This window comes from Acrocarpospora sp. B8E8, assembly GCF_039871605.1.
Classification (GTDB): Bacteria; Actinomycetota; Actinomycetes; order Streptosporangiales; family Streptosporangiaceae; genus Acrocarpospora; species Acrocarpospora macrocephala.
Map to the genome: position 1 here is coordinate 57,672 of NZ_JBDPLV010000005.1, position 55,037 is coordinate 112,708.

At 68.7% G+C, this 55,037-nt stretch carries 63 protein-coding genes (2 of these 63 cut by a window edge); 44 read left to right on the forward strand and 19 right to left on the reverse strand.

From position 1 onward, the window contains the following. The 3 genes from pstB to ABGB08_RS06525 form a co-directional block, all read left to right on the forward strand. Positions 1-223, forward strand: partial view of a phosphate ABC transporter ATP-binding protein PstB gene (gene pstB, locus ABGB08_RS06515; protein ID WP_347587669.1) — the final stretch only. Its footprint begins 545 nt before the window's first position; the window shows 223 of its 768 coding nt (coding positions 546-768); its start codon lies off the left edge, out of view; the stop codon is at positions 221-223. 142 nt (positions 224-365) lie between these two features. Further along, positions 366-1,337, forward strand: a complete 972-nt coding sequence (locus ABGB08_RS06520) for an SPFH domain-containing protein (protein ID WP_347587327.1) — start codon at positions 366-368, stop codon at positions 1,335-1,337. A 41-nt stretch (positions 1,338-1,378) separates the two neighbouring features. Continuing rightward, on the forward strand, positions 1,379-2,071 hold the full coding sequence (locus ABGB08_RS06525; protein WP_347587330.1) for a GntR family transcriptional regulator: 693 nt from the start codon (positions 1,379-1,381) through the stop codon (positions 2,069-2,071). A gap of 26 nt (positions 2,072-2,097) precedes the next feature. Here the strand turns inward: ABGB08_RS06525 and ABGB08_RS06530 are convergent, their stop codons facing one another. Then, a complete protein-coding gene (locus tag ABGB08_RS06530; RefSeq protein WP_347587332.1) occupies positions 2,098-3,000 on the reverse strand; it encodes a T3SS effector HopA1 family protein in 903 nt (300 codons plus the stop codon). A 229-nt stretch (positions 3,001-3,229) separates the two neighbouring features. Between ABGB08_RS06530 and ABGB08_RS06535 the strand changes: the two genes are divergently transcribed. Next, the gene (locus ABGB08_RS06535) at positions 3,230-3,526 is read left to right on the forward strand and encodes a hypothetical protein (RefSeq protein ID WP_347587334.1); all 297 of its coding nucleotides are present in this window, start codon (positions 3,230-3,232) and stop codon (positions 3,524-3,526) included. A 434-nt stretch (positions 3,527-3,960) separates the two neighbouring features. Next, positions 3,961-4,794 (forward strand): low temperature requirement protein A, encoded by an 834-nt coding sequence (locus tag ABGB08_RS06540; protein WP_347587336.1) that lies wholly within the window; start codon positions 3,961-3,963, stop codon positions 4,792-4,794. Between the two features lie 12 nt (positions 4,795-4,806). Here the strand turns inward: ABGB08_RS06540 and ABGB08_RS06545 are convergent, their stop codons facing one another. The 3 genes from ABGB08_RS06545 to ABGB08_RS06555 all read right to left on the reverse strand — a co-directional run bounded on the left by ABGB08_RS06545 (position 4,807) and on the right by ABGB08_RS06555 (position 6,875). Further along, on the reverse strand, positions 4,807-5,355 hold the full coding sequence (locus ABGB08_RS06545) for an N-acetyltransferase (protein WP_347587338.1): 549 nt from the start codon (positions 5,353-5,355) through the stop codon (positions 4,807-4,809). 196 nt (positions 5,356-5,551) lie between these two features. Next, positions 5,552-6,166 carry a DedA family protein gene (locus tag ABGB08_RS06550; RefSeq protein WP_347587345.1) on the reverse strand — a complete coding sequence of 205 codons (615 nt, stop codon included), beginning with the start codon at positions 6,164-6,166 and terminating at the stop codon, positions 5,552-5,554. A gap of 133 nt (positions 6,167-6,299) precedes the next feature. Beyond that, positions 6,300-6,875, reverse strand: a complete 576-nt coding sequence (locus tag ABGB08_RS06555) for an ABATE domain-containing protein (RefSeq protein WP_347587347.1) — start codon at positions 6,873-6,875, stop codon at positions 6,300-6,302. An 85-nt stretch (positions 6,876-6,960) separates the two neighbouring features. Between ABGB08_RS06555 and ABGB08_RS06560 the strand changes: the two genes are divergently transcribed. After that, a complete protein-coding gene (locus ABGB08_RS06560) occupies positions 6,961-7,875 on the forward strand; it encodes an alpha/beta hydrolase (protein WP_347587349.1) in 915 nt (304 codons plus the stop codon). A gap of 12 nt (positions 7,876-7,887) precedes the next feature. Here ABGB08_RS06560 and ABGB08_RS06565 read toward each other — a convergent pair whose 3' ends face one another. Then, entirely contained in the window at positions 7,888-9,114 is a 1,227-nt protein-coding gene (locus ABGB08_RS06565) for a dihydrolipoamide acetyltransferase family protein (protein ID WP_347587351.1), read from the reverse strand. A gap of 24 nt (positions 9,115-9,138) precedes the next feature. Next, a complete protein-coding gene (locus ABGB08_RS06570) occupies positions 9,139-11,343 on the reverse strand; it encodes a thiamine pyrophosphate-dependent enzyme (protein WP_347587353.1) in 2,205 nt (734 codons plus the stop codon). Between the two features lie 285 nt (positions 11,344-11,628). On the opposite strand from ABGB08_RS06570, the gene ABGB08_RS06575 reads away from it, so the two are divergent. From ABGB08_RS06575 to ABGB08_RS06650, 16 genes are all read left to right on the forward strand, one after another. Continuing rightward, positions 11,629-12,153 (forward strand): VOC family protein, encoded by a 525-nt coding sequence (locus tag ABGB08_RS06575; protein WP_347587355.1) that lies wholly within the window; start codon positions 11,629-11,631, stop codon positions 12,151-12,153. Beyond that, positions 12,150-12,851 carry a GntR family transcriptional regulator gene (locus ABGB08_RS06580; protein WP_347587357.1) on the forward strand — a complete coding sequence of 234 codons (702 nt, stop codon included), beginning with the start codon at positions 12,150-12,152 and terminating at the stop codon, positions 12,849-12,851. The genes ABGB08_RS06575 and ABGB08_RS06580 overlap by 4 nt, the downstream gene beginning before the upstream one ends. Before the next feature lie 155 nt (positions 12,852-13,006). Next, complete coding sequence (locus ABGB08_RS06585; protein ID WP_347587359.1) at positions 13,007-14,059, forward strand: sugar ABC transporter substrate-binding protein; 1,053 nt, start codon at positions 13,007-13,009, stop codon at positions 14,057-14,059. 90 nt (positions 14,060-14,149) lie between these two features. Further along, on the forward strand, positions 14,150-15,664 hold the full coding sequence (locus ABGB08_RS06590) for a sugar ABC transporter ATP-binding protein (protein WP_347587361.1): 1,515 nt from the start codon (positions 14,150-14,152) through the stop codon (positions 15,662-15,664). After that, entirely contained in the window at positions 15,661-16,713 is a 1,053-nt protein-coding gene (locus ABGB08_RS06595) for an ABC transporter permease (RefSeq protein ID WP_347587363.1), read from the forward strand. Before ABGB08_RS06590 ends, ABGB08_RS06595 begins: the two co-directional genes overlap by 4 nt. Next, entirely contained in the window at positions 16,710-17,774 is a 1,065-nt protein-coding gene (locus tag ABGB08_RS06600; RefSeq protein WP_347587365.1) for an alcohol dehydrogenase catalytic domain-containing protein, read from the forward strand. Before ABGB08_RS06595 ends, ABGB08_RS06600 begins: the two co-directional genes overlap by 4 nt. Continuing rightward, positions 17,771-18,679 (forward strand): NAD(P)-dependent oxidoreductase, encoded by a 909-nt coding sequence (locus ABGB08_RS06605; RefSeq protein ID WP_347587367.1) that lies wholly within the window; start codon positions 17,771-17,773, stop codon positions 18,677-18,679. The genes ABGB08_RS06600 and ABGB08_RS06605 overlap by 4 nt, the downstream gene beginning before the upstream one ends. Continuing rightward, complete coding sequence (locus ABGB08_RS06610) at positions 18,676-19,938, forward strand: M24 family peptidase (protein ID WP_347587369.1); 1,263 nt, start codon at positions 18,676-18,678, stop codon at positions 19,936-19,938. The genes ABGB08_RS06605 and ABGB08_RS06610 overlap by 4 nt, the downstream gene beginning before the upstream one ends. A gap of 12 nt (positions 19,939-19,950) precedes the next feature. Further along, positions 19,951-20,835, forward strand: a complete 885-nt coding sequence (locus ABGB08_RS06615) for a sugar phosphate isomerase/epimerase (protein WP_347587371.1) — start codon at positions 19,951-19,953, stop codon at positions 20,833-20,835. 3 nt (positions 20,836-20,838) lie between these two features. Next, positions 20,839-21,558, forward strand: a complete 720-nt coding sequence (locus ABGB08_RS06620) for an SDR family NAD(P)-dependent oxidoreductase (RefSeq protein WP_347587373.1) — start codon at positions 20,839-20,841, stop codon at positions 21,556-21,558. Positions 21,559-21,562: 4 nt separating this feature from the next. Beyond that, positions 21,563-22,591, forward strand: a complete 1,029-nt coding sequence (locus ABGB08_RS06625; RefSeq protein ID WP_347587375.1) for a zinc-binding dehydrogenase — start codon at positions 21,563-21,565, stop codon at positions 22,589-22,591. Between the two features lie 5 nt (positions 22,592-22,596). Then, positions 22,597-23,673 (forward strand): NADH:flavin oxidoreductase/NADH oxidase, encoded by a 1,077-nt coding sequence (locus tag ABGB08_RS06630; RefSeq protein ID WP_347587671.1) that lies wholly within the window; start codon positions 22,597-22,599, stop codon positions 23,671-23,673. Next, the gene (locus ABGB08_RS06635) at positions 23,670-25,097 is read left to right on the forward strand and encodes an NAD-dependent succinate-semialdehyde dehydrogenase (RefSeq protein WP_347587377.1); all 1,428 of its coding nucleotides are present in this window, start codon (positions 23,670-23,672) and stop codon (positions 25,095-25,097) included. Before ABGB08_RS06630 ends, ABGB08_RS06635 begins: the two co-directional genes overlap by 4 nt. Before the next feature lie 26 nt (positions 25,098-25,123). After that, the gene (locus ABGB08_RS06640; protein ID WP_347587379.1) at positions 25,124-25,927 is read left to right on the forward strand and encodes an SDR family oxidoreductase; all 804 of its coding nucleotides are present in this window, start codon (positions 25,124-25,126) and stop codon (positions 25,925-25,927) included. A 351-nt stretch (positions 25,928-26,278) separates the two neighbouring features. Further along, positions 26,279-26,971 carry a helix-turn-helix domain-containing protein gene (locus tag ABGB08_RS06645; RefSeq protein ID WP_347587381.1) on the forward strand — a complete coding sequence of 231 codons (693 nt, stop codon included), beginning with the start codon at positions 26,279-26,281 and terminating at the stop codon, positions 26,969-26,971. Positions 26,972-26,973: 2 nt separating this feature from the next. Further along, positions 26,974-27,921 (forward strand): hypothetical protein, encoded by a 948-nt coding sequence (locus ABGB08_RS06650; RefSeq protein ID WP_347587383.1) that lies wholly within the window; start codon positions 26,974-26,976, stop codon positions 27,919-27,921. A gap of 202 nt (positions 27,922-28,123) precedes the next feature. On the opposite strand, the gene ABGB08_RS06655 is transcribed toward ABGB08_RS06650, so the two are convergent. Next, positions 28,124-28,459, reverse strand: coding sequence for a hypothetical protein (locus ABGB08_RS06655; RefSeq protein WP_347587385.1), 336 nt, complete (start codon positions 28,457-28,459; stop codon positions 28,124-28,126). A 153-nt stretch (positions 28,460-28,612) separates the two neighbouring features. Here ABGB08_RS06655 and ABGB08_RS06660 point away from each other — a divergent pair, with 153 nt between their 5' ends. Both ABGB08_RS06660 and ABGB08_RS06665 read left to right on the forward strand, forming a co-directional pair. After that, the gene (locus tag ABGB08_RS06660) at positions 28,613-28,924 is read left to right on the forward strand and encodes an alcohol dehydrogenase catalytic domain-containing protein (RefSeq protein WP_347587387.1); all 312 of its coding nucleotides are present in this window, start codon (positions 28,613-28,615) and stop codon (positions 28,922-28,924) included. 280 nt (positions 28,925-29,204) lie between these two features. Further along, the gene (locus ABGB08_RS06665) at positions 29,205-29,501 is read left to right on the forward strand and encodes an AbrB/MazE/SpoVT family DNA-binding domain-containing protein (protein WP_155355682.1); all 297 of its coding nucleotides are present in this window, start codon (positions 29,205-29,207) and stop codon (positions 29,499-29,501) included. A gap of 769 nt (positions 29,502-30,270) precedes the next feature. Here the strand turns inward: ABGB08_RS06665 and ABGB08_RS06670 are convergent. Further along, on the reverse strand, positions 30,271-30,636 hold the full coding sequence (locus ABGB08_RS06670) for a hypothetical protein (RefSeq protein WP_347587390.1): 366 nt from the start codon (positions 30,634-30,636) through the stop codon (positions 30,271-30,273). A 134-nt stretch (positions 30,637-30,770) separates the two neighbouring features. Here ABGB08_RS06670 and ABGB08_RS06675 point away from each other — a divergent pair, with 134 nt between their 5' ends. The 3 genes from ABGB08_RS06675 (at position 30,771) to ABGB08_RS06685 (ending at position 32,850) form a co-directional block, all read left to right on the forward strand. Further along, positions 30,771-31,073: a hypothetical protein gene (locus ABGB08_RS06675; RefSeq protein WP_347587392.1), complete on the forward strand. Its 303-nt coding sequence runs from the start codon at positions 30,771-30,773 to the stop codon at positions 31,071-31,073. Between the two features lie 240 nt (positions 31,074-31,313). Further along, positions 31,314-32,003: a dihydrofolate reductase family protein gene (locus tag ABGB08_RS06680; protein WP_347587394.1), complete on the forward strand. Its 690-nt coding sequence runs from the start codon at positions 31,314-31,316 to the stop codon at positions 32,001-32,003. A gap of 559 nt (positions 32,004-32,562) precedes the next feature. Then, complete coding sequence (locus tag ABGB08_RS06685; RefSeq protein ID WP_155355639.1) at positions 32,563-32,850, forward strand: DUF1905 domain-containing protein; 288 nt, start codon at positions 32,563-32,565, stop codon at positions 32,848-32,850. A gap of 108 nt (positions 32,851-32,958) precedes the next feature. Here ABGB08_RS06685 and ABGB08_RS06690 read toward each other — a convergent pair whose 3' ends face one another. Next, positions 32,959-33,762, reverse strand: coding sequence for a hypothetical protein (locus ABGB08_RS06690; protein WP_347587397.1), 804 nt, complete (start codon positions 33,760-33,762; stop codon positions 32,959-32,961). Positions 33,763-33,837: 75 nt separating this feature from the next. On the opposite strand from ABGB08_RS06690, the gene ABGB08_RS06695 reads away from it, so the two are divergent. After that, positions 33,838-34,041, forward strand: coding sequence for a hypothetical protein (locus tag ABGB08_RS06695; protein ID WP_347587399.1), 204 nt, complete (start codon positions 33,838-33,840; stop codon positions 34,039-34,041). Positions 34,042-34,159: 118 nt separating this feature from the next. Then, positions 34,160-34,660 (forward strand): DUF2199 domain-containing protein, encoded by a 501-nt coding sequence (locus ABGB08_RS06700; RefSeq protein WP_347587401.1) that lies wholly within the window; start codon positions 34,160-34,162, stop codon positions 34,658-34,660. A 45-nt stretch (positions 34,661-34,705) separates the two neighbouring features. Here ABGB08_RS06700 and ABGB08_RS06705 read toward each other — a convergent pair whose 3' ends face one another. The 3 genes from ABGB08_RS06705 to ABGB08_RS06715 form a co-directional block, all read right to left on the reverse strand. Beyond that, entirely contained in the window at positions 34,706-35,047 is a 342-nt protein-coding gene (locus tag ABGB08_RS06705) for a hypothetical protein (protein ID WP_347587403.1), read from the reverse strand. 254 nt (positions 35,048-35,301) lie between these two features. Continuing rightward, complete coding sequence (locus ABGB08_RS06710; RefSeq protein ID WP_010981499.1) at positions 35,302-35,523, reverse strand: helix-turn-helix transcriptional regulator; 222 nt, start codon at positions 35,521-35,523, stop codon at positions 35,302-35,304. Continuing rightward, on the reverse strand, positions 35,523-36,014 hold the full coding sequence (locus ABGB08_RS06715; RefSeq protein WP_347587406.1) for a DUF2975 domain-containing protein: 492 nt from the start codon (positions 36,012-36,014) through the stop codon (positions 35,523-35,525). The genes ABGB08_RS06710 and ABGB08_RS06715 overlap by 1 nt, the downstream gene beginning before the upstream one ends. Positions 36,015-36,794: 780 nt before the next feature. On the opposite strand from ABGB08_RS06715, the gene ABGB08_RS06720 reads away from it, so the two are divergent. Next, positions 36,795-36,983 (forward strand): hypothetical protein, encoded by a 189-nt coding sequence (locus ABGB08_RS06720; protein WP_347587408.1) that lies wholly within the window; start codon positions 36,795-36,797, stop codon positions 36,981-36,983. 178 nt (positions 36,984-37,161) lie between these two features. Here ABGB08_RS06720 and ABGB08_RS06725 read toward each other — a convergent pair whose 3' ends face one another. Then, positions 37,162-38,085 (reverse strand): hypothetical protein, encoded by a 924-nt coding sequence (locus ABGB08_RS06725; RefSeq protein ID WP_347587410.1) that lies wholly within the window; start codon positions 38,083-38,085, stop codon positions 37,162-37,164. 284 nt (positions 38,086-38,369) lie between these two features. Between ABGB08_RS06725 and ABGB08_RS06730 the strand changes: the two genes are divergently transcribed. Both ABGB08_RS06730 and ABGB08_RS06735 read left to right on the forward strand, forming a co-directional pair. Next, entirely contained in the window at positions 38,370-38,690 is a 321-nt protein-coding gene (locus tag ABGB08_RS06730; RefSeq protein WP_347587412.1) for a PadR family transcriptional regulator, read from the forward strand. Next, positions 38,687-39,559 (forward strand): hypothetical protein, encoded by an 873-nt coding sequence (locus ABGB08_RS06735; protein ID WP_347587414.1) that lies wholly within the window; start codon positions 38,687-38,689, stop codon positions 39,557-39,559. The genes ABGB08_RS06730 and ABGB08_RS06735 overlap by 4 nt, the downstream gene beginning before the upstream one ends. Positions 39,560-39,634: 75 nt before the next feature. On the opposite strand, the gene ABGB08_RS06740 is transcribed toward ABGB08_RS06735, so the two are convergent. From ABGB08_RS06740 to ABGB08_RS06750, 3 genes are read right to left on the reverse strand one after another with little or no spacing between them, the layout of a single operon-like run. Next, positions 39,635-40,111 (reverse strand): SRPBCC family protein, encoded by a 477-nt coding sequence (locus ABGB08_RS06740; RefSeq protein ID WP_347587416.1) that lies wholly within the window; start codon positions 40,109-40,111, stop codon positions 39,635-39,637. Beyond that, a complete protein-coding gene (locus ABGB08_RS06745; protein WP_347587418.1) occupies positions 40,108-40,449 on the reverse strand; it encodes a metalloregulator ArsR/SmtB family transcription factor in 342 nt (113 codons plus the stop codon). Before ABGB08_RS06745 ends, ABGB08_RS06740 begins: the two co-directional genes overlap by 4 nt. Before the next feature lie 4 nt (positions 40,450-40,453). Continuing rightward, a complete protein-coding gene (locus tag ABGB08_RS06750) occupies positions 40,454-40,879 on the reverse strand; it encodes an SRPBCC domain-containing protein (RefSeq protein WP_347587420.1) in 426 nt (141 codons plus the stop codon). Positions 40,880-41,264: 385 nt separating this feature from the next. Between ABGB08_RS06750 and ABGB08_RS06755 the strand changes: the two genes are divergently transcribed. Genes ABGB08_RS06755 through ABGB08_RS06785 form a run of 7 tightly spaced genes read left to right on the forward strand, consistent with a single transcriptional unit; the run spans position 41,265 to position 49,781 of the window. Further along, positions 41,265-42,428, forward strand: coding sequence for a hypothetical protein (locus tag ABGB08_RS06755; RefSeq protein ID WP_347587422.1), 1,164 nt, complete (start codon positions 41,265-41,267; stop codon positions 42,426-42,428). After that, positions 42,425-44,617, forward strand: coding sequence for a tetratricopeptide repeat protein (locus ABGB08_RS06760; RefSeq protein ID WP_347587424.1), 2,193 nt, complete (start codon positions 42,425-42,427; stop codon positions 44,615-44,617). The genes ABGB08_RS06755 and ABGB08_RS06760 overlap by 4 nt, the downstream gene beginning before the upstream one ends. After that, on the forward strand, positions 44,614-45,525 hold the full coding sequence (locus ABGB08_RS06765; protein WP_347587426.1) for a protein phosphatase 2C domain-containing protein: 912 nt from the start codon (positions 44,614-44,616) through the stop codon (positions 45,523-45,525). The genes ABGB08_RS06760 and ABGB08_RS06765 overlap by 4 nt, the downstream gene beginning before the upstream one ends. Then, a complete protein-coding gene (locus ABGB08_RS06770; RefSeq protein WP_347587428.1) occupies positions 45,522-46,811 on the forward strand; it encodes a VWA domain-containing protein in 1,290 nt (429 codons plus the stop codon). The genes ABGB08_RS06765 and ABGB08_RS06770 overlap by 4 nt, the downstream gene beginning before the upstream one ends. A 1-nt stretch (position 46,812) precedes the next feature. Continuing rightward, on the forward strand, positions 46,813-47,487 hold the full coding sequence (locus tag ABGB08_RS06775; RefSeq protein WP_347587430.1) for an FHA domain-containing protein: 675 nt from the start codon (positions 46,813-46,815) through the stop codon (positions 47,485-47,487). Position 47,488: 1 nt separating this feature from the next. Beyond that, the gene (locus ABGB08_RS06780; RefSeq protein ID WP_347587432.1) at positions 47,489-48,943 is read left to right on the forward strand and encodes a hypothetical protein; all 1,455 of its coding nucleotides are present in this window, start codon (positions 47,489-47,491) and stop codon (positions 48,941-48,943) included. 13 nt (positions 48,944-48,956) lie between these two features. Beyond that, complete coding sequence (locus ABGB08_RS06785) at positions 48,957-49,781, forward strand: glutamate ABC transporter substrate-binding protein (protein WP_347587434.1); 825 nt, start codon at positions 48,957-48,959, stop codon at positions 49,779-49,781. A 129-nt stretch (positions 49,782-49,910) separates the two neighbouring features. On the opposite strand, the gene ABGB08_RS06790 is transcribed toward ABGB08_RS06785, so the two are convergent. Together ABGB08_RS06790 and ABGB08_RS06795 are read right to left on the reverse strand one after the other, a co-directional pair. Beyond that, positions 49,911-50,222 (reverse strand): hypothetical protein, encoded by a 312-nt coding sequence (locus tag ABGB08_RS06790; RefSeq protein ID WP_347587436.1) that lies wholly within the window; start codon positions 50,220-50,222, stop codon positions 49,911-49,913. Between the two features lie 153 nt (positions 50,223-50,375). Next, the gene (locus ABGB08_RS06795; RefSeq protein ID WP_347587438.1) at positions 50,376-50,894 is read right to left on the reverse strand and encodes an alcohol dehydrogenase catalytic domain-containing protein; all 519 of its coding nucleotides are present in this window, start codon (positions 50,892-50,894) and stop codon (positions 50,376-50,378) included. A 297-nt stretch (positions 50,895-51,191) separates the two neighbouring features. Between ABGB08_RS06795 and ABGB08_RS06800 the strand changes: the two genes are divergently transcribed. Beyond that, positions 51,192-51,497 (forward strand): hypothetical protein, encoded by a 306-nt coding sequence (locus ABGB08_RS06800; RefSeq protein WP_347587440.1) that lies wholly within the window; start codon positions 51,192-51,194, stop codon positions 51,495-51,497. 462 nt (positions 51,498-51,959) lie between these two features. Here ABGB08_RS06800 and ABGB08_RS06805 read toward each other — a convergent pair whose 3' ends face one another. Then, positions 51,960-53,075 (reverse strand): serine hydrolase domain-containing protein, encoded by a 1,116-nt coding sequence (locus ABGB08_RS06805; RefSeq protein ID WP_347587442.1) that lies wholly within the window; start codon positions 53,073-53,075, stop codon positions 51,960-51,962. A gap of 565 nt (positions 53,076-53,640) precedes the next feature. Between ABGB08_RS06805 and ABGB08_RS06810 the strand changes: the two genes are divergently transcribed. The 4 genes from ABGB08_RS06810 to ABGB08_RS06825 form a co-directional block, all read left to right on the forward strand. Then, positions 53,641-54,120, forward strand: a complete 480-nt coding sequence (locus ABGB08_RS06810; protein WP_347587444.1) for an MFS transporter — start codon at positions 53,641-53,643, stop codon at positions 54,118-54,120. Positions 54,121-54,130: 10 nt separating this feature from the next. Further along, positions 54,131-54,448, forward strand: a complete 318-nt coding sequence (locus ABGB08_RS06815) for a sigma-70 family RNA polymerase sigma factor (protein WP_347587446.1) — start codon at positions 54,131-54,133, stop codon at positions 54,446-54,448. 12 nt (positions 54,449-54,460) lie between these two features. Beyond that, positions 54,461-54,841, forward strand: a complete 381-nt coding sequence (locus tag ABGB08_RS06820; RefSeq protein WP_347587448.1) for a sigma factor-like helix-turn-helix DNA-binding protein — start codon at positions 54,461-54,463, stop codon at positions 54,839-54,841. An 81-nt stretch (positions 54,842-54,922) separates the two neighbouring features. After that, positions 54,923-55,037: the 5' portion of a PxKF domain-containing protein gene (locus ABGB08_RS06825; RefSeq protein WP_347587450.1), read on the forward strand. 560 nt of this gene lie beyond the right edge of the window; only the first 115 of its 675 coding nucleotides appear in the window; its start codon is at positions 54,923-54,925; its stop codon lies beyond the right edge, outside the window.

Below are 55,037 nucleotides of genomic sequence, written 5' to 3' on the forward strand. Positions count from 1 at the left end.
GGATTTGATGCAGGAGCTGGCGCGCGACTACACCATCGTGATCGTCACCCACAACATGCAGCAGGCGGCCCGTGTTTCCGACTACACAGGGTTCCTTACCGTGGAAGTCGACCGCGAGGGTCAACGGTATGGCCGTCTAGTGGAGTTGGATCGGACCACCCGTATTTTCACGAAGCCGAACGACAAGCGGACCGAGGACTACATCACCGGCCGTTTTGGCTGATCGTCTGGGGACAGGCACGTGTCCGTACATCCGCGAGACCCGCGCTTGGCCGACTCCCCCTGCCACCAGCAACTTCACCGGTCCGCGCCGATCTTCAAAATCTCCTCTTATCAGATTGTTCAACAATACTTATATTGAACATATGTCCAGATTATCGATCGGTGTAATACTTGCCGCCCTGACCGGGCTCATCGCGATGATCACGTACACGACCGGGTTCACCAGCACGGACGCGGGAGTCGTCGCCGTCATCCGCGACGGCGGCCCCCTGGATGAGAGCGGCATCCGCCAGGTCCTCAACCCGGCCACCGGCCCCACCTGGACCGGGTTCTGGTCCACCGCGCACACCTACCCGGCCCAGCAGCGCATCTACACGATCACCTCAGACGCCAAACGGGCCACCACGCTCGGTGTGGACGAGGTCATCGTGCCCAGTGGCGACGGTGTCAACGTGGGTGTGGAGGGCACGTTCTACTTCACGCTCAACCTCGATCACGAGACCCTCAAAGCCTTCGACGACCGGTACGGTACCCGCACCTACATCGCCGATGACGACATGCTCTACGCCTGGGACGGCGACGAAGGCTGGAGCGCCTTCTTCGGCCAGGCGGTCCGCCCGGTCATCTACAACGCGCTCCGCGTGCAGATCGGGGCCCTGCGCTGCGAGGAACTGGTGCCCACCTGCGCCTTCCTCAACGGCGCCGACACCCCCGAGCCGAGCACCGGGCTGGCGAACCTGGCCCGGGTGCAGTCCGGGGTCAACGCCAGCTTGGAGCGGGAGATCCAGGCCATGCTGGGCGGGCCGTACCTGACCGGATTCCGGTTCAATCTGGTTCGGATCACCCTGCCCGCCGAGGTCCAGCAGAGCATCACCACCGCGCAGGGCGCGCAGGCGGGCATCCGCGAGGCCGAGGCCAGGGCCGAGCGGTCCGAGATCGACGGCCGGGCCCTGGTGACCAGCGCCGAGGCCGAGGCGGACGCCAACCGGGCCCGCCAGAAGGGCTACGAGGCCTGCCCCGCCTGCGTGGAGATCGACAAGATCAGGGCGCTGCCGGACGGCATCACGGTCTACGCCCCCGGCAATCCCGAGGGCGTGAACGCCACCGGCAAGTAGGGATTCGACAATGAGGACGAACTAGTGATTTTCTGCTGACTGTGAGTGAACCAGGCTCCTCGGACGCGTATGAGGAGACCCGCCCGTTCCGGGTCCGCAGCAGTACGGCCGAGTGGGCCGCGGCGATCCTGCGGCAGCGGGTCACCCAGGGTGGCCTGCTGCCCGGCAGCCGTCTGGTCGAGGACGAGCTGACCGCCGAGCTGGAGGTCTCCCGCAACACCCTGCGGGAGGCGTTCCGCCTGCTCGGCCACGAGCGGCTGCTGGAACACAAGCTCAACCGGGGCGTCTACGTGCGCGTCCTGTCCCCGGCCGACGTCGCCGACATCTACCGGGTCCGGCGCATGATCGAGGTCGCCGCCGTCCGCCGGCCGGACCAGGACCCCATCGCCCTGACCGCCCTGCGGGACGCGGTCTCCGACGCCGAGCGGGCCGCCGCCGAGAGTCGCTGGCTCGACGTCGGCACCGCCGACCTGCGCTACCACCAGATCATCGCCTCCCTCAACGGCAGCCAGCGGGTGAACGCGATGATGGCCCAGCTCCTGGCCGAACTCCGCCTGGTCTTCCACACCATGGACCCGCGCGCGCTGCACGCGCCCTTCCTGCCACGCAACCGCGAACTGCTGACCCTGCTGGAGTCCGGCCGGACCGCCGAGGCCGAAGACCTGCTCGCGACCTACCTGGACGAGGCCGAACGCCTACTGCTGGCCACGTACGCCCAGGCCAGAACCAGCTGACGACCGGCTCTCGGCGACGCGGGACGTCACGAGGTGGTCGAGGGCTTGTGGCGGTGTGGCATGGTCGGGTGGATGCCGTGCACCATGAAGGCCATCTGGATGAGCGTCATCAATTCTTCCGCGCTTTTGACCGTCTGGCCTGTCTTATCCCACCTGTCGTCCGCGAATCGCAACGCCGTGGCGATGGCCATGGCGCGGGACTGGGTGAAGCTGAGCCCGGCGAACTCGGGTGCGAAGTCCAGCGCGTCCTCGGCCCAGGAGACGGCGGGCATCAGCTCGGAGTAGAACGGTGTGATCGTCTCATCGACGTCCCCAGGCTCGATCATGGCGTAGATCATGGTCGCGAGCTGGTCGCCGACGTAGTCGCTCGTGTCCTCCTGGACCGGGCCGACGTCGTAGTAGACGACGAGCTTGTCGTTCTTCACATCCTCCAGAGGCAGGGCCACGGTGGAGAGGAACACCTTGACCTCCTTGAAGTACCTTTCAACGCTCTTGTCGTTGAACAGCGGCAGGAGCCCCTGCACGATTTTGATGCTTGCCCGCTGATTGGCGACGTTCACGAGGAGACGCCGTTGCCGTTGCTCCTGGGTAGCGCGGAAGCCCGGATACCGGGCATTCGAGAAGGAGACATAGTCCCCGATCTTCAACGCCTCCCGAATATCGGTGCCAGCCAGCGCCATGAGCTGGTTGACGACGTTGTACGTCCCAGGCCCAGCGCCCGCGAAGAGTTGGAAGATCTCCGCTTCTGTGATCGCCTTGTCCAGGTAGCCGAGTGCGCTGAAGCCCAGCCTTCGGTAGATGTCCTGTTGCACTGTCCTCATGTCGGTGGCGAGTATGCCCTCGACGAACAGGTCGTTGTAGAGAGCCTGGACGAACGCCATGTCGCGGGCCGCGTTCAGGCGGTAGCGGGTCTCGTCCTGCCGGTCCATGTCCTCCGGCCGGTTTCCGCGTCTCTTCGTTAAGGCCAGCCTCTGTGATCTCCCGCTGGGGGACCTCGTCCGCTGCGACGGGCCACCCTCCTCACGGGTCGTCAGCCTGCTCGGCCGCTCCGGCCCGCTGACGTCGGACTCCTCGAAGCGCTGGACCTTCTCCCGCCGCAGCTTGCGCTCTCGGATGGCAGGGGACGATTCGGTCGGCCCGATTCCTAGCCTGCTGAGATTGTCCGAGGTGCTCGGAATCTGCGGCGCCGGCTTCTTCGACACCATCGGGGTGTTCGGCAGTTGGACCGGCAGTTTCTTCGACGGCGTGAGTGCCGGCGAGGGCGTCGTGTTCAGCACCGGTTGCCGCGACGGCTTCAGGGTGAGCAGCGGCTCTTCGTCAGACGACGTGGTGGTGCTTTCCTCGGGATTCAGGAGTATCGGCGCGTACCGCATCGGGAACTCGACAGGGCCGTCGGGGGTTTGCCGGAGCATCATGCGCGCCGGCCTCACCTTGGGCTCTCGACGGACGAGCTGAAGCGGTTGCGGACTCGTACGCTGCGAATCGGGCTCCTGGATCTGCAGGGCAGGGCGAGAGAAGGTGGGGGCCGTCCACTTCACCGGAGGCTTCGTAACGATGATGGGCGTCTGGGGCGACACGGTCGGCGTGGGAAGGTCCTGACCTGGCGTACGAGCCGGAGTTATGGGACCGCTCTCCTCCTCCGACCCGGATGTGGAGCCGAGCTTCTTCTTGGGTTTGGGTTTGGGTCGCGGATGGTGCATGGCCGCCTCCTAGCGGGCGCGGTGCAATGAACCCGGCGTGCACGAGACTCCGAGTGCCGGGACCCCCGAGGCGGCCGAATCATGATCGCCGATCGGGTGGAGGCAGGCCACCCACCGGAAGGGTGACATTGGCATCCCCCCCGCAAGAACGAATTGGCGTGAACCGCCCATGCCAGTACCTTGCAGGCCATGGCTGAGCAGGAGGTTCCGGAGCGGCATGCCAGCTGGCTTGAGCTGTTCTTCGATCTGATCATCGTGGTCGCGGTCGCCCAGCTGGCGCACGTGCTCCACCCCAGCCCCGGCCATCCGATCGGGCTCTCCGACGCGGGCCTGTTCATCGTGCTCTACTACGCGGTGTGGAGCGTCTGGACCAGCTTCACCCTCTACGCCAACGTGGCGGGGGAGCGCACCCGCCGCCAGTCCATGCTGATCGCCATGTTCGGCATCGCGGTGATGGCCGCCGCCATCCCGGAAGCCGCGGGGGACCGGGCGCGCGCGTTCGCCATCGCGTACGTGGCCTGCCGGGTGCTCGCCACCCGCACCTGGAGCCGGACCGGCACCTTCCTCGGCGCCTGGCCCGCCGCCCAGTACGGCGCGGGCCTCACCCCCTGGCTGATCTCGATCTGGGTGCCGGCGCCCGGCCGGTACTGGCTCTGGGGCTTCGGCGTGGCGGCCGACATCGTCATCTCGTACCTGCAGAGCCGTGACCCCGAGCAGCAGCTGGCCGAACTGCGCGACGAGGCCCACCGCCAGCGGATGCGCGCCTCCCTGCGCGGCCGGGTGCCCCGGCGGATCGTGCTCCCGGCCGGGGCCCGGCTCAACATCCCGCACCTGGGCGAGCGGCTGGGGCTGTTCGTGATCATCGTGCTCGGCGAGGCCGGCCCCGCCGTCCTGGTTCCCGTGCTGCTGGCGGTCTTCGGGGGCGGGCTGGCGGCCTGGTGGATCGTGGTGGGGCTGCTCGCGGTGGCGTACTGGCAGGTGAACTACCCCACGGTGATGCGCAGGCTCGGCCGGCCAGAGTAATGCCGTACCTCGTCAGGCGTCGAGGTCGCGGAGCCCGACGGCGTCATGCCGCCAGAACGGCTCGGAGTAGACCAGCGTCCCGGTCATCCACGGCTCGTACGCCGGAAGCCTGATCACCTGGAAAGCGGCGTCGGGGATGCGCAGGGACGGCTTGCGGAAGCCCAACTCGGCCCCCGGAGTGAACCCAAAACGGGAGTAGTAGCCCGGGTCGCCTTCCAGGAAGAGCAGGGGGATCTCCCCTCGGCCGAGAGTCGCGAGCCCGGCGCGGACCAGGGCCGAACCGACGCCCTGCCCCTGGCGCTCGGGCAGCACGCCCAGCGGGCTGAGCACCCGCACATCAACCAGCCGCCGCGGGGCGTCGAGCAAGCTCCGAGTGAACGCGACGTGCCCGACGACCTCTCCGGCGTCCTCCGCCACAAGGGCGAACCCCCCGCCGGAGCCGATCCCGTCGCGCAGGGTCTCGACCAGATCGGCCACGACTCCGCCGTGATCACCGAACGCGCGCAGATGAACGTCACGCACGGCGTCCACGTCGCCCGGCCGCTCTTCTCGAAGCTCCACGCCCGGAGGGTAATCGGTCTGCTCCACCGCCGGCATCTGCTTTTACTGGCGTTGACGCCGAGGCGTGGGACTCGCGGATGCCGGGCTACGCTGGTCCCGCCGCCTACGAGGTCGACCACGCGGGCTGACCACCACACCAACGGTGTCCGGCGATCGCGCGTGGCAGCCCCAAGTTGAGTTTCCGTATCCCACACGATTATTTGCTGCGGCGCCGCAGTAGGGCTCGGCCGAGGAAGGCGACTCCCAGAAGACCCAGACCGACCAGTGGGTAGATGCGGTAGCGGGTGACTTGGTCGTAGATCGGGCCGATATGGGTGCCCGCCGCGTGCCCCAGGGCCGTCCACGCGCCGACCCGCAGGATCGCGCCGAGGCTGTTGAAGGCCAGGAAGCGGTGCCAGGGCATGCCGGTGGTGCCGGCGATGATGCCGTTGGTCTGGCGCAGTCCTTCGACGAAGCGAGCGATGGTGACGACCTTGCCGCCGTGCCGGGTGAAGAACTTCTCGGCTTTGTGGAAGCGTTCGGGAGTCAGCAGGACGTAGCGGCCCCATCGGTGGACGAAGGCGCGGCCGCCGGTACGCCCGATCAGGTAGCCGACATTGTTGCCGATGATCGCGGCCAGCACCGCGATCAGCACGACGACGGCGATGTTCAGTCTCCCGGCCCCGGCGTAGACGGCTGCGGCGATGAGGATGGCCTCCCCTGGGACGAGGACGCCGAAGTTCTCCACGAAGATCAGCGCGCCGACGGCCAGGTAGCCGTAGTGGTCCAGCAGCGGGGCCAGGTGGGCCAGCGGGCCAGGCAGTGGGGTCATGAAGTCACCACGAGTTCGCCCTGCAGGACCAGACCGGCGCCCAGCGCCTCCGCGGTCGCCGGCAGGCCCGCGAGCGGGCAGTCCCGCGAGCGGGCAGTCCCGCGCCGGGCTCCAGTGAATTTCGCGTGGCATCTCAGCTGGTCCGGTGTCGCTGGTAGTAGCGGGCGACGCGGGCCCTGTTGCCGCAGCGGGAGGCCGAGCACCAGCGCCGCCGGGGATGGGCGGGCAGGAACAGCATGACGCAGTCCGAAGCCTCGCATGCCCGGACGGTGGCGAACGCCGGGTCGGAGAGCAGTTCGCCGGCGGCCTCGGCGAGGCGTGCGGCCAGGCGGACGCCCACGGCGCCGGCGCGGTGGGGGACGGCCGTGACCGACGTGCCGTCCCAGCCGAGCTCCAGAATCGCGGGCGCGGCACGTTGGGCCTGGTTGAGGCCGTCCAAGGCGGACGCGGGCGGCTTCTGGCCGCGCCGCAGGTGGTCGATCGCGATGGCGGTGTGCTCCCGTACGGCATGGACTGCGGCCAGGTCGGCTGTGGTGAGCGCCGCCACCTCCGACGGGTAGCCGGGAAGGCGATCGGCCTGCAGCGCCAGCCACGTTCCCAGCGCGGCGGGTGTCGCGAGCAGGTCGAGAGGGCCGTCCGGGGTGTTCGGCCGGGTGTTGACCAGGTCGAGGGCCAACGGCTCACCGGTAAGCGGCAGTAGTTCACTCACCCGACTAATGCTAATCGGCCCCATTGACACGTTAGCTTTGCCCGAGTTAAGACTAATGCGTCCACACCCGAAGGAGGCATGTGAAATGACGGTCCCGGTCGTCGCGCGGACATTGCACCGCCACATCGAGGTCGACGGACTGCAGATCTTCTACCGCGAGTCCGTCCCGGAGAACCCGGATGAGGCCCCGGTGATGCTGCTGCTGCACGGCTTCCCCTCCGCCTCGCACCAGTTCCGGCGGCTCATCGACGCGCTCGGCAGCCGCTACCGCCTCATCGCCCCGGACTACCCGGGCTTCGGCCACAGCGACACCCCAGAGCCGGTCGGCAGCCCTTACAGCTTCGACCGCCTCGCCGACATCGTCGACGGTTTCGTCGAGAAGCTCGGCCTGGCTCGCTTCGTCATGTACGTCTTCGACTACGGCGCCCCGGTCGGCTTCCGCCTGGCCACCCGCCACCCCGAGCGGATCGCCGGCCTCGTCATCCAGAACGGCAACGCCTACACCGAGGGCCTGTCCGACGCCGCCCGCGGCTTCATCGCCCTGCGGCCCGGCGGGCAAGACGCCGAGCAGACGATCCGCGGGCTGCTCACCCTGCCGGCGACCCGTGGCCAGTACGAGGGCGGCGCCGGCGATCCCCGGCTCATCGCCCCCGACGGCTGGACCCTCGACCAGCACTTCCTCGACCAGCCCGGCCGCACCCAGCCCCAGATCGACCTGCTCTTCGACTACCACACCAACGTCGAACGCTACCCGGAATGGCAAGCCTGGCTGCGACAGCACACCCCGCCCACGCTCATCACGTGGGGTCGCGACGACATGTTCTTCCCCGAACCCGGTGCCCATGCCTACCTGCGCGACCTGCCCGACGCCGAACTACACATCTTCGACACCGGCCACTTCGCCCTGGAGGAGTGCCTCCCCGATATCGCCCCGCTGATCGCCGACTTCCTCGACCGCACCTGGAAGCCCGCCACCGAGGCGACCGGCCCCGCTCACTAAAGGGGGGCCAAGTCAGGCGAAGACCCGTACGGGATTCTCGATCAGCGCGAGGAACTCGGCCATCCAGCGAGCCGCGACCGTGCCGTCGATCGGACGGTGGTCGACGGAGAGGACGAAGCGGATGGTCGTGCCGGGGACGACGGCGCCGTTGTCGACCACGGGTTCCGTTCGGGCGGCGCCCACCGACAGGATCGAGGATTGCGGCGGGTTGATGATGGCGGCGAACTCCTCGGTGCCGAACATGCCCATGTTGGTGACCGTGACGGTGCCACCCTCCAGCTCGTGCTGCCGCAACCGGCCGTTGCGCGCGCTGTCGGCGTAGCGTCGCGTCGTCTCGGCGACGGCCGTGATCGGCATCGTGTCCACCTCGCGAAGCACCGGGGTCACCAGGCCGGTGTCGGTGGCCACGGCGACCGCGACGTCCACGTGGGTGAATCGGCGGACGGCGTCCGGGGTCCACATGGCGTTCATCTCGGGAATGAGCACGTGCGCGCGGGCGACCGCCTTGATCACCAGGTCGTTCACCGAGATCTTCGGTGATCCCGGACGGTTGAGCTGGGTCCGGGCGGCCAGCAGCTGTTCCGCGCGGGCGGTTCCGCGGACGTAGAAGTGCGGTGTGGTCTGCTTGCTCTCCACCAGCCGCGTGGCGATGGCCCGGCGGACACGGCTGTGCGGTACCTCCACGTAGCCGGCCGGTTCCGCCGCAGGGAGCGGTGGTGGGGTCGCCGCCGGTGTGCGCGGGGCCGCTGAGTTCACCCGGGCGAGAGCTTCTTCCACGTCGCGTCTGACGATCCGGCCCCGTGGCCCGGTGCCGTTGATCTGGTCGATTGTCAGACCGCCCTGGCGGGCGAGCCGGCGTGCCAGCGGGCTGGCGAAGACCCGCTGCGGTGTGTTGTCCGCACCATGAGTTTCGTGCCGCCCTTCCACGGCGCGGCCGTTCGGGGCCGCGCCGGTGACGCCGAGGTCGGTGAGCAGGGCGTCGATGTCCGGCGGCTGTTCTCCTGGAGAGCCGAGCAGGGCGATCGGCGTGCCGACGGCGACCTCGGTGCCGGCGGGCACGAGCCGCTTGAGGAGGACGCCGTCGCTTTCCGCCTCGATCTCGATGGACGCCTTCTCGGTCTCGATGACGACGATGGCGGCGTTGACGGTGTACGGGGCGTTCTCGGCGATCGGCCATTCGGACACGACGGCGCTGGTGGCACCGGCCGCCGGTTCTGGCATGCGAAGAAGAGTGGCCATGGGTCCTGGTCCTGGTCCGTGGGCTCAGCGCCGGGGCGCGAGCGTGCCGTCGGTGGTCATGTCGCGGAGCGCGGCGGCGACTTCCTCGGTGCGGGCGATGGCCGCGCGTTCGAGGACCTTGCTGATACTCGGCGACGCCTCGCCGCCGGTCACCCGCCGGACCGGCTGGTCGAGCCAGTCGAAGTACCGCCGCTGGATCTCGTCGGCGAGCCAGGCGCCGTAGGCGGTGCCGATCGCCCCCTGCTCGACGATGAGCACGTTGTTCGTCTTCATCACGCTGGCCCCGACGGTGTCCCAGTCGAGGCTGGCCCGGTCCAGCCAGCGCAGGTCGATGATCTCCGGGTCGATCCCGTCGACCAGTTCGGCGGCGTCCAGGCAGTGGGCGACCATCGACAGGTAGGAGAGCACGGTCACGTCGCGGCCCGGCCTGCGCACGGCCGCGCTCCCGACCGGGATGTGGTAGTCGAGATCGTCCACCGGGCCGGTGCCGGCGCTCGCGTACAGGTCGACGTGCTCGATGACCACCACGGGGTCGTCGCAGTGGAGCGCGGTGTTCATCAGGCCCACGTAGTCGAAGGGGGTGCTGGGCGCGACGATCCGCCATCCGGGCGAGGTGGCGAAGATCCCGGCCGGATCCATGGAGTGCTGCGAGCCGTACCCGGTGCCGGTGCCCACCTTGCTGCGCAGCACCAGCGGCACCGTGTTGTCGCCGCCGAACATGTGCCTGGCCTTGCCGATCTGGTTGAACAGCTGGTCGGCCGCCACCCAGAGGAAATCGGCGTACATGAACTCCACGACCGGGCGGAAGCGCCGGTCGAGTGCCAGGCCGCCGGCCAGGCCGGCGAAGGCGTTCTCGCTGATGGGGGTGGCGAGCACCCGGTCGGGGAACGCCTCGGCCAGGCCCTTGGTGGCGCCGTTGGTGCCGCCCTTCAGGCGGTGCACGTCCTCGCCCATGACCACGATGGAGTCGTCGGTCGCCATCCGGCGGGCCATCACCTCGGCGACCACGTCGATGAACTTGCGCTCGGCCAGCGCGCCGGAGAACGTGGCCGCCTCCTCATACCGGACGTCGGGCCCGAACTCCGACAGATCACCGCGGATGCCGACGTCCCGGAAGTCGGGCTGCGGCCACTCCCGCGGCCGGATGCGGCGCTGGCCCGGCTTGCCGCCGGGGAGGGCTTCGAGCAGCTGGTCGCCGATCATCCGCATGGTGGCGTCGGCCAGGTCGGCCGCCTTCTTGACCTCCTCGCCGGTGAGTACGCCCCGGCGGGCGAGGTGCCCCGTCATCAGATCGATGGGGTCGCGCTGCCGCCACTGCCGCTCCTCCTCCTTGGAGCGGTAGCCGAACGCGCTGCCCGGGAAGGGGCCGTTCTGGTGGTAGTACCGGTACAGGTCGGCCTCGATGATGGTCGGCCCGTGGCCCGCGCGCATGTGCGCCAGCGCCTCGCCCATGGCCAGGTGTGTCGCGAGCGGATCCATGCCGTCCACCCGCCAGCTGGGGATGGCGAAGCCCAGTCCGCGTACGGACAGCCGGGGTTCCGCGGTCACCTCGCGGACGTGGGTGGAGACCGCGTACTGGTTGTTCTCGATGAAGAAGCAGACCGGGAGGGACCAGGCTGCGGCCAGGTTGAAGCTCTCCAGGACGGAGCCGATGTTGGCGGCCCCGTCGCCGAAGTAGGCGACCGAGACCGCGTCGGTGCCGGCGTGCCGGTGCGCCCAGGCGAAGCCGGCCGCCTGGGGGACGCCGCCGCCGACGATGGCGTTGGTCCCCATGGCCCCGGCCTCTCGCCACTGCAGGTGCATGGATCCACCCCGGCCCCGGCAGAACCCGCGGGCCAGGCCGCAGATCTCGGCCAGCGTCCGGGTGAGCAGCTCGGTGACCGCCGGGGCCAGGTCCTCGCGTGGATCCCAGCCGCCGGGGAGGACGTGCCCCAGCGCCTTGGCCAGGAACTGGTGGTGGCCGCGGTGCGAGCCGGTGATGGTGTCCGCCGAGGTCAGGGAGATGATCGACCCGACCGCCCCCGCCTCCTGGCCGACGCTGGAATGGGCGGGGCCGTGGACCAGACCGGCCCCCGCCAGTTCGAGGACGTACTGCTCGAAGGAGCGGATCAGCACGAGCTGCCCGAACATCGCGCGCAGCAGGCCGGGGTCGGCCGCGTCCCAGTCCGCCTCGGTGGTGGTCAGCTCCAACCAGGGCGTGGGCGCGGCGAGGTCCTGGTGTGTGGTCATGTGTGTTTTCTCCAGGTGACAAGCCAGGGGGCGCCGACGCTCCGCCGTGTGACCGGGACCGGTCCTGGCACCCCCTCCGCGATCCGCGGTTGTTTCCGACCTTCGCACAGATTGGATCCGATCTCATACTCCCGTTATGTCTTCGTAACGGAAGAATGCGGCTCCATCATTGACTTTCCCTGGTTTAGGCGACAAAGCTACCGACTCACGACGCCACATTGGATCCATCCGAGATCGAAGTGCGGCAGCGGAAACATCAACGAAACAGATTGCGGAGGTGGGGACATGGGTGAGGGGGGCGCCACGGGATTGCCGGGGCTCGTCGGCCTGGACCACGTCGGTCTGACCGTTCCCGACATCGACCAGGCCACGGAGTTCCTCGTCGACATGCTCGGGTGCGAGTACCTCTACCCGCTCGGCCCTCGGTCGGACGGCGGGGACTGGATGGCCACCCATCTCAACGTGCACCCCCGGGCCCGGGTGGACAAGCTGCGGTTCTTCCGCTGCGGCACCCAGCCGGTCTTCGAGGTCTTCGAGTACGAGGCCCCCGACCAGGTGAGCACCCCGCCCCGCAACAGCGACGTCGGCGGGCATCACCTCGCCCTGTACGTCGAGGACATCGACGCGGCGGTGGCGTACCTGCGCTCCCGCGGCGTGACCGTGCTCGGCGGCCCCAACGCCAGCGACGGCCCGCACGCGGGACAGCGCTGGGTGTACTTCCTCGCCCCCTGGGGCGCCCAGTTCGAGCTGGTCTCCTACCCGAACGGCCGGGCCTGGTACCTGCGGGAGAGCGAGGCGGTGCGGGGATGACCGAAACCCGTCCGTTCGCGGACCCGGCGCCCGACGCGAGCGGCGCGGCGACCAGCGTGATGAGCCACCGGATCGCCGAGCACCTGCGCGAGCAGATCCTCTCCGGAGCGCTCAAGCCGGGCGCGCGCGTCCTGCAGGAGGAGGTCGCCCGGGAGTTCGGCGCGAGCCGCCTGCCGGTCCGGGAGGCGCTCCGCATCCTGCACTCCCAGGGCCTGGTGACCCTCAAGGCCAACAGCGGCGCGTGGGTCTCCGAAATGAACGCGGAGGAGTGCGATGTCACCTACAAGATCCGTGAACGGCTCGAACCCCTGGCCCTGACCGAGAGCATCCCGCACCTGTCCGCCGACACGGTCCGGCGCCTGGAGGAGATCCAGGACGAGATCGAGGCGAACACCAGCCTGGACCGATTCCTCCACCTCGACCGGGAGCTGCACCTCCTGTCCTACTCGGGGAACCCGTACAAGGAACTCCGGGACATGATCGAGAGGTTGTGGAACATCACCCAGCCGTACCGGCGCGCCTACGTCGAGCGCGCGGGCCACCAGCGGAGCTGGGTGATCAACGCGGAGCACCGACTCCTCATCGACGCGATCCGGCGTGCCGACACGACGGACGCGGAGCGCCTGCTGGCCGGCCACATCCGCCGTACCCGGATCGCGCTCCTGCCGGTAATCGAACGCAACTCCACAGGCCGTTGACCGCGCCGGACGCGGCGCCTACCGCGTCCGGCGCGCCTACGGCGAGCGGTGATCCCCCGGGATCAGAAGTCCCGGGAGCGCCCTCACGTGGCCGTCCTTCCACAAACGGTCAGTACACGAAGAACGACATCACCACCCACGCAAAGCAGGACTCCATGTCATACCACAGCAAGAAGGCCAGTCGTGTACTGACCCTTTTCGCGGCCACCGCCCTCACCCTGACCTCCTGTTCGAGCACGGAATCCGGAACCGGCGACACGAGCGCGGCGCCGGGCACCGACGCGGGCGGCGAGGTCGGCTACTCCGAGTCGTTCCTCACCGACGCCTTCCAGGTGCAGCTGGTCAAGCAGCTCACCGACCAGGCCAAGGCAGGCGGCGTCAACCTGCTGCCCGCGGTCAACGCCGACGGCGACGCGGCCAAGCAGAACGCCGACATCACGACCCTGCTCGGGCGCGGCGTCAAGGGCCTGATCGTGGTCCCGGTCGACAGCAAGGCCGTCGTGCCGGCCATCACCCGGGCCAACAGCAAGAACGTTCCCGTGGTGTCAGTCGACCTCGGCGCCGAGGCGGGCAAGATCTACATGGTGGTCCGCGCCGACAACGTGTACATGGGCAAGGCCGCCTGCGAGTACATGGGCAAGCAGATCAACGGTGCGGGCACCGTACTGGACCTCCAGGGCGACCTGGCCACCTCCAACGGCCAGGATCGCAGCAAGGGCTTCACCACCTGCATGGCCGAGCAGTTCCCCGGCGTCAAGGTCATCTCCAAGCCGATGAACTGGAAGCCGGACGAGTGCGCCACCCAGGCGCAGACGGTGCTGAGCACCGAGAAGATCGACGGCGTGTTCATGGGCAGCGAGTCGGTCTGCCTGGCCGGCGTGCAGCAGACGCTGCGCACCCAGGGCAAGCTGACCAAGGTCGGCGAGGCCGGCCACATCGTCAGCGTCGGCATCGACGGCTCGAAGGCCGCCCTGGACGCGGTGCGGGAGGGCACCCTGGACGCGGTCATCTCGCAGCCGCTGGACCTCTACGCCAAGTACGGCATCCAGTACATCAAGGACGCGATGGCGGGGAAGGCCTACCAGCCAGGCCCCACCGACCACAACAGCACGATCGTCCAGGCCGGTGAGTCCCTTCAGGATCTGCTGCCCTCGCCCACGGTGACCAAGGAGAACGTGGACGACGCGAGCCTGTGGGGCAACGGCTGACCCCCCTCCCGGTGATGTCCGGTGGCGTGTCCGCCCAGGCGGCGCGCCACCGGGGATGATCCAGAACCCAAGGAAGGAGGGTGCGGAGCAATGCCACAGGCCATCGTGGTCGACCAGGTGTCCAAGGCGTTCGGCCCCACGCAGGCGCTGTCTCAGGTGTCCCTCACCGTCAACCGGGGCGAGTCGCGCGCGCTGATCGGCAAGAACGGGGCGGGCAAGTCGACGCTCATGTCGATCCTCACCGGCCTCACCCAGCCGGACAGCGGATCGGTCCGCGTGCTCGCCGACGACGCGGACGCCTCGACTGTCGGGTGCGTGTACCAGCGCAGCACGCTGATCCCCGCCGCCACCGCGGCCGAGAACATCGCGCTGGCCAGGTTCCCGCGGTCGCGGGCCGGGCTCATCCGCTGGCCGGAGGTGACTCGCCAGGCCACCGAGCTGCTCGCCGAATGGGAGTACGCCGACCTGGCCGACACGCCGGTCGAGCAACTGGAGCCGCTCGAACGGAAGGTCGTCGAGATCTGCCGGGTGCTCTCCCAGGGGCCGCGGGTGCTGCTGCTCGACGAGCCGACCGCCGGCCTGGACCGGGGCGCCTCGCAGCGCCTGTTCGGCCACATCGAGAAGGCCCGCGCCCGGGGTGTGACGATCATCTATGTCTCGCACCACCTGCACGAGATCTTCGAGGTCTGCGACTCCGTCAGCGTGCTGCGCGACGGCCGGCTGGTGCTGACCGACCAGCTCACCCGGATGACCGTGCCCGACCTGGTCGACGCCATGGTCGGTGAGGCGGCCGCGGGCCCGGCGGTGGCAGGCCGGCGCGAGACCGCGCCCGACCTGTCCCGCCCGCCCGTTCTGGTCGCCGCCGGGGTCACCGCCCCCAAGCTCAACGGCGTCGACCTCGGCCTGCGGCCGGGCGAGTGCGTCGGCCTGACCGGCCTGGACGGCGCCGGGCACATGCAGCTCGCCGAGGTGCTCACCGGCCAGCGCCCGATCGAGGCGGGCACCGTCACCCTGGACGGCCGGCCGCTGTCGCTCGGCGACATCCGCGGCTGCCTCCAGGCCGGCATCGGGTTCACCCCTGAGGACCGGCACATCAGCGGGTACGTGCCCGCGCTCAGCGTGGCGGAGAACGCGACGCTGACCATCATGTCGCGGTTCGCCAACCGGTTCCGGCTGATCAGCGGGGGGCGGCGGGACGCGTTCTACTCGCGGCTCGCCGACGAGTGGAACATCAAGGCGTACGGCGCCGCGCAGCTCACCGAGGAGCTCAGCGGCGGCAACCAGCAGAAGGTCGTGCTGGCCCGCTCGGTGGCCACGGACCCGAAGGTGCTGGTCCTGGTCAACCCCACCGCCGGGGTGGACGTGTCGGCGAAGAACTCGATCTACGGCACGATCGAGGCGCTCCGGCGGGACGGGCGGGCGGTTCTGATCGTGACGTCCGACGACGCGGACCTGGAGGTCTGCGACCGCGTCGTCGTCATGGTCCACGGGGAGGTGTCGGCGGAACTGCGGCACCCCTTCACCGAAGGCATGATCGCCGCGGCCGTGCAGGGCGGCGGCGCCGTACCGGACCGGCGTCTGCCTGGAGAGGAAGATTCACAGTGAGTGCACTATCACCGAAGAAGCTGGCGCCCGAGAGAGCCGCGGTGGGCGGGCCGCCGTCGCATGCCGCGCGGCGCGGGCGCAGGTCCGTCGACCCCGTCGTGCTCACCCTGCTGCCCATCATCGTGCTCGCGGTGATCGTGGGCGCCGTGGTGAACCCCGCCTTCCTCACCACCACCAACATCATCGACAACATCATCACCACCTCGGCCGTGCTCGGCGTGCTGGTGATCGCCGAGAGCCTCATCCTGATCGGCGGCTACTTCGACCTGTCGTTGCAGTCGACCGTGGGCTTCGCGCCGATGCTGCTGGCCGTTCTGGTCTCCAGCGCCGCCGACAACGGGGTCGGCCTGCCGTTCGGGGTGGGCCTGCTGATCACGATCCCGGCGGTGCTGCTGATCGGCCTGGCCAACGGGCTGATGATCGCCAAGATGAAGCTCAACGCGTTCATCGTGACGCTCGCCATGCTGATCCTGCTGCAGGGCCTGACCATCGGCCTGTCCGGCGGGCAGACCTACGCGGTGCTGCCGCGGGCCATGACCTACCTGGGCGACGGCGTCATCCTCGGCCTCCCGGTGCAGGCGTGGATCTTCGTGCTCGCCTTCGCCGCCGCGTACGTGTTCATGAAGTTCACGCCGACCGGCCGGAGCATCTACGCGATGGGCGGCAACCTGGAGGCGGCGCGGGCCGCCGGGATCCGCACCACCCGGCTGACCATCGGCGTGCTGGTGTTCGGCAGCCTGCTGGCCGCCCTCGCCGGGCTGATGCTGACCGGCCGGATCGCGTCGGTGACCGCCAACCAGGGCGACGGCCTGATCTTCACGGTGTTCGCCGCCGCCGTCATCGGCGGGATCAGCTTGAACGGCGGCCGGGGCAACCTGATCGGCGCCGGGCTTGGCGTGATCCTGCTCGGTGTGATCCAGAACATCCTCACGCTCTCCAATGTGCCCTCGTTCTGGATCAACGCCGCGTACGGGGCGATCATCCTGGCCGCGCTACTTGTCGGGTGGCTTTCCCAGCACCGGTTCTCGGGCGGAAGGAAAACGGCGTGAGCGCAGGTCAATGGCCAACCGGCACGATGCCGGCCCTGGTGTTCACCGCCCCCGGGGTCCTGGCGGTGGAGCGCGTGCCCGTGCCGTCCCCGGCGGCGGGCGAGGTCCTGGTCCTGGTCCGGTACCTGGGCGTCTGCGGCACCGACGTGCACCTGCTCGACGGCAGCAGCGCGTACGTGGTGGGCGGTCTCACCCACTTCCCGATCAGGTTCGGCCACGAGTGGGCCGGTGAGGTCGTCGCGGTCGGGCCTTCGGTCCCCGCCGACCTGGTCGGCGAGCGGGTGGTGGGCGAGCCGTTCCTGTCCTGCGGCCAGTGCCTGACCTGCCGCGGCGGCCACTACAACCTGTGCCCCAACCGGTACGAGCTGGGCGTCCGGGGGAGCGTGCCCGGCGCGGCGGCGCATTACCTGCGGATCCCGGCGTCCAACGTGCATGTCATTCCCGCGACGGTGGAGACCGCGCACGCGCTGCTGGCCGAGCCGCTGGTGACCGTGCTCAACGCCTTCGAGCAGGCCGCCGCCCAGCCGGGGGAGGCCGTCGCCGTGCTCGGCACCGGCACGCTCGGCCTGCTCGCGGTGCAGGTCGGCGTGGCGATGCACTGCCCGGTCGACGTCGTGGGCATCGACCCGGCGGGCCTGGCGGCGGCGCGCGAGCTCGGCGCCCGCGCGGTCTGGACGCCGGACGACGCGCCCGAGGGCGCCTACCAGATCGTGATCGAGGCCACCGGGTCGGCCGCGATCGGTCCGGTGCTGACCCGGATCGCCGGCATTGCCGGGCGGATCCTCCAGGTCGGCATCCCCGGCAGGCCGGTCGACGGGGTCGATCTGGCGGCCTTCGTCACCAAGGGGCTCCGGCTCTCCGGAGTGCTCGGCGGGGTCGACCTGATGCCCCGGGCGCTGCACCTGATCGCCAGCGGCGCGGTCACCCCCACCGCGCTGATCGAGCAGGTGCTCCCGGTCGCCGACGCGCGCCAGGCGTTCGAGCGGATGCGCGAGCCCGGGCGGGCCAAACCCAAACTCGTCATCGACCTGTCGGATCTCCAGGGGGAGGGCTCCGCGTGAGGCACGTGAAGAAGATCGAGGTCGGCTGGATCGGCGCCGGGCGGATGGGCGCCGCGATGGTCCGGCGGTTGCTGCTGGCCGGTCACCCGGTGGCGGTGTGGAACCGTACGCCGGAGAAGGCCGAGCCGCTGCGGGCGGCGGGCGCGCGGATCGCCACCGAGCTGGGGGAGGCGGCCGCCTGCCCGGTGACCGTCACCAGTCTGGCGGCCTCCGCCGACCTGGAGGAGGTGGTGGGGCGGCTGCTGGACGCGCCGGTCCGCCCGTTCGTGCTGGTGGACACCTCCACGGTGTCGGTCGCGTCCTCGCGCCGGGTGCGGGAGGCGGCGGCCGAGGTGGGGGTGCCGTTCCTGTCCGCGCCGGTCAGCGGCAATCCGTCGGCGATCGAGGCGGGCACCGCGTCGTTCGTGTGCTCGGGGTCCCGGGAGGCGTACGAGCGGGCGCGGGGTGTGCTGGCGGCGATCGGGCGCGCGGCCACCTACGCAGGCGCGGCCGACGAGGCCCGGCTGCTGAAGATCTGCCACAACCTGCTGCTCGCCGTGACCACCCAGGGGCTGGCCGAGGTCGTCGTGCTGTGCGAGCGGCTCGGCGTCGAGCGTGGCGCGCTGCTGGACTTTCTCAACGAGAGCGTGGTCGGCTCCGCCTTCACCCGCTACAAGACCGACGCCGTCCGCCGGATGGACCTGACGCCGACGTTCACGTCCCGGCTGCTGCTCAAGGACGTCGACCTCGGCCTGGCCGAGGCGACAGCCGGACAGGTGCCGCTGCCGCTCGTCGCGATGGTCCGCACCCTGCTGGTCTCCGCCATCGCGCAGGGCCACGGCGAGGAGGACTTCCTGTCGCTGCTCGCCGTCCAGGCCCGCGCCGCCGACCTCGACCTGCGTTCAGAGCAAGGGGATATCGAATGACCACCACACCCGCCACCCTCGACCCGAACGCCATCGGCGCGCCCGGCCACATGGGCGTCGACTTCGAGACCCGGGTCGACTTCACCCGGCTGCGCGACTACCGCCTGGCCCGCGCCCGCGCCGCCCTGGAGGCCTCCGACCTGGGCGCCATGCTCGTCTTCGACGTGAACAACATCCGCTACCTGACCGGTTCCGTGATCGGCGAGTGGTCGCGGGACAAGATGACCAGGTACGCCCTGCTGGTCCGGGGCCGCGAGCCCGTCCTGTGGGACTTCGGCTCGGCGGCCAAGCACCACAAGCTGTACGCGCCGTGGCTGCTGCCGGAGAACTGCCGGGCCGGCATGGTCGGCCTGCGCGGCGCGGTGGCCCCGGAGGTCGGCCTGTTCACCCGCGCCGTCCAGGAGATCCGCGACCTGCTCGTCGAGGCCGGCCAGCAGGACGCCCCGGTCGGCGTGGACATCGCCGAGCCGCCGCTGCTGCTGGCGATACAGGAGGCGGGCCTGACCGTGGCCGACTGCCAGCAGGTCATGCTGGAGGCCCGGCAGATCAAGAGCATCGACGAGGTACTGCTGCTCAACCAGGCGGCGGCCATGGTGGACGGCGTCTACCAGCGGATCGCCGACGCGCTCAAGCCGGGCGTCCGGGAGAACGACCTGGTGGCGCTGGCCAACGCGTACCTCTACCAGATGGGCTCCGACGACGTCGAGGCGATCAACGCGGTCTCCGGCGAGCGGTGCAACCCGCACCCGCACAACTTCACCGACCGGATCATCCGGCCGGGGGACACCTGCTTCTTCGACATCATCCAGTCCTACAACGGCTACCGCACCTGCTACTACCGCACGCTGAACGTCGGCTCCTCGACCCCGGCGCAGCGGGACGCGTACACCAAGGCCCGCGAGTGGATCGACGCCGCGATCGAGCTGGTCAAGCCCGGTACCTGGACCGACGAGATCGCCCGGGCCTGGCCGACCGCGCAGGAGTTCGGCTTCGCCTCCGAGATGGACGCGTTCGGCCTGCAGTTCGGGCACGGCCTCGGCCTCGGCCTGCACGAGCGGCCGATCATCTCGCGGCTCAACTCGATCGAGCATCCGGTCCGGATCGAGGAGGGCATGGTCTTCGCGCTGGAGACCTACTGCCCGGCGACCGACGGCAGGTCGGCCGCCCGCATCGAGGAGGAGGTCGTGGTGACCTCCGCGGGGGCGAAGGTCATCACCCTGTTCCCGGCGCAGGACCTCTTCGTCGCGAACCCGTACTAGGAGCCAACCCCCATGACCTACCACGATCTGCTGGCCACCTGCTGGACCACGGCCGGTGACGCCGTCCCGCTGCCCGGCAGGGACGCCAGCCCGATCCCGCTGCCGGCCAGGATCGAGCAGGCGGCCCGTGCGGGATTCACCGGCTTCGGGCTGATGCACCTCGACCTGGAGGAGTTCCTCCGCACGTCGGACCTGCCGACGGTGCGCAAGATCCTCGATGACAACGGCATCCGCCACCTGGAGCTGGAGTTCCTGACCGACTGGTGGCTGGATGACGGCGAGCGCGCCGAGTCCGACCGGGTCCTGGCGCTGCTGCTGGAGGCGTCCGAGGCGCTGGCGCCGCACCACGTCAAGATCGGCCCCGACATCGGCGGAGGCCCCTTCGACCTGGCTCGCTACGCCGCCGGGTTCCACCGGGTCTGTGAGGCGTTCGCCCAGGCCGGGACCACCGTGGCGGTGGAATTCATGCCGTTCTCCAACATCAACACCCTGGCCCGCGCGGTCGAGCTGGTGACGACGGCCGGGCACCCGGCCGGAGGCCTGATGCTCGACCTGTGGCACGTCGAGCGCGGGGCCGCCACCTTCGACGAGCTCGCCCGCCTGCCGCTCGACTTGGTCAAGGGCGTTGAGCTCGACGACGGCGCCGCGCAGCAGGTCGGCGACGGATACACCGACACCGTGCTGCGGCGGCGGCTCTGCGGCCAGGGCGACTTCCGGGTCGTCGAATTCATCAACCTGCTGCGGGACCTCGGCTGGGCGGGGCCGTGGGGCGTGGAGATCCTCTCCGAGACCTACCGGGTGCTCCCGCTGGAGAACGCCGTCCCGGCGGCGTACGCCACGGCGGCCCGCCAGTTCGACGCGGCGGACGCGATCCACCAGGCGAGCGGAAGGACCTGAACCATGCGACTCACCGACAAGATCGCCATTGTCACCGGCGCCGCCAGCGGCATCGGCGCGGCCACCGCCGAGCGGTTCGCCGCCGAGGGCGCCGTCGTGTACGCCGCCGACATCGCGGCGGACCCCCGCGACGACGGCCGCACCTTCTACCGCAGGCTCGACGTCGCCGACCTGGACTCCTGGGGCACGCTGGTCGCCGAGATCGCCGACCGGCACGGGCGGATCGACGTGCTCTTCAACTGCGCCGGTTTCGTCGGCTCCTACGACTCGCTGACCGAGATCGACCTGGACGACTGGCACCGCATCGTGGCCGTCAACCAGACCGGCGTCTTCTACGGCATGCGCTCGGTGATCCCCGTGATGCGGCAGGCCCGCGCCGGGGCCGTGGTCAACATGTCCTCCGCGTGGGGGCTGATCGGCTCGGCGGGAGTCTCGGCGTACCAGGCGGCCAAGGGCGCCGTGACGGTGATGACCAAGAACGCGGCCATGTCCTACGCCGCCGACGGCATCCGGGTCAACTCGGTGCACCCCGGCCTGATCACCACGCCGATGACCGACGCCCAGGACCCGGAGATCTCGGCCGAGCTGGTACGGCAGACGCCCCTCGGCCGGGCCGGCCGAGCCGACGAGGTGGCCAGCGCCGCCCTGTTCCTCGCCTCCGACGAGGCGTCCTTCATCACCGGGGCGCAGCTCGTCGTCGACGGCGGCCTGATCGTGCACTGAGCCCATGACGATCTCCGATACCTCCGCCAGGCGCAGGGCCGTGGTGGTGCACCGGCGGGACGGCGGCCTGACGGTCAGCTGCGACCTGCTGCCCGTCCCGCCGATCGAGGGCGCCGCCCTGCGCGTCCGCCCCGAATACGTCGGCATCTGCGGGTCCGATCTCGAGCAGATCTTCGGCGAGATGGACCCGAGTTTCGAGGTGACCTTCCCGCACGTGCTCGGCCACGAGTGGTCCGGCGTGGTCGTCGCGGCCGGTCCCGCCGCCGCCCGCTTCCGGCCGGGCGACCGGGTGATCGGGCACGGCGCGCTCGGCGGCAACATCTGGTTCGGGGTGTCCACCGACGGCGCGATGGCCGACACCTTCCTGGTCCCCGAGGCGATGTGCTTCGCCGTGCCCCCCACCGTGTCCTCGCTGCGCGCCGCCCTGGTCGAACCCCTGGCCTGCTGCCTGCAGGCCCTGCGCACGGCCGGCGGGGTGGACGCCGGACACACCGTGGCGATCTTCGGATGCGGCGCCATCGGCCTGTCGATGGTGGGCCTGGCCCGCAGCCTCGGCGCCCGGGTCGTCGCCGTCGACCGCAGCCCGCACCGGCTGGGCATCGCCGCCCGGCTCGGCGCGGACCACTGCGTCGAGGCGGGCGACGACACCGCCGCCACCGTCCTGGACACGCTGGGCGGGCGCGGCGCCGACCTGGTGGTCGAGGCGTCCGGCGCGCCCGCGGCCCAGGTCGCGGCCCTCGAGGTCACCGCGCAGGACGCCCGGGTGCTGTTCATGGGACTGGCGCACCGGCGCTCCGACCAGGTGTCCCTGCACCAGATCCAGAACAGGAACCTGCGGCTGCTGTCGTCCACCGGCGCGCCGCCGCACATCTGGGAGCCCACGCTCCGGCTGCTCGACCGCACTGGCCTCAACCTGGAACCCCTGGTATCCGACGTGTTCGCCTTCGAGGACTGCGCCGCCGCCCTGGAGGCGGCCAGGGACGCCACCGCACACGCCAAGGTCATGCTCAGCCCGGACGGAGGCCGCCGGTGAGCCTGATGTTCACGCCGCTCACCATCCGCGGCACGACCTTCCGCAACCGCGCCTGGGTGTCCCCGATGTGTCAGTACGCGGCCGTGGACGGCCTGGTGTCGGACTGGCACCTGGTCCACCTGGGCGGCCTGGCGACCGGCGGCACCGGGCTGATCGTCGCCGAGTCCACCGGGGTCACCCCCGAGGGCCGGATCAGCCCGTACTGCGCGGGCATCTGGACCGACGAGCAGACCGAGGCGTGGGCGCGGATCGTCCGCTTCGTCCACGACCAGGGGACACCCATCGGCCTCCAACTCGCCCACGCCGGGCGGAAGGCGTCCACCTCGGCGCCGTGGACCGGCGAGCGGTGGGTGCCGTACGCCGACGGCGGCTGGCCGACCATCGGGCCGTCACCCGTCCCGTACGGCGACCTCCCCGCCCCCAGGGAGATGACCGAGGGTGACCTCGACGCCGTGCGCGACGCCTTCGCCGCCGCCGCGGAACGCGCCGTGCACGCCGGATTCGACTTGATCGAGATCCACGCCGCCCACGGCTACCTGCTGCACGAGTTCCTTTCCCCGCTGACCAACCTGCGTACGGACCGGTATGGCGGCTCGTACGACAACCGGGTCCGCTACCCCCTGGCGGTCGCCGCCGCCGTCCGCGAGGCGTGGCCGCAGGACCGCCCCCTGCTGGTCCGCCTCTCGGTCACCGACTGGGTGCCCGGCGGCTGGGACCCGGAGTCGTCGATCGAGCTGGCCAGGCGGCTGGCCGCCCTCGGCGTCGACCTCGTCGACTGCTCCTCGGGCGGGCTCGTCCCCGACGCCGCCATCCCGGCCGACGGCATGTACCAGAGCGACCTGGCCGAGGCGGTGCGCCGGGACGCGGGCGTCCGCACCGCCGCCGTGGGCAGGATCACCGACCCGGAGCAGGCCGAGACCGTGCTCGCCTCGGGCGCGGCCGACGCCGTCTTCATCGGCCGGGCCATGCTCCGCAACCCGCGCTGGCCGCTGGCCGCCGCCGCGGCGGTCGGGGCCGACCTGCCCTGGCCGGTCCGGTACGCGCGGGCCAAGCCCACCTACCCGAACGTGGAGAATTCGTGAAAATCAGATCCGAACTGTTCATCGGCGGCGAATGGGTGACCGGGACTGCCACGCTGCCGGTGCAGGACCCCGCGCTGGGCGAGACGATCACCGAGGTCGCCGTGGCCGGCGAGCGGGAGTGCGCCCAGGCGGTCGACGCGGCCGCCGCCGCCCTCCGGCCGTGGGCCGCCCGCGCTCCCAGGGAACGCGCCGAGATCCTGCGTCGCGCGTACGAGCTGATGACGGACGAGGCGGACGAGATCGCCCGGCTCATCGTCAGGGAGAACGGCAAGGTATTCGCCGACGCCAAGTCCGAGGTGGTGTACGCCGCCGAGTTCTTCCGCTGGTTCGCCGAGGAGGCCGTCCGGATCAAGGGCGACTACCGGCTCGCGCCCGGCGGCGACAAGCGCATCATCGTCACCCATCAGCCGATCGGGGTGTCGCTGCTCATCACGCCGTGGAACTTCCCGGCGGCGATGGCCACCCGCAAGATCGGCCCCGCGCTCGCGGCGGGCTGCTCGGTGGTGCTCAAACCGGCCACCGAGACCCCGCTGACGGCGCTCGCCATCGCCGACGTCCTGGCCCGCGCCGGGGTCCCCGGCGGCGTGGTCAACGTGGTCGTCGCGGCGCCCACCGCCCAGCGGGTACGGGAGATGCTGCACGACCCCCGCGTCACCAACCTCTCCTTCACCGGGTCCACCGAGGTCGGGCGGGTCCTGCTGCACGAGGCCGCCGACCAGGTGGTGCGCACCTCGATGGAGCTCGGCGGCAACGCGCCCTTCCTGGTGCTCGCCGACGCCGACGTCCGGGCCGCCGTGGCCGGGGCGATGGTCGCCAAGCTCCGCAACGGCGGCGCGGCGTGCACCGCCGCCAACCGCTTCTACGTGCACGGCTCCGTCGCCGACGAGTTCACCGCGGAGTTCGCCCGCGCGATGGCCGCCCTGAAGGTGGGCTCCGGCCTCGACCCGGCCAACCAGATCGGCTCGCTCGTCTCCACCACCGAGCGCGGCAAGGTCGCCGACCTGGTCGACCAGGCGGTCGGCGCCGGCGCCCGGCCGGTGACCGGCGGCGCGATCCTCGACGGGCCCGGGGCGTTCTACCCGCCGACGGTCCTCGCCGGAATCGCACCGGACGCCGACATCCTGGACGTGGAGATCTTCGGGCCGGTCGCCCCCATCGTGGTGTTCGACTCCGACGACGAGGCGGTGGCCAGGGCCAACGCGACGCCGTACGGGCTGATCAGCTACGTCTACACCGGGGACTTCCGCCGCGGGCTCCAGATCGCGGAGCGGCTCGACTCCGGCATGGTCGCCCTCAACCGGGGCGTGCTCTCCGACCCCGCGGCGCCGTTCGGCGGCTTCAAGCAGAGCGGGCTCGGCCGGGAAGGCGGATTCGACGGGATCCACGAGTTCCTGGAGACCAAGTACATCGCCGCCGACATCTGACTCGAACCAACGAAAGTGGAGTGACAATGCAGACGAACCTCGAGGGACGGAAGGTCCTGGTCACCGGCGGCGCCTCCGGCATCGGCGCGGCGACCGTCCGCGCGATGCTCGCGGAAGGGGCCGTCGTGGTCGCCGCCGACCACGACGCGGGCCTGCTCGACCAGCTGGAGACCGAGACCAAGGACCGCCCCGGCACCCTGCGCTCGGTCCGCGCCGACCTGTCCACCCTGGACGGCTGCGAGAGCGCGGTCGCCGGCGCCCTCGACGCCCTGGGCGGCCTGGACATCCTCGTCAACAACGTCGGCTCCGGCTCCGTCCGCACCTTCGAGCAGCTCACCGACGACGAGTGGCTGCACACCATGAACCTCAACTTCATGAGCTACGTACGGGTCTCCCGGGCCGCCCTGCCCCACCTGCGCGCCTCGCGGAACTCTCCGGCGATCGTCAACAACGCCTCCGACCTGGCACGTCAGCCGGAGACCCAGCCGATCGACTACGCCGCTTCCAAGGCCGCCGTCCTCGCCGTCACCAAGGGCCTGTCCCGCGCCGAGGGCCCGCACATCCGCGTCAACGCGGTCGCCCCCGGCCCCATCTGGACCCCGTTCTGGACCAAGCCGGGCGGCTTCGCGGACACCCTCGCCGAACTGCACGGCATGGAGCCGATGGCGGCGGTCGAGCACGAGATGAAGCTGCGCCAGCTGCCCCTCCAGCGCCTCGGCACGCCCGAGGAGGTCGCCAACGTCATGGTCTTCCTCGCCAGCCCGCTGTCGGCTTTCGTGACCGGCGCGGTGTGGGGGGTCGACGGCGGGAGCATCCGCGCCCTGTACTAATAGGTCGCCTCAGCCAGCAGGGCACATATGAGACAGGTGGCGTGGAGGGCGATACCGGCTGGTATCGCCGCGACCGCTTGGTGCCCGTGCCGTGCCAATTTTTAGGAGTACACCTTTAAGGACTGTGCTCCTAAAAATTGAAGGTCAAGATGTCGTTTCCGCGGCCATCGGACATGTTCGACCGCGACGGGGAGTGGGACCAGCTCTCGCGGTTCGTCGCCAACGACTCCCAGGGCGCCACACTCGGCGTGGTCTCCGGGTGGCGTGGCAAACGATCGCGTCTTGTTCCATCCTCGCCAGAAAAGTGAACCCGGTTTGCTTTTGAACCCGGTTTGTCTTTAGGCTTGGCTTGTGACCGGATTGAGGGAGCGCAAGAAGGAGCAAACCCGGCAGCGGATCGCTGAGGTGGCCATGCGCCTGTTCGTGGAACGCGGCTACGACGCCGTCACGATCAACGAGATCGCCGCCACCGCCGAGGTTGCCAAAGTGACCTTGTTCAAGTACTTCCCGAGCAAGGAATCGCTTGTCCTCCAAGGCGTGGCCGAAGACGATCTGGCCCAGATCGTCTCCAGCAGGCCGGCTGGCCAGTCGCCCCTCACCGCTCTTCGCACGCACTACCTGGCAACCACGGCGTCCGGCGGCCCGGCCCAGGAACATGGTCGCATTCGAGCAGGTGACGCCGGGCAAGACGATTGCCTTGATCAGGACGAAGGTGCGAGGAAGCAGCAGGACCAGGCCCGGGAAGCGCTCATCACTCGGATGCGAGTGATCTTCGACAACCCCGCCCTCTCCAGCGCGGCCAACGAGTTGCTCTACCGCCAACGCCAAGCCCTGGCCCACGTACTCGCCCAGGACCACGACGAACTGACGGCCACCCTGATGGCAGCCCAGATAACCGCCTCGATCCTGACCATTCAGGAAACGTTCTACCGCCGCCTGGTGGCAGGGGCCACGCTCGCCGAGGCGGGGCGCAAGCTCGGCTCCGACGTCGAACTCGCCTTCAACCTCCTAGAACACGGTTTCGACCAACCGGAAGGACAATGAACATGCGCGCCCGGGGGATCAACTACGACACCGGTTTCCTCCCCGGTGACAGCTTCAGCCGCAGGCATTTCGACCCGCGATCCGTACAACACGACATCGACGTCATCGCCGGCGAACTCCACTGCGACGCCATCCGCATCTCCGGCAGAGAACCCGACCGGCTGACCCTCACCGCCGAACTCGCGGCCGCCGCCGGCCTCGAAATCTGGTTCGCCCCCTTCCCTGTGGATCTCCCGCCCGACGAGATGTTGTCCCTCTTCGCGGACTGCGCCCAACGCGCCGAGTCCATCCGCGGGTCCGGCGCCCGGATCTCTCTCGTCACCGGCTGCGAGATCAGCGCTTTCGGCAGCGGCTTCATCCCCGGCGCCACCTTCCAGGACCGCATGCAGACCATGGCGACCGCCGACCTCAGCTGGTGGCAGTCCCTCGGCCCGGTCCTGGAAACCCTCAACAATTTCCTGGCCCAGGCGGCCACCACCTCCCGCGCGCACTTCAACGGCCCGATCACCTACGCCTCGGGTCCCTGGGAATTCATCGACTGGACCCCCTTCGACATCGTCGGCGTAGACGCCTACCGGGCCGGCTACAACGCCGAGACCTTCCCATCCGAGATACGAGCCCACCACGAACACGGAAAACCGGTAGCCGTTCTGGAATTCGGCACCTGCGCCTACCAGGGTGCCTCCGAGCTGGGTGGCATGGCCTGGCAACCGCCCGCGAACGCCGTACCCGACGAGTCCGAGCAGACGACCTACTACACCGAACTGATGGCCATCTTCGAACAAGAATCCATAGACACCGCTCTGTGGTTCACCTTCGCCGCCTTCAACCTCACCAACGAAGCCGACATCGCCTCCTACGGCGTGGTCAAAATGCTCGACGAAACAAAATGGCGTCCCAAAGCCCTATTCCACACGATGGCCGCCTACAACCGGTCACGAAAAGGTTAGTTACACCCTTTGAACGGTGAGCGGTCGAGCCGATGAGGGTAGGGCACGCAGCCCGACTCCCCTCTGAAGTGCGGTGGTGGGAAGCCCGCTCAACACTGTCCTGCCGGGGCATCACCGGGCGACCGGACCTGCTGCTCGTAAGCCGGCCGTTCTCAGGTACGCATGGGCACGCTGCAAGATCTACGATGACGCTGCATCTGATCTACTCCACCCACCACCAGCCGTTGCCGAGGTCCCGGACGGGTCTGCCGAAGTCATCGGTAGCGATCTTGATGATCATCTCGGAGGTCGGCGGGTGCCGTAGATAGGCGATCCCTCTGCCGCTCTCCGCCCGCCAGGGTTCTACGAACACCGGAAGGTAGAGACCTCCTCCTTGTTGTCGTACCTGGCCGTCTAGCGAGAAGTACTTCATCCACCATGGCACCGTGAGCGGTCGGTTGAGCTCGTTCTCCGCCACAAGAGCGGCGAACTCATCCCGGTGGAACCGGAACTGACTGTCGATGTAGAGGGTCTGCCAGTCAATCCTGAAGATGACCACCCCAGGTGAGACACGACCAGATCTCCCGACGCACCTACACATCATTCGCACGACTTCTCCACACCACGATCCGCGCCTCGGGATCACCGGCGAGCAACGGCGCGCAGCCGGGGGCGGTGCTCAAGAAGGCGAAGCTCGGCGGATTTCACTCCCATGATCTTCATCGAGATGCCCGTCCCGGTGCCCGGTCCCGGACAGATCCAGGTGCGCATCGCCGCCGCGTTCATCAACGCGGTCGACATCAACGCGCCCGGCGGCGCGTTCGGCGACCTCGTCACGCTGGAATTCCCGCACGTCCTGGGCCAGGATTTCGCCGGTACGGTCACCCAGGTCGGCCCGGGAGCCACCGGCTACCGGCCGGGTGATGATGTCTTCGGGTTCGCGCTGCCGCGGGCGCTGCGTCCGCTGACCGGGTCGCGGCCGTCGCTGAGCTCCGGCACAGGTTGGGAGCGGCACCCTACCTGAAGATCGCCGTCTCGAACGGGACAAGGTTCGGCACAAATAGGGGCTACAGCAAGATGTGCGTGACGACTGGCAGTCGGGATGGGGGCGACCGGCTCTGCGCTGTTGGTGCGTAGCAGGCATGGCTTGTGCATTTGGTCGTCCTGGGGGAACAAGACGGAGGCCATGAGCAGATGCGTAGCTGATTGCATGAGCGGGTAGAGTCGGATTATCGGAGAATCCGAATGTGTGATGGAGGTGGATTGTGGCGACGCTCGCAGGCAAGGTACCGCAGGAGCCGCGGTTGAGGGCTCGCGCAAAGGTTCGCGCGAAGTCGCAGCTCACCCTGCCAGAGGAGGTTCGCCAGGCACTGCATATCGGTGAGGGTGATGAGGTGGAGTTCGCGGTCCTGGACGATGGCACCATCACTGTGCGGGGTTACATCTCCATTCCTACTGATCAGGCATGGTTCTTCGCTCCGGAGTGGCTGGCCGGAGAGCGGGAGGCGGACGAGGACATCAGGCTTGAGCGAGGGACCAAGCACGAGTCCGCGGAGGACATGTTCGCTCACCTGGACAAGCTGGGGGCGGCGGACGACTGATGCCGACCTTCGAGACCACGCCGCGATTCGAGCGAGACTGGAAGAAGCTTTCCGAGCCGCGACAGGCTCTGTTCCGCAAAGTCGTGATGGAGGCGTTCGTTCCTGATCTGGCCGCTCCAGAACGCCCCTTCCGTCCAGGGCTGCGGGTGAAGGGCGTCACCGCTCATCCTGGCGTCTTTGAGATGACTTGGGACGGTGACGGTCGGGCCACTTTCAGCTACGGAGAGGAACAGATCCCTGGTGAACCTCACGTGGTGTGGCGGCGAATCGGAACTCATTCGATATTTACGCCCCCACCCGGCCCATAGGGTTGTCGCTTATGCGCAGACTCGTTTCCGTGCTCAGGAACTGTCCCTTGGCCCAGGCTTGTTACAGCAAGTGATGCGAGCGGTCGCACTGACCATCCCTATCAGCACCACGATCAACCGGCAGACGACCTGGGTCTTTTCGTACGCGGAGCGGGCGACGGAATCGAACCCACGCTGTCAGCTTGGGAATCATCTACTGACCTTGCTGCTCTGAGCTGGGGAAACGGGGTGCAGGTCTAGGGCGGGTCGAGTGGCCGTGAGTCCTCGTGAGTGACCGCGCTTCTCCGCCTGTTCTGGCACGCATCTGGTACGACGCCGATCTGTCCCTATCGGTGCTGTGGTGTGCGCATCGGGGCTTGATCTCCTGGCGCTGTCATCTGACATCATCGCCAGATGTTCGACTTCGGGGTCGCTGGCTCTAGGCCGATGTGGCTGAGGGGGTGTTCGGTTGTCACTGCCGCTCATGGTCGGAGACTGGCCATGCTGGAAGGCCGGAGGCTGACCCGTGCTCCGTTGGTCTGGGTCTTGATGAGGATGTCTGGTTCGCCGATGGGTTGGTCCTGTTGGACTTCGAGGGTGAGCACGTCGAGATCGTTCACCAGAGGTTCGAGGAAGTCTCGATCACGTGGGACATCGTTGATCCGACTCGGCCCGTGGATTGGGCCGGAGAGGGATTTCGGCTGGTGTGGTGAGAGGGTGTGCCGGGCGGCGAGTTGGCCGCGTTGGAGGGGCAGCGGTTGCAAGCCGTAGAGCTTTTCGAATGGGCAGGTTTGGGGATGGTGGCTGTCGGCTTCGTCTCCCCCGGAGGGCCGGGTGGCGATCTGCAACGCCCCTTGACGAGAACGGCATGGCGTTTGGGCTTCTAGATTGCCGATGCGTACGCCACAGGCTCGGTGTGTAGCCATCGATCGTATGGGACAGTCGGGGGCACTGTTATCTACACGGTTTCGAAGCGGGAGTTATGGCGGCGGAGTTTCAGCTCGGCGATTACATCCTGGTGCAGGACGGTAGGACCCTTGAAATCTTTCACCGGGGTCTGTCCGAGAGTAGCCGCTACCATGTGGCGTTTCTTGGGGTGGATGTCCAGCCGCACGGCGATGGGTTCAAGGTTCGGCTTGGCGCCAGGCGGGGCGACGACCAGGTCATAGGCGGGGTGAGGCTGAGGATGAACCAGGAGGAGTTCGCACGGTTTGGTGATTTCATCGCCTTGGCTATCGCGGCACGCGACGGGGTGAGCTCTCGGAACGAGTCCGCCTCGCTCTGAAGGTCGAGTTCGTGCACCGGCACCGTTTAGGTGCCCGGGTCGAGGCTCGCTTGAAGATCGCGACCTGGATCGCCGACTTCTACAACACACGCAGGCGGCACAGCGCCAATGACGGGCTGCCACCCCATCGCACTCGAGCGTCAGCTGATCGAGCAGAGGCAATCGTCATCGACCCTGTTCAGGGCCGATGGCATAAGAGCGTCTCCACGGTTTGAGGGGATTGACGGGGAGCGTGCTGAAGTGAAATGGCGGTCTAAGTTCGTGCCGGAACACAAGGAGGAGAACACCATGGGCACGATCCACATCGACCTGTTCGCGACGCTCGACCTGGTTGGCCAGGCGCCGGGTGATCCAGAGGAGGATCCCGACGGCTTTCCATTCGGGGGATGGCAGGCACCCTTGTTCGACGAGACAGTCGGCCAGCACGTCACAGCTGGCATGCAGGGCATGGACGCCCTGCTCCTGGGCCACAAGACCTACGACATCTTCGCCGCGTTCTGGCCGAACCAGGTCGACGGCGTCGACGGCGGGATCGCCACGCTGTTCAACAGCATCCCGAAGTACGTCGCCTCGCGAGGCAACCCGGATCTGGGCTGGGCAGGCTCGACGCAACTGGGGCCCGACCTGGTGAGCGCCGTGCACGAGCTACGTGACAAGCATGAGCACATACACGTGATCGGAAGCCTGAACCTGGTGCAGACCCTCCTGCACGAGCGCCTCTTCGACCGGCTCGACCTGTGGATCTTCCCCATCGTGCTCGGCGTCGGCAAGAAGGTGTTCGACGGCGGTGCGGTGCCTGCCAACCTGATGCTCCTCGAGCCGTCCATCACCTCGCCCAAAGGCGCCGTGCTCCTGCGCTACGGCCTCGGTGCGGGGACCCCAGGCGCCGGGGACATGCGGCGCGAAGACCGCGGCGTCGGTTCGAACTGACGTGGCAGACGGGACGATCAGATCCCCACAGCCATCTACGGCTCTCGCGTCGGAACGTCGATCATCCCGGAGCCGAGGCTCCCGCCGGAGGCGTGAAAGGTTCTAATGTTCTTCTTCGCGCGCCCAAGGGAAGGGGGGAAGTGTCCCGGGGATGCCGACCCAAGGGTCTGGATATGTGTTCTTGCAGACGGCACAGCGAGCCGGGGCAATGCCAGTGCCTCCCACGACTGAGCCATGTTCACTTGGTAGCACGGGATCTACGTATCCGTTGATTTCGACTTCCAGCGCGGGCCACGGCGGGTTACAGGTGCACCCGTCCAGCTGTCGACGCTTCCACATTCGGGCCCACTTCACGCCGCACTCCGATCATGCTCAGGTTCGGTCATGGTAGTGGCGGCGTGCCGCTGGAGTCGGTGGCGTTGTTTGGGTACGGCGGGCATGCGGTGCGGGTACGCCCCGGGCCGCCGCCGGCCGGCGGATGTCGAACACGGCCGCGAGTGCCGGTCGACTGGACGCGTGAGCGTGTCTGCTGGAACTGGTCGGCTCCTATCCTGATCGAATGAACCTGGAATTCGGCGGTGAGATGTGGTTCTGGAAAGGCCCGGCGCCGTGGCACTTCATCACCGTTCCGGAAGAGGAGTGCGGTGAGCTGGAAGCGGCTTCCAGGCTCGTGACGTACGGCTGGGGCATGATTCCGGTGACGGCGCAGATCGGGGGAACCGGGTGGAAGACGTCGCTGTTCCCGAAAGATGGGCGGTACATCGTGCCGGTGAAGGCGTGGGTGCGGAAGGCCGAAGGGCTTGAGGTAGGCGACATGGTGACGGTCCGCCTGGCCGTCGATGTCTGACCAGCCCCCGCACGCTGGGACTCACTACCGCTCGTGGCCAACGCTGAGGAAATCACCCACGTGGTTTGCTGCCGCGACGTCTCTTGGAGGGTAGCGTCCGGATGCTCGTCACATCGGGGCGTCGGCCGTCGCCGGGCGGCGGCGCCGTACGAGGCGGCGGACGAGGGTGGGCGCGGCCGCGCCGAGGACGGCGAGCAGCACCACCGCGCTGAGCAGGCCGAGGATCCGCCACTGGATCCGCGCCTCGCCGGGGAGCGCTGGGACGGGGTACTCGATGTACTTCGCGGCGGTCGCGGCGACGGCGCGGCCGTCGGTACGGGCGATGTCTCGCAATACCGGGTCGAATCCGGAGTCACCGGGGTACGCGGCTGCCTGCGGCAGGAATACCGCCGCCCCGTCGACGGCGAGGGTGGTCCGTTCGACGCCCGGCACGACGAGGCGGTCAAGGCCCGCGACCTGATCGATGGGGGTTGCGAGCAGCCGCATGCCGTGCGCGGTGGTGACGACCGGATGCTCGGCGACCGGGATGATGTGCGCGGTGAACGCGGTACCGCCGTAGAGGTCGGCTGCGGCGGCGACGTCGATCTCGTCCACCCCGTCGGTGAGGCCGAGACCATAGGTCGGCTGGAACCACGGCAGTGTCGCGTTCAGCGCGTACGGATAGTCGGCCAGGGAAACGCGCTGCGCGGGGATTTCCGGGGCGGTGGTGGTTGACGGGTCCCATCCGGGGTAGTCGACCCGGGCGCCGATCCGCGCTGCTTCGTCCGCGCCGGCGAACCGTTGCACCAACTGCAGTGCGCCGATGATCCCGGAGCTGACACCCGCGGTGGTCACCACGTCGCCGTCCTGCACCCACCGTGTCCCGGCGATCCAGGCGGGGAGGACGAGCACGTGGACCCGAGTGGCTGGCATGCCATCAGCCTAGGAATCGGCATCGTCTGCACGCGAGAGCGGATCGGGCAGGAAACCGGACGGATCCGGTAGCCGATGGCCGACCGGCGCCACTGCCCCGGGACAAGATCGACCTTGCCGAACAACGCCTGGGTTTCGCCTTTGCTGGCGTTGATCTACGGCGAGCTGGCGAATGGCGGGTTCGGTCCTGACTATCAGCTTCTCAGTCTCATCAATGGACCGACCTCCGAGCAGGCGGTCGACCGCTACACGGATCTGGCACGCGGTCGATCGCCCTGACTGGGAGCGGTCACGCTCACCACAACCAGGAGGTCGGTCGTTCGCAACCCGACTGGGACACCAGGTCACGCCGCTGTTCGGTATCCGCGCGTGCGCTGACATGAATAGGGTCGCAGCCATGAGTTTGGAAGGTCACTCGATCGTCGGTGATGTCTGCGCGGAATGTGGTGAGCCGCGGGATCGGCATGATCGGCATGTCCGATTCCGCCTCCCGGATCCCGTGCTGGGACTCGATGAGGCTGAGCGGGAGGCCCTCACATGGAGCACCGACAACATGATGCAGGTACAGGGCTATGGCGCGTTCATCCGCTGCCTCCTGCCGGTGTCGTTGACGGGAGGCTACAGCGTGACCTTCGCTGTGTGGTTGGGCGTGCATCCGGATGTGTTGCAGAAGGCGTACGCGATTTGGTGGGAACCGGAGTACGCGACGTTGAAGCTGTCCGGGGTGCTGGCCAATGCGATTCCTCCGTGGAGGGATCAAGTCATGGCGGCCCCAGCAGCGGCGGTCGTTCGGAACCGCGAGGAACTGCCGTACATCACGCGTAGCCGGCATTCAGTCCTGTCGGATGTCCTTCGCCGGGAGTGGCCGCATGCCGATGTCCTGTCCAGGGTGCCGTAGAGATCTCCACCCAAGAGACCCTCTGATCGTCAAGCATGCGTGTGGTCAGTCGATCGCCGTGAGGTCGACGATCACCTTGCGGTAGGTCAGCGTGGTCGCGAGGTGGTCGAGCGAGGGGGAGTCATCGGGGTGCAGATCGGTGGTCACCCCCGTGGCCAGGTCCGCCAGCAGGTGAAAACGGCTCGATTTGGGTGATGAGAACAGCAGGAAGCGGTCCAGAGCGGGCGCGTTGTGCTGCCAATTCGGCATGGTGCGCATCGAGGTGCCGTCCCGGCGCCCGACCCGATCGCGGCTGACGCACCAGGTGATCGAGCAGGAGGTAGGCGCCCGCCAGGCCGGCGCGGTGCGCCGTTCGCCGGTCAGCGCGTTGACGATCTCGGCGTGCACGACCTTCGGGGGGTCCTCGAGGCGGAACCCGGGCCGGCCCGAGCCACGGCCAGCGCACCATCGTGCAGACCCTTCGTGTCCTCGATCGGCCTCGGCGTGCCGCCGGTGAGCGGCACCTCGCACGCGCCGCCGGCGCCCGACCGGGTCTACCCAACGAGGTCGGGACGGTACTGCGGGCGATCCACGTCCATGCGGTCGACGTACCGTGTCAAGCCGGTGGTGCCAGGCGTTTTCACGCCCGCTCTGGGGGCACGTCATCCGCCCGCGGCGTCCTCGGCCTCCCAGCGTAGCAGGTCGCCCGGCTGGCACTTGAGTACCTCGCAGAGCGCGGCGAGCGTCGCGAAGCGCACCGCCTTGGCGCGGCCATTCTTGAGTACCGCCAGGTTGGCGGGCGTGATCCCTACGCGGTCCGCGAGTTCGCCCACGGACATCTTCCGCCTGGCCAGCATCACGTCGATGTCGACGGCGATCGGCATCAGATCACCTCGTCCAACTCGGCCTGCATCTGCGCCGCTTCGACGTCGCGCGCGACGGCCTGGGCGAGCAGCATCCGCAGCACGAGCACGATGAGCGCGACCCCCAGGATGGCCAGGCCGACCCCGCCCATGATGACGGTGACGCCCGGGTCGTCCCGCTGGTCCGGCGCATTGAGGGCCGTGACCGCGAACCACAGGAGGGCAGCCGCCACGATCGCGCCGATCACGGCGTCCACGTACCGGAAGGCGGCGTGGGAGAACACGGTTCCGCGTCGCACCATCGTCACCAGCCGCCATACGCTGACCAGGGCGACCTGGCCCGCCACCATGCCCAGGATCGCGATCACGCGCAGCGGGGTCAGCGGGAGCGACCCGTCCTCCGGGTCGCCCCCGCTGACCAACACCCACACCATCAATGCCTGTACGAACACGGTGCCGGCGAGCAGCACCACGAGAACGGCGCGAAGCGCACGCACTGTCAGCTTTCCCATGCCCCATCCTTCTATCGAGTTGCGATGAGAATCTATCGAGTATCGATAGGCGAAGCAAGGGCTGGGGCGGAGGGTTGGCGGCGGTTTCGCACCGTGGCGGAACGCCGTCGCCCCCTCCCATGGCATTCGCGCGAACCGTCTTGATCTGTCAGCTGGTCAAGGTGGCGCGGCAAACGAGGATGCGCCCGTCCATGGTGCCGATGACGACGGTGCCGGGCGGGTGCGTGCCGAGTGACAGCGGGACGACGGGATGACCGTTGACCATGAGCCGCTAGTGGCCGAGGACGTGCCCGTCAGTGGCGCGAAGCGCGAGGAGTTCGCGCGAGTTGAGGGTGATATAGCGATGCCACCGAGGGCGTCCACCGCAGTGACCTGGTGGTCGGCGGAGTGCGTCCATCGGGTGTGACCGTCGGGGTAGGACCGGCGTACCACGTGGACGTTGCCGGGCAGCGGGCCCATCCATGGTGGAGGCGGCCAGCGTGGATCACCGCATCCCCTTCGGTGTCGCTGACGAACACCCCGGGGCCATCCATGATGCGCCCCCCACGGGCGGCATTCCACTCCAGCGGAAACAAGCGCTCGATGACGCGTCGCGCCGGGTCCCACGCCACCACCCATTTGTCCTCGTATGGCTCCTTGCCCATGCCTTTTGAGGAAGAGCAGAGCGGGGCTCGGCGGATGTCGAAGAAATGGTTGAACAGGTCGTAGCCCCCCAGATCGACCTCGGCGGCCGGAACCGCTCCGAGTATCGGATCATCGAGCCGCTTCTATCACGCGATCATGCGTCCCCACTGGGCGCAGTTGGAACGGGTACGGCATGGGCGAAGCTGCTTTCGTCCTGTCGGCCATCGGTTGCCGAGCCGCAAGCTGGACGGGTACGTCGGCATCCAGAACCACAGCGGCGCCGACCAGGTCGCGTTCCGCAATATCCGGATCAAGGAGCTCGGCACGCAGCCCTACGGCAGCTGAGCACCAAGGCCGGCCGGGAGCCATCGCGGCTCCCGGGCGGCCGGACCACGAGCACGGCGATGATCGTCAGTTGGCCCGGTGCCGCCGGTTGTAGCGGGCGACGCGAGCCCTGTTGCCGCAACGGGAGGCCGAGCAGGGCGTCGGTCGCTCGATCCGCTCGGCGCGGGTCAGCTGACCTTCACAAAACCTGGAGAAGGCCGTAGGCCCTGGCCGTCCTGGGCTCGGAGAAACTCTGGACGCGCTTGAGTTTCTTGCTCAGCACGACGATCGTGTTGTGGCTTGTCCCCTTGACCCGGACCGCGAGGCGTCCGTCGCGCAGGTAGATCGCGCCGATCAGGGTACCGCTGACGGGGATGGCCACCTTCGCGCCGGTGGCCGTGTTCACGATCGTGGGGCGGTACCAGCTCGGCCAGCCGCCATCGCCGCCGGGGTCGGAGGGCTTGATGGTCCGGACGATCACCTTCCGGCCGTCCGGGGAGAGGCTCTGCACGTGGTTGGCCAGCTTGATCCCGGGCAACTTGCGAGATTTGCGGGTCTTCAGGTCCAGCAGGTAGACCCCCTCGGTGTTGCCTGCGTACCCGGCCAGGTAGCGGCCGTTGCCGGACCAGGCCAGGTGACAGACGCCGAGGCTTCGCCCGGCATTCTTCTTGCCGGTTCCGTCGGCGTTCACGATCGTGATGGCGTCGCCGGGCGACAGGTACGCGACACGCCTGGAGTCCGAGGACCAGACGGGTGTGCCGCACGGGCCTCCGGCGGCGGCGCCGGAGGCGATGACCTTGTCCTTGCCGCCGGAGATGGGGACGACGTGGACCTTTCCGTCGGGGTCGATGTAGGCCACCTTATTTCCGTCCGGAGAGGCGGAGAACTGGCCCATTTCGTCGACCTTGGTCTTCTTCAAGCCCTGACCTGGCCGGTAGCGGTAGACCTCGACCGTGTCGGAGAAGGTGTAGAACACCGCCCCCTTGACGGTGGCCGCCTGGGTGGCCGCCTGAGCCGCGCTGACGGGAACAGTGAGCGTGGCCACCAGCGCGGTCACGGTCAGCACCCCGAGTCTCACCCCGCCGGTCTTCGTGGATTTCTTGACGGACAGCACAATCGTCACCCTGTAACAGCATGAAAAATTAACAACGTCCTATTAGATGCAGGGACGAAAGGAATTGTTCTTCTGGCCGGGCGACGGTGTCCGCGGGGGGCGGCGCGGAAGGATTCGACCTGGGCGTGCTGCTCGGCGGCTCAACTGCGCAGCTGCGCGTTGAGCCGTGCGGCCTGTCGCGTGAGGTGGTCGCGTTCGGGGAGGTTGGGCGCTGAGAGATCAGGGCGGACAACACGGAGGCAGATGCGCAAAAGCGCTGGCCAATATATCGGCTCCCGATATATGGTCCCCGCATGGCCAAGATGACAGAGGCGACGTACTTCATCCTCGCCGCACTCCTAGAGGCCCCTCTCCACGGCTACGGGATCATCAAACGTGCAGGTGAGCAATCGGCTGGGCGGGTGAAACTCGCCGTCGGCACCCTGTACGGCGCGCTCGACCGACTCGCGGAGGCGGGCCTGGTGGTGGTCGACCGTGAAGAGGTCGTCGACGGCCGGCCGAGGCGCTACTACAGGATCACCGACGTCGGCGTTACTGCCGTCCGCGAGGAGGCCGTACGGCTTCAGCAGGCCGCCAGGGTCGTCACGGGCCAGATCGCGGTGATGGGCGCATGAGCACCGGGGCCGCGCTCGAACGGCGCTACCGCAGTCTGCTCAGGGCCTACCCGAAGGTCTACCGCGACTGGCACGGTGAGGAACTCGTCACCACGCTGATGGCGGCGTCCGATCCGCAGACGCGCCGTCCCCCACTCAGGGAGGCGGTCGCTCTCATCGTCGGCGGGTTCGCCGCCCGCGCGCGGAACGCCAGGGCCACCGGGGCGCCCTGGTGGGCGGACGGGCTGCACCTGGGCGTGCTCGCAGTCGCGACGACCACGTTCGCCATGAAGATCGAGATGCTGCCGCATTTCATCCGGCCGATCTGGACCCTCGGCGCGATCGTGCTGATGGTGGCGATCATCCGCGGATGGGTACGGCTGGCGCTTCCCCTGGCACTGATCGCGGCGCTCGAGTCCAGCCGCTTCCTGGTCTTCCGAGGCGATGCGCTGAGGGTGGCCGACTTCGGTCCCGCCTATGTCGAGGTGTCGAGCATGATGCCCTTCTGGGTGATTGCCGCCGGCCTGGCCGTACTCGCGGTGAGGCCCGGGAAGGGCCTTCCTGCTCGATCATGGTTGTGGCTTCTTATTCCAGCGTTCTGCTGGGGGCTGCAGTTCGCCGTCGGCCTGGGCTACGTGGAGTATCTGCCGTGGCTGCTTTCCCGGGCGGGCGTCGAGGTGCTGGTGCTCGGGGCCGTGCTCTGGGCCACGGTCGCAATTCGGGATGCCAGGTGGGCGCTCGCGGCCGCCATCTATTTGATCCCCGGCCTGACGTACCTGGGTGCGAACCTCTCCATGCACGGCAGAAAGGGCTTCGCCTACTGGGGGCTGCTCACCCTGCTCGTGATCTCGTCATTCATCGTGGCCCAACGGACCAGAGAGAAGGTCTGATTCCCCGCGAATGTGAATTGACGCGACCTATTCAGAGAACTGTGCCACCCTATGCGGCCTGGGAACACTTGTGGATCAGTCCGCCTGCCCCGATTTCGTTACTCTCGAACCGTCGTCGGCGCAAGCGGCGGCGAAGTGGGGGAGCAGGCCGCCCCAGCCCGCCCGGTTGGCGTCACGCCACTGAGGTCCGCGGGTGCCGAGCCGTTCCCAGCCGCGGTGTTCGATCTCCACTCGGGTAGTGGCGTCGTCGTTATCGATGAAGGTGATTTCCACCTCGGTGGCGTCGGAACGATCACGGTTAAGGTGCCACAGGTAGCCGATTCGCTGTGGCGGCTCCCATACGGTGATCTCGCCCCAGTCGTGCTCGGCCCCGGCGCCGAGGCGCTCGAAGATTCGGCCGCCCACCCGGGGTTCGAGGATGACGTCGACCTCTGGCCGGCCGCTCACGGTGTGGTCGCGTGGCCACCACAGCGAGATCTTCGACGTCCACACCTCGAAGGCGTGCACGGGCGGGCAGTTGACCTGAAAGGACATGCGCAGCGGTTCGATCACGGCTGTTCCCCGAGCTGTTCGATGTTCTCCGCGGCCAGCCGGAACCGGGCAGCGGCCGTACCCCACACCTGGGCCAGATAACGGTGGACGGCCTCTACACCCTCATCGTGCAGCCGGTAGATGCGGCGCGTGCCCTGGGCCTGCTCAACCACGAGGCCGGCGTCCTTGAGCAGGCGAAGATGGCGGGAGACCGCGGGCCGGCTGATCGGCAGGGCATCGGCGATCTCGCGGACCGAACGGCCGTCACCGCCGCCGGAGCCGAGCATTTCCACAATGGCACGGCGATTCGGATCGCCTAACGCATCGAACGGGTCGCCGACCGGACTTAGCGATGCCACAACCTCAGCCCAGCCCTTCCACTCGTTCCTTGAGGCCGGTGGCGAACTTATCGAAGGACGGCTGCAGGTCGGGCATCGACCGCCAGATCAACGGCAGCAGCGGACCGGTGTACTCCTCACGAACCGTGAACGTCGTGGTCCCGTTCTCCCCGGGGGACAGCGAATAGGTGCGTACTCCCTTGAACAGCCCAAGCGGCATCCCTCCGCTCCACACCATCCGCCGGTCGGGCACCAACTCACTCACCTTGACCGGGAACGCCCGGCCCGGACTGACCTCGGCGAAGACCTTGAGTTTCGCGCCGAGCCCAACCGTCCCCTCAACCCGCTCTACGCCAGAGTCCCATTCTGGGTACGCCGACACATCGGTCAGGATCGGCCAGATCCTCTCCGGTTCAGCTTTGATCACCGAACTGGCCTGGTACGACTCCATGATTTCGGTCCTTCCCGCAGACTCCGTAACAGGAAGGCTACGGTAACGGAAAAGTTACCAACAGTCCATATGGTCGATGAAGCATCCGCGACCAGTGAGCCATTCCGTGTAACCGTCCGCACTCCGTGGGGAGGCGCCAGCCCGCGTTGGAGATCGCTACAGGTGCAGGGTTCCGCTGCGGGCGCGGTGCTCACGATCGGCACTGCTCCGACCTGCCGAGGCGTCAGGCCTGGCCGTGCGCTGGAGCCGGCATGCGGACGTCGCCGGGGGCGGGTATAGCGCGCGAATCCCGAAATTGTGTAAAGAATGGGGTGATAACAATCTTGTTCACTCGCGCTGGGGAGGCCTAGCAACGTTGGCCATGCCAAGGGCCGATGGCCCGCCGATGAGCATCGAAGGAGTCGACTTCGCGCTGCGTCGCCGTGCCGAGGAACGTGACAGGATCTCAAGCGACCTGCTCGACCTCGACTCGCACCCGGGTTACCAACTGCTCGACGGGGCGCGGCTGACCGGGGAGACCCGGCGCCGCTGGGACGAAGCCCAGGCCAGAGCGGTCACCCTGTGGTGGTTGTTCGACGCCTACCGGAAGGTGCTCGATCGCGCGCAGCAGCTCAGGGCAGGCAAGCCCGACCTGGCCGCGCTGACCGGGCTGCTCTCCGGCCCATCGGTGGAGCTGAAACCGGAGAACGTACCGGTCGAGAAGCGGTCGCTGCTGCGGGCCGCGGGCGAGTGGATCACGCTGGACACGGTGGTGGCGCGGATGGACGCCGCCTACCGTGACATCGCCGCGACAGTCGCGGCCGCGGACGACGCATGGAGTGCGCTGCTCCCGCGGCTCGACGAGGCTGATCGCGCCCGCCGCTCGGCTCAGGACCTGCTGCGCGACCTGGACGGCACCGATCCGGATCTGGATCGCATCAGTGCCGGGATCGACCGGATCCGCGCGGCGGTCACCGCCGACCCGCTCGGTTCGGCCGCCCTCGGCGACGAACTCGACGGACTGCTCGCCGACCTCACCGCCCGTCGCGGGCTGCTGGAGCAGGCCGCGCGGATTCGAGTGGAGTACAACGACCGGGCCCGCCGCCTGGGCGACCGCATCGCGCAGGTCGCCGAGGCCGAGAACGAGGCCCGCTCGATCAGGGACACGGTGCTCGTCAAGATCGCCTCACCCGCGCTGCCGACGCTGCCGGACCAGGCCGCCGCGTTGCAGGATCGGCTGGGCGCGCTGGATTCGGCCCGCGACCGCTGGCTGGAGCTGGTCAACCGCCTGACCGAGCTGGAAAGCGCCGTGGACGAGGCGCTGGCGCTGGCGCGGACCGCGACCGAATCGATAGCGGGCCTCATCGGCCGCCGTAACGAGCTGCGTGGCCGCCTGGAGGCCTACCACGCCAAGGTGGTTCGACTCGGATATGCCGAGGACGCCGCGCTCCGTGAGCTGCACGGCGAGGCCCGCACCCTGCTCTGGACGGCACCGTGCGACCTGCGGCAGGCTACCGTCGCGATCGCCGCCTACCAGCGGGCGATCAGCCGGATCGGAGGGGCAGGGTGATCAAATGCGCCCAGCCGGGATGCGGCGGCACGGTTGAGGACGGTTACTGCGACCTCTGCGGTATGGCCGCACAAGCCGAGACGGCGCCGCCCTCGGCTCCGCAGACCAGGCCATCCGCCCGGCTGGAAATGGTGTCGGGTACGGCGCGCACCGGTAGCAGCCGGTCGAGCCGGGGACAGCTCGGGATGGGCCTGGTCGAGGTGCCTGCCGTGCCGTACCAGGACCCGGCCGGGGTGGTGCTGTCCGACCCCCAGGTGCCGGAGGACCGGCGCTTCTGCGGCAACGCCGACTGCGGCAAGCCGGTGGGCCGCCGCAGAGGTGATCAGACGGGACGGACGGAGGGGTTCTGCCCGCACTGCGGCTGGCGGTTCTCGTTCACGCCCAAGCTCGCCAACGGCGACCTCGTCGGCGGGCAGTACGAGGTCAAGGGCTGCCTGGCACATGGTGGTCTCGGCTGGATCTACCTGGCGGCCGACCGGAACCTGGAGGGCCGGTGGGTGGTCCTGAAGGGGCTGCTCGACACCGGGGACGTGGAGGCGCTGGCCGCGGCGGAGGCCGAGCGGCGTTTCCTCACCGCGATGGACCATCCGAATATCGTTAAGATCTTCAATTTCGTCACCCACCCAGACCCCGGCACCGGGACGATGGTGGGCTACATCGTGATGGAGTACGTCGGCGGCGTGCCGCTTCAGGAGATGCTGCGCGCGCGGCTGCGGGAGAGCGACAACCGGCAGGCTCTCCCGGTCGCCCAGGCCATCGCCTTCGGGCTGGAGACCCTCAAGGCCTTCGGCTATCTGCACGAGCGGGGCCTGCTGTACTGCGATCTGAAGCCCGGCAACGTCATCCAGGTGGAGGAGCAGCTCAAGCTCATCGATCTCGGCGCCGTGCGGCGGATCGACGACGAGGACAGCGCGATCTACGGAACGGTCGGGTACCAGGCGCCGGAGATCGCCTCCGACGGGACGTCGGTCTGTTCCGACCTCTACACGGTGGGGCGCACGCTCGCCGTACTGAGCTTCCCGTTCAGCCCCGTCAGCGGCGGGTCCGCAGCTCCGCTGCCGGCCATCGACCCGAGGTACGAGTCCTACCGCCGGTTCCTGGAACGGGCGACCGACGCAGAGCCTGCCCGGCGGTTCCAGCACACGGCGGAGATGTCCGACCAGCTCGTCGGCGTGCTCAGGGAGGTGCGCGCCGCGGAGGAGGGCGTCCCCCACCCGGCGCAGTCCGGAGTTTTCGGCCCGGAGCGGCAGGCCGTCGGAACCGAGCTCGCCCCGGCCGCCACGGGGCAGGTCTTCGGGCCGCTCGACCGCCTCGCCGCCGCGTCCGCGCTGCCCGTCCCCCTGGTGGACCCGCTCGACCCCGCCGCCGGCCTGCTCGCGGGCCTCACGTCGGGAAACCCCGCCGAGCTTGTCGCACTGCTGGAATCCGCTCCGTCCACCCCCGAGACCACACTCGCGCTGATCAGGGTGCTCAGCGAACTCGGCCGTCCAGTCCCGGACCAGCTGCTCGCGGACGCCGCGGGACAGCTGCCGGGAGACTGGCGGATCTGGTGGTATCGGGGGGTCGGGCAACTGGCCTCGGGGGACCCGGCTGAGGCGGTGCGCATCTTCGACGGGCTCTACTCGTGGCTCCCCGGTGAGGCCGCGCCCAGGCTCGCCCTCGCGTTCGCCCTCGAAGCCGACGGAGCGGGTCAGGAGGCAGAGCGTCACTACGCGGCCATCTGGCAGACCGACCGGTCATACGTGAGTGCCGGCTTCGGCCTGGCCAGGCTCCGGCTGGCGGGGGGTGACCGCACCGGGGCGACCGCCGGTCTGGACGAGGTGCCCGCGACCTCCATCCACCACACCGCGGCGCAGGCGGCCGCGGTGGCGGCAGCCGTACGAGGACATGACCCCGCCGAAGGCGAACTGGTCGCCGCGGGCGAGCGGCTGCGGAACCTGAAGCTCGACGCCAGAGACCGCGACGGTCTGCTCGCGGAGGTGTTGCTGAGCGCCCTCGGCCGGGTCGCCGCCAGGCGGGCCGCCTCATCCGGGCAGGCGACGCTGCTGGGCACGCCGCTGCACGAGAAGGGGGTGCGCGCGGAACTGGAGCGCGTCTACCGGGCACTGGCCAGATCGGCGCCATCCACTGCGGAACGGCACGACTTCGTCGACCTGGCCAACTCCATCCGCCCGAGGACGCTGTGGTGAGCGGCGCCTGCCCCACCTGCGGGACGCTCGTCCTGGTAGGCGAAGCGTACTGCGAGCAGTGCGGCCACGCCCTGGGAGCCGCCGGCTGCACCGCGTGCGGCGCCCAGGCGGTCGGGGCCGACGGTTACTGCGAGAACTGCGGCATGCTCCAGCCCTCCGGCCGCGACCACGTCGAGATCGAGCTGGAGGTCGCGGCCGGGGTGAGCGACCGCGGCCTGCGGCACAGCCGCAACGAGGACGCCATGGCGCTGACCGTGGCGGGCACGGTGGTCGCAGGAGTGGTCTGCGATGGAGTATCCACCTCGCCGCGCCCTGAGGAGGCGTCCCAGACCGCCGCCGACACCGCCGCGGCCGCCCTCGCCAAGCAGCTGGAGGAGGGCGCCGACCCCGAGACCGCGACCCGCGAGGCGGTACGGCTCGCCGCCGAAGCCGTCGTCGCCTTGGCCCTGCCGGGCGAGGACGCGCCCGCCTGCACCTACGTGTCGGCGGTGGCCGGCGGGCGGCAGGTCACGATCGGCTGGGTGGGCGACAGCCGGGCCTACTGGCTCGGATCCGCGTCCGAGCTGCTGACCGGTGACGACGCCACCCCGGGGACGCACATGCTGACCGCCTGGCTGGGCGCGGACGCGGGCCACATCATGCCGCGCATCCGCACCTTCACCCCAGACGGGCCGGGCGTGGTCCTGCTGTGCAGCGACGGCCTGTGGAACTACTACCCCGAGCCGACGGCGCTCGCCGCCGTCGCCCTGAACGCCACTCCCCGTGCGGTGGCGCAGCGACTCACGCGGCTCGCGCTGGAGGCGGGCGGACACGACAACATAACCGTCCTGGTGATCCCTTTCGGACTCCCTTTCGGACAGGGCGAGCAGGCCGAGACCACCATGGTCTTCCCGAAGGAGCAGCAGTGACCGACTTCACCTTGCGCGTGGACCAGAACAAGTACCTTCCCGTGGGAAGCGGGGACGTGCACGCGATCGTCACGGTCGAGGCGAGCGGCCCGATCGAGCGCGCCGCCCCGGTCCAGGCCGCCGAGATCATCATCGTCGACGCCTCCGGCTCGATGGGGTACGACAAGATCGCCGAGGCGAGAAAGGCCGCACAGGCCGCCATCGACACCCTCCGCGACGGCGTGCACTTCGCGGTCATCGCGGGCACCCACGAAGCCGAGATCGTCTTTCCCGACCGCGCGGTGCTGGTGCCGGCGACGCCGCAGAGCAGGCACGCCGCCAAGGAGGCCGTCGCCCGATTGGTGTCCGGTGGGGGGACCGCGATGGGCCGGTGGCTGCGGCTCGCCGCGGACCTGTTCAGCGAGTACCAGCGGGCGTACCCCGGCGCGATCAAGCATGCCATCCTGCTGACGGACGGCAAGAACGAGTACGAGCGCGCTCCGGAGTTCGGCGCGAACCTGTCGTACTGCGCGGGGAAGTTCGTCTGCGACTGCCGCGGAGTGGGCGTCGACTGGGTGGTCGCCGAGCTTCGCCAGATCGCCTCCACTCTGCTCGGCAGCGTGATGGACATCCGGCGGCCCGAGGACCTGGAGGCCGACTTCCGGGCGATGACCCAGGCGGCGATGGGCAAGACGGTCGCGGACGTGGCGCTGCGCCTGTGGACGCCGCGGGCGGCGAAGCTGAGCTTCGTCAAGCAGGTCTCGCCGGCGCTGGAGGACCTGACCGGCCGCCGCACCGAGGTGGACGAGCTGACCGGCGACTACCCCACCGGAGCGTGGGGCGGTGAATCCCGCGAGTACCACATCAGCGTGCGGGTGCCCGCCGGGAACGTCGGCCAGGAGATGCGCGCCGGACTGGTCAGGCTGGTCCTGCCCGAGTCCGGGGAGGTGCTGGCCAAGGGGAACATCCTGGCGCAGTGGAGTGACGACCCCGTCCAGTCGACCCGCATCAACCCCCGGGTGGCGCACTACACCGGCCAGCAGGAACTCGCCTCGCTCATCCAGGAGGGCCTGCAGGCCCGCAACGACGGCGACCTGGACACCGCGACCGCCCGGCTCGGTAAGGCACGCGCCATCGCCGAGAAGGCCGGCAACGAGGAGACCGCCAAGCTGCTCGACAAGGTGGTCGAGGTCGACCCCGCGACGGGAACCGCTCGCCTCCGGCGGGACGTTGACAAGGCGGACGAGATCGCGCTCGACACCCGGTCGGTCCGCACCGTCCGGATGCGCAAGGACCCGGAGGCCTGAGATGGCGATCTGTCCGGCAGGGCACGATTCCGCGGACGAGGAGTACTGCGATATCTGCGGCGCGTTGCTGACGGGCACCCCGGCTCCGGCCGGCCCGGCTGCTTCGGCTCCGGCCGTCCCCTCCACCGCCGACCAACTGGACGACTGCCCCGACTGCGGGGCACCACGCGGCGGCCGATTCTGCGAGAGCTGCGGGTACGACTTCGTCCTAGGCGGCGGGAGCCGGGGGACGCGGTCCTCCATTTCGTCCACCCCAGCTGCCCCGTCCACGCTGGCCTCCGCCTGGGTCGCGGTGATCACGGCGGACCGTGGCCACTACGAGGCGACGATCGCGCAGGGCGGCCCCGACGCCACCCGCGTCGCGTTCCCGCCGTACTGCCCGGAGCGGCGGGTGCCCCTGGTCGGGCCCGAGGTCAGAATCGGGCGGCGCAGCCAATCGCGGGCGCTGTTCCCCGAGATCGACCTGGCCGGTCCGCCCGAGGATCCCGGCGTCTCCCACCTGCACGCGGTGCTGCTCGCTCAGAACGACGGGACGTGGCAGCTGGTCGACCCGGGATCGGCCAACGGGACCCTGCTCAACGGCAAGCCGGTGGAGCACAACGTGCTGATCCCCCTCGACGACGGGAACCGCATCCACGTCGGCGCATGGACTAGCATCACGGTGCGGAAGGGCTGAGATGGCCGTTATCACCTCTACCAGCGGCCCCGCGCCCGCACCCATCCCGCCACCCGGGCCGGTAGCCGCGCCCACGCCCGCCCCTTCGCCGCCGCGCACCCCGCGGCTGCGGACGGTTCCCGGGCGGATCCGTGCCGGGGCAGGTGTCGCCGTCCTCGCCGTCGGCCTGCTGTCCGCGCTGATGGGCGTGGCCCTGAGCCACGCCGGGGACGGGCTGCGCACGATCGGGCACACAGCCGGCCCGCAGGTGGTGGCCACCGCCGACCTCTACTACGCGTTGAGCGATATGGACGCCCAGGTGGCCACCGTGTTGCTGGCCGGGGTAGAAGGCGGGCCAAGCCGTAAGGCCGCGCTGGACCGCTACGACCAGCGCCGCGCGCAGGCCGACAGCGCCGTGCTGCAGGCCGCCGACCTGGCTCGCGGCGACCCGACGGGGCAGGCGACCGTGCGCGCCGTACTCGACGGGCTCGGCCGCTACGAGCGGCTCGTGTCGCGCGCCCTCCTCCTGGACGAGCAGTCCCCGCATGCCCCAGGACCACCCTCGCAGCCGGCTCTCGACGCCTACCGCCAGGCCACCGACCTGATGCGGTTGGACCTGCTGCCCAAGGCCTACAACCTCACGCTCGACAGCGGAACCGTCGTCAGGCACGCGTACGCGGCCGAGTCGTCCGCCCTGCTGGCGGGCCGGTTCTGGGTGGCGCTCGGCGGGGCGCTCGCGCTGGCCGTTCTGGTCGCGTTGCAGGTCTTCGTGGCCCGCAGGTTTCGCCGGGCGATCAACCCAGCGCTGCTGGCGGCCACCATCGTCGCCGGCGTGCTGACCGTCGCGGGAGTGCTCGTCCTGCAGCGGGCGGCCGACGAGCTGCGGGCGGCCAAGGAGGACGGCTTCGACTCGGTTCTCGTGCTGTCCCGGGCACGCGCGATCGGAAACAGCCTGCACGGGGATGAGAGCAGGTATCTGCTTGACCCGCAGCGGGCGGACACCTATGAGCAGGTATACCTGGACAAGTCACAGTCGGTGTTCTATGTCCCCGCTGGGAACCTGGACAAGTACTACGCCGCGGTAGACGGCGCCGTAGCCGCCTTCCCCGGCGAGGCGGATTTCCTCGGCTTCTATGGCTCGGAGGCCGACCGCGTCACCCTGCCCGGCCAGCGCGAGGCACTGGCCACGGTGCTGACGCACTACCAGCAGTTCCAGCATGATGACCGGCGGATGCGGCAGCTCGCCACGGCGGGCAAGAACAGCGACGCCGTGCGGCAGGCCATGGGTGCGTCGTTCGGAGCCTACGACGATACCCTCGTCGAGTTGACCGCACTGCGCCGCCAGGCATTCGGCGCCGCCGTGGCGGCGGGCAACCGCGCCCTCGACGGCTGGGACCTGCTGTTACCTGGGGCGGCCGTCGCCGCCGGCCTGCTGATCCTGGTCGGGGTCCGGCCCCGGCTCGCCGAATACCGGTGAAGGGAAGATGTTCATGGTCGCGCTGACCGGGAGGGGCCGTTTGCGCCGCGCGTCCGCCTTGGTGCTGCTTGGGGCCGTCGCGCTGCTTTCGGTGCCGGCCTGCGCCGCCGGCTCGTCGATCCTCGACAAGGATTCCCTGGTTATCGGGGTGAAGCCGGACCAGCCAGGGCTGGGGATGAAGGATGCGGCCGGCGAGTTCACCGGATTCGATGTCGATGTGGCCGCCTACATCGCCCGCAAGCTGGGGAAGAACGCCAGATTCGTCGCGACCCCCTCGTCCGAGCGGGAGAAGGTGCTCATGGACGGCTCGGTAGATCTGGTCGTCGCAACCTATTCGATCACTCCGGAACGCAAGACGAAAGTGGCCTTCGGCGGGCCGTACTACGTCGCTCACCAGGACACCCTCGTCCGGTCCGGGGAGAGCGGGATCGCCGGTGTGCGGGCCCTGAAGGGGCGCAAGCTGTGCCAGGTGACCGGTTCGAATTCCTGGCGTCGGGTGAAGGAGGAACGCAAGATCGCCGTGGAGCTGGTTGAGGCCGCCTCCTACAGCGAATGCATATCCGATCTGAATGCGGGCAAGGTAGACGCGGTTTCCACCGACGACCTCATCCTGGCCGGCTTCGCCACCCCGGACCTGAAGATCGTCAACGCTCCGTTCAGTGACGAGCGGTATGGCGTGGGCATCCAGGCCGGGGACCTGGACGGCTGCGAGGCGGTCAACAAGGCCATCACGGAGATGTACCTGGACGGAACCGCCAAGAAGCTGCTGCAGAAGTGGTTCGCGAAGTCCGGCCTGGCACTCACCTTCACTGTCCCCCAATTCGAAGGTTGCGGCTGACCTCCGCCGCCTGCGGGTGACGTCGTTGCTGGATTATGGCCACGCCGGGAGGTCGGTTTCAGCGCATTCACCGTGCCCGGGCCTCTTCGTTCCCGCCAGTTGACCATGGCTCCCGAAAGATCGGCGTTGTCACATGCGTTCACTGGCGAGACGGACGATCTCATCTACGGTTCCAATCGGCAGGCTGATCCCCATGTCCCACGTCTCGTCGTCACGGCCGATGAGGATGGCCGCCTGGTCGTCGCTCACTGTCCAGAAGACGGGAGAGCCGGCGCAGGTGCCCACGGCGAGGGAACGACGAGAATCCCAATCCGCCTGCCTGATGTCGCGGAGACGTGCCAAGTCCGCTACAGGTGCCCGAATGTTGAGTTCCCATGTATCGGTCTGGAGCTTCACCAAGACCACGGAGCCATCGGAACCGACCAAGGTGACATCAACCACGCGGCCATGATCGCACCCGGTATCCCCTAACTGCACCGAAGCGACAAGGCGCCTGAAATGATCAAGGTCCGGGTTGGGATATATGCTCCCTGACCTGGGCCTTTACGCTTGAAGCGGGTGGCGGGCATCGAACCCGCGCTGTCAGCTTGGGAATCATCTACTGACCTTGCTGCTTTGAGCTGGGAAAACGGGGGTGCAAGCCAGAGCGGGTCGAGTCCCCGCGCCACCGGCCGCTGCGTGCACCAGCGTCAACTGCCCGGGATTCACCGGGGCGGCCTCGGTGGTGAAGTGGTGCGCGGTGATGCCCTGCATCATCACGCTCGCGGCTACCTCGTCGGAGATACCATCCGGCACGGGCACCGCGCTCGCGGCGGGCAGCACCAGCGCCTCGGCGTACGAGCCGTAGGCGTACACCCACGCGACCCGGTCACCGATGGCGAACTCGGTCACGCCCTCGCCGAGTGCGCTGACCCGGCCGGCGCCCTCGACACCGGGGATGAACGGCACCTGGCCCACCGCCGGGCCGAGCCGGCGGGCTCCGGTGTCCATGAAGTTCACCCCCGCCGCGCCGACCTCGACGCGGATCTCCCCAGGGCCGGGCCGCGGGGTCGGCCGCTCCGCGATGCGCAGTTCCTCCGGCTCACCCAACCGCTCGACGACAATCGCCTGCATCGTTCTCGCACCTTTCTGTCGGTCGAGGGCCACACTCGTCCAGATAAAATGGACCCGCAAGTCCAGAAGAGGAGGGCCATGCGGACGACCGGTACCACGCCCCGGCTGACCACCAAGGTAAGAGCCAGATCTTCCACTACTTTCCCGGCGACAAGGAGGAACTCCTGTACGCCGTCGCCGCGCGCGAAGCCGAACGGGTCCTGGAGGATCAGCAGCCGCACCTGGGTGAGTTGACCACCTGGTCGGCGTGGCAGGGCTGGCGGGACGCGGTCGTCTGGCGCTACCGCAAGCAGGGGCGTGCACTGCCCGCTCGGCGTGCTGATCACCGAACTGGGCCGCAGCACACCGGCCGCCCAGACCCTCACCGCGCAGCTGATCGAGCAGTGGCAGGCCGCGTTGCGGACCGGCATCGCACACATGCAGGACACCGGCCAGATCGACCGGCGACTCGACGCCGAGCGCACCGCGGCCGCGCTGGTCGCTGCGGTCCAGGGCGGCGTGACCATCCTGATGTCCACCGGCCGGATCAACTACCTTGAGGCTGCCCTGGACACCTCCCTGACACTGCTGCGAGCCAACGCGACCCTGTACATCGAGCACTGAGCGAGCGTGGTCCTGTTGGACTTCGAGGGTGAGCACGTCGAGATCGTTCACCAGAGGTTCGCGGAAATCTCGATCACGTGGAACACCGTTGATCCGACTCCGCCCCTGGATTGGGCCGGAGAGGGATTTCGGCTGATGTGGCGAGAGGGCGTGCCGGGCGGCGAGTTAGCTGCCTTGGAGGGGCACCCTTTGTCGGCGGTTACGAAACCCCTCGTGAAATTCCTCGGCGAGCGCTTCCCGGCGGTAGCGTCGGCGTAGGACTCGGCGCACGCCTTGGATCATGTGGCCGTGCTCGGAGGTCAGCTGCCGGACTGCACATGGTGCGCACCGTGATGGCGGTGACGGCCTTCGCCGGACTTTTGGTCGCCCAGGCGGTCGACCAGGGCGGCAGCGAGAGAGCCGCCGTCCCGGATCCGGTCGTACAGACGGCGCAGGTCTCAAGTCGGTCTTGAATTCCACGCGCTAGTGATCGCGAGCACTCGCAGACTTGAGGGCCATTGTGGCGAGGTGGCGAGCGATGCCGTTGGTATCGGTGTCTTCCACGTTGCTGAGCACGACTACCGCGATGTCATCATCGGGCAGGTACATGTTGCTCGCCGCGTAGCCCTGGAGAAGACCTGGGTGGTACCGGAGCCGGTGTCCGTGGAGCTGGTCGACGAGCCAGCCGAAGGCGTACGCGCTCGACGGTAGGTTGAGGCAGCCGTTGGAGGGGCACGGTGCCTGTGGCGTGAACGCCTGTTTGACGGTGGCGGGTGGCGCGACCTTGTGCGTGCCGAAAGATCGGTCCCAGCGGACGATGTCGTCGGCGTTGGCGTAGATGCCGGTCGCGGAGAACGCCTGGGAGCCGTTGATGGGCGGGGCCGGTGATCCGACCGTGAAGTAGCCCTTCGCGTACCCGGCGGGCGGATTTCTCCTGCTGTAGCCGGTGTGCCGAAGGCTCAGCGGGCCGGTGATCTCTTCGTGCAGTACGGTGCCGTACGGCTTGCGCGTCACCGCCTGGATGATCGCCCCGGCCAGGATGTAGCCGCTGTTGCTGTACTTCCAGCTGGTGCCGGGCTTGAAGTCCAGCGGCTTGTTCACGAACCGCTGGATGAGCTCCCGGGTCGTGGTCGGTTGCGAGAGCTTGATATAGAAGCCGGGCAGCCCCTGGATGTCGGGGATACCGGAGGTGTGCGTCAGGATCTCGCGGATCGTGATGGGCCTCCACGCTTGCGGGCAGGTCCTGATGTATCCCGGGATGAGATACGGACAGACCCGGTCGTCCAGGCCAAGCAGCCCACGGTCGCGCAGCTTCAGCACGAGCATCGAGGTGAACTGCTTGGTGACCGACGCGATTCGGAAGACCGTGTCCGGCCGGTTGGGGATGTCCTCTTCTGCGTCGGCCGCGCCGGCAGCCGCACGCACCAGTACCTTCCCGCGCCGTACTACCAGCGCTGTGCCGGTGAACTGCTCCTTTGCGGCCAGATCCCGCAGGTAAGCCTGCATCGCCGCAGCGGTCCGATCACTCGGCGGGTCCGATTTCTGGTCGGGATGGCTCGTGATGGCGGATACGGCGATGGCGGGAGTGCCCATGGGCATGGCCACACCAGTTAGTGCGGCGCCGATCGCAAGAAACCAGACAATATTAGGACGCTTGGGCATTCTCTCCCCCTGGAACGTGCCGCTGTCCCGAAATTCGGACATTTCCCGAATCGGGCGAGTGTCGTTCGAGAACGTCGGCGAGCCATTCTTCTGGAGACTTGCTTACCTTTCGCTAGAGCCAGAAACGGCGATAGCCACCTTTTTCCTTCTGCATATCCCTTTGTTGGTGCTACTCGATAGTCGCTGGCCACCTCAGCAAAAATGTCAGCTATTTCCTGAATCGATCCCCAGCCGCCTCGCGCTGGCCATGGCTACAACCTGGCCACCTCTCCTTGCTGGCCTCAGCGGGGCATGTCCAGTAGACGGCTTTGTCCCGATTTTCGGCTCTGTCCCGTATTCGGTGGTAGCGCTGCGTGATGCCTGCCAGGGTGAGGCGTGCTGGAGATCGACGATCTTGTGGTATGCGACCACCGTTGGGGCCGCGATGAGTTTTTCGGCTCGTCGCCGTCTCAACAGTGAGTGGCCGTGAAGCCGCGGCCACAGCTGCGAAAGGAATCGAAGCGTGACCGCGGCCCCTGCCAAGGCCGGAAGGCGGGAATGGGCTGGGCTGGCTGTGTTGTGCCTGCCGACCATGCTGACCGCCGTCGATCTCAACGTGATGTTCCTGGCCCTGCCGCAGATGAGTGCGGATCTGGGGGCGAACGGGGTCCAGCAGTTGTGGATCGCCGATGTCTACGGTTTCTTGATCACCTCGCTGCTGGTCACCATGGGCGCGCTGGGCGACCGGATCGGCCGGCGCAAGGTGTTGCTGTCGGGCGCGGCGGTGTTCCTCGTCGCGTCGGTGGCGGCGGCCTTCGCCACGCCGGGTTGCTGGATCTGGCGCGGGATGCGTTCACCAGCGGGCTCAACGCGGCCGCGCTCATCGCCGCCGTGGCCTACGCCGGTCTCGCCGTTCTGGCGGTCGCGGGCCTTCGCCACGTCTCACCCACCGGGGCGACGGTATCCACCCGGGAATACGTTGGTGACCTACGGGAAAGTGTGAGGCGCAACTCGTGAGCCACGCCAGGGCCTACAACGAGGCCGCCATCGGCGCCTTGTTCGCACAGCACCGCCGGGAGCTTCAGGTCCACTGCTACCGGATGCTCGGCTCCTTCGAGGACGCTGAAGACATGGTCCAGGAGACGTTCCTGCGCGCTTGGCGCAAGCGCGACACGTTCCAGGGCCGATCCACGTTCCGCGCCTGGCTGTACCGGATCGCGACGAACGTCTGCCTCGACTTCCTCGACCGCCACCCGCGCGCACCACGCCAACCCGACCCGGCCGAGCAGCCCGGCGACACGCCGTCGCCCGACGCGATTCCGTGGCTGTAGCCGTACCCCAACATGCTGCTCGAACCGGCTGCCGACGCCCCGGTCGTCGAGAAGGAGACCATCGAGCTGGCGTTCCTGATCGCGATCCGGCACCTCCCGCCGAGGCAGCGCGCCGTGCTGATCCTGCGGGACGTGCTCGGCTGGCCGGCCGCTGAGACATCCTGGCCGGGACCGACCGTGCGGGACGATCCGCTCGGTGCCTTCGTACGGATCCGTGATCAGGTACAGGCCGACCTGGATGACCCGGCCAAAGCATGGGCGACCTTCGACGGCCGGTTCGGCCGATGGACCTTCGCCGAGGCCATCGACCGGGCGATCTGCCTGGACCTGGCCGTACACGGCTGGGATCTCGCGCGGGCGGCTGGGCAGGACGGCCTCTCAGTGTGGTCATAAATCCACTCGGATCTCCCCGGACGAGTGACTGATTCACGAGAACCTCGTTCTTTGCCTGCTCAGACCCTGTATAGCACCACGGTGACCGTCGCCAACGCACCGCCGGTGCTCGGCGCGGTGACCGTCGACGCCTCCGGCGCGCGGGTCGAGTTCACCGACGCCGGTGTGCAGGACCTGCACACCTGCACGGTGCAGT

Bases quoted from the DNA above. Each gene is read 5' to 3' on its own strand.
- ABGB08_RS06520 (WP_347587327.1), top strand. From the start codon at position 366: ATGTCCAGATTATCGATCGGTGTAATACTTGCCGCCCTGACCGGGCTC.
- ABGB08_RS06530 (WP_347587332.1), bottom strand. From the start codon at position 3,000: ATGGACCGGCAGGACGAGACCCGCTACCGCCTGAACGCGGCCCGCGAC.
- ABGB08_RS06540 (WP_347587336.1), top strand. From the start codon at position 3,961: ATGGCTGAGCAGGAGGTTCCGGAGCGGCATGCCAGCTGGCTTGAGCTG.
- ABGB08_RS06550 (WP_347587345.1), bottom strand. From the start codon at position 6,166: ATGACCCCACTGCCTGGCCCGCTGGCCCACCTGGCCCCGCTGCTGGAC.
- ABGB08_RS06560 (WP_347587349.1), top strand. From the start codon at position 6,961: ATGACGGTCCCGGTCGTCGCGCGGACATTGCACCGCCACATCGAGGTC.
- ABGB08_RS06565 (WP_347587351.1), bottom strand. From the start codon at position 9,114: ATGGCCACTCTTCTTCGCATGCCAGAACCGGCGGCCGGTGCCACCAGC.
- ABGB08_RS06570 (WP_347587353.1), bottom strand. From the start codon at position 11,343: ATGACCACACACCAGGACCTCGCCGCGCCCACGCCCTGGTTGGAGCTG.
- ABGB08_RS06575 (WP_347587355.1), top strand. From the start codon at position 11,629: ATGGGTGAGGGGGGCGCCACGGGATTGCCGGGGCTCGTCGGCCTGGAC.
- ABGB08_RS06580 (WP_347587357.1), top strand. From the start codon at position 12,150: ATGACCGAAACCCGTCCGTTCGCGGACCCGGCGCCCGACGCGAGCGGC.
- ABGB08_RS06585 (WP_347587359.1), top strand. From the start codon at position 13,007: ATGTCATACCACAGCAAGAAGGCCAGTCGTGTACTGACCCTTTTCGCG.
- ABGB08_RS06590 (WP_347587361.1), top strand. From the start codon at position 14,150: ATGCCACAGGCCATCGTGGTCGACCAGGTGTCCAAGGCGTTCGGCCCC.
- ABGB08_RS06610 (WP_347587369.1), top strand. From the start codon at position 18,676: ATGACCACCACACCCGCCACCCTCGACCCGAACGCCATCGGCGCGCCC.
- ABGB08_RS06615 (WP_347587371.1), top strand. From the start codon at position 19,951: ATGACCTACCACGATCTGCTGGCCACCTGCTGGACCACGGCCGGTGAC.
- ABGB08_RS06620 (WP_347587373.1), top strand. From the start codon at position 20,839: ATGCGACTCACCGACAAGATCGCCATTGTCACCGGCGCCGCCAGCGGC.
- ABGB08_RS06625 (WP_347587375.1), top strand. From the start codon at position 21,563: ATGACGATCTCCGATACCTCCGCCAGGCGCAGGGCCGTGGTGGTGCAC.
- ABGB08_RS06630 (WP_347587671.1), top strand. From the start codon at position 22,597: ATGTTCACGCCGCTCACCATCCGCGGCACGACCTTCCGCAACCGCGCC.
- ABGB08_RS06640 (WP_347587379.1), top strand. From the start codon at position 25,124: ATGCAGACGAACCTCGAGGGACGGAAGGTCCTGGTCACCGGCGGCGCC.
- ABGB08_RS06650 (WP_347587383.1), top strand. From the start codon at position 26,974: ATGCGCGCCCGGGGGATCAACTACGACACCGGTTTCCTCCCCGGTGAC.
- ABGB08_RS06660 (WP_347587387.1), top strand. From the start codon at position 28,613: ATGATCTTCATCGAGATGCCCGTCCCGGTGCCCGGTCCCGGACAGATC.
- ABGB08_RS06675 (WP_347587392.1), top strand. From the start codon at position 30,771: ATGGCGGCGGAGTTTCAGCTCGGCGATTACATCCTGGTGCAGGACGGT.
- ABGB08_RS06685 (WP_155355639.1), top strand. From the start codon at position 32,563: ATGAACCTGGAATTCGGCGGTGAGATGTGGTTCTGGAAAGGCCCGGCG.
- ABGB08_RS06690 (WP_347587397.1), bottom strand. From the start codon at position 33,762: ATGCCAGCCACTCGGGTCCACGTGCTCGTCCTCCCCGCCTGGATCGCC.
- ABGB08_RS06695 (WP_347587399.1), top strand. From the start codon at position 33,838: ATGGCCGACCGGCGCCACTGCCCCGGGACAAGATCGACCTTGCCGAAC.
- ABGB08_RS06700 (WP_347587401.1), top strand. From the start codon at position 34,160: ATGAGTTTGGAAGGTCACTCGATCGTCGGTGATGTCTGCGCGGAATGT.
- ABGB08_RS06710 (WP_010981499.1), bottom strand. From the start codon at position 35,523: ATGCCGATCGCCGTCGACATCGACGTGATGCTGGCCAGGCGGAAGATG.
- ABGB08_RS06715 (WP_347587406.1), bottom strand. From the start codon at position 36,014: ATGGGAAAGCTGACAGTGCGTGCGCTTCGCGCCGTTCTCGTGGTGCTG.
- ABGB08_RS06720 (WP_347587408.1), top strand. From the start codon at position 36,795: ATGCGTCCCCACTGGGCGCAGTTGGAACGGGTACGGCATGGGCGAAGC.
- ABGB08_RS06730 (WP_347587412.1), top strand. From the start codon at position 38,370: ATGGCCAAGATGACAGAGGCGACGTACTTCATCCTCGCCGCACTCCTA.
- ABGB08_RS06735 (WP_347587414.1), top strand. From the start codon at position 38,687: ATGAGCACCGGGGCCGCGCTCGAACGGCGCTACCGCAGTCTGCTCAGG.
- ABGB08_RS06750 (WP_347587420.1), bottom strand. From the start codon at position 40,879: ATGGAGTCGTACCAGGCCAGTTCGGTGATCAAAGCTGAACCGGAGAGG.
- ABGB08_RS06755 (WP_347587422.1), top strand. From the start codon at position 41,265: ATGAGCATCGAAGGAGTCGACTTCGCGCTGCGTCGCCGTGCCGAGGAA.
- ABGB08_RS06775 (WP_347587430.1), top strand. From the start codon at position 46,813: ATGGCGATCTGTCCGGCAGGGCACGATTCCGCGGACGAGGAGTACTGC.
- ABGB08_RS06780 (WP_347587432.1), top strand. From the start codon at position 47,489: ATGGCCGTTATCACCTCTACCAGCGGCCCCGCGCCCGCACCCATCCCG.
- ABGB08_RS06785 (WP_347587434.1), top strand. From the start codon at position 48,957: ATGGTCGCGCTGACCGGGAGGGGCCGTTTGCGCCGCGCGTCCGCCTTG.
- ABGB08_RS06795 (WP_347587438.1), bottom strand. From the start codon at position 50,894: ATGCAGGCGATTGTCGTCGAGCGGTTGGGTGAGCCGGAGGAACTGCGC.
- ABGB08_RS06805 (WP_347587442.1), bottom strand. From the start codon at position 53,075: ATGCCCATGGGCACTCCCGCCATCGCCGTATCCGCCATCACGAGCCAT.
- ABGB08_RS06820 (WP_347587448.1), top strand. From the start codon at position 54,461: ATGCTGCTCGAACCGGCTGCCGACGCCCCGGTCGTCGAGAAGGAGACC.